At 71.7% G+C, this 57,671-nt stretch carries 42 protein-coding genes (2 of these 42 only partly in view); 28 read left to right on the top strand and 14 right to left on the bottom strand.

Annotation, left to right across the window (positions count from 1 at the left end; genetic code table 11):
- On the bottom strand, window positions 1–1,712 hold the 5' portion of the coding sequence (locus tag GA0070618_RS26170; protein WP_197701644.1) for a hypothetical protein. 139 nt of this gene lie to the left of the window's left edge; only the first 1,712 of its 1,851 coding nucleotides appear in the window; it begins with the start codon at window positions 1,710–1,712; the stop codon falls past the left edge of the window.
- Window positions 1,713–2,382: 670 nt separating this feature from the next.
- Between GA0070618_RS26170 and GA0070618_RS34905 the strand changes: the two genes are divergently transcribed.
- Genes GA0070618_RS34905 through GA0070618_RS26145 form a run of 5 tightly spaced genes read left to right on the top strand, consistent with a single transcriptional unit; the run spans window position 2,383 to window position 16,975 of the window.
- A complete protein-coding gene (locus tag GA0070618_RS34905) occupies window positions 2,383–9,954 on the top strand; it encodes a type I polyketide synthase (RefSeq protein ID WP_231931456.1) in 7,572 nt (2,523 codons plus the stop codon).
- Between the two features lie 5 nt (window positions 9,955–9,959).
- Complete coding sequence (locus tag GA0070618_RS26160) at window positions 9,960–14,720, top strand: type I polyketide synthase (RefSeq protein ID WP_088983993.1); 4,761 nt, start codon at window positions 9,960–9,962, stop codon at window positions 14,718–14,720.
- Between the two features lie 24 nt (window positions 14,721–14,744).
- A complete protein-coding gene (locus GA0070618_RS26155; protein ID WP_088983992.1) occupies window positions 14,745–15,083 on the top strand; it encodes an acyl carrier protein in 339 nt (112 codons plus the stop codon).
- Entirely contained in the window at window positions 15,080–15,955 is an 876-nt protein-coding gene (locus GA0070618_RS26150; protein ID WP_088983991.1) for an alpha/beta fold hydrolase, read from the top strand. The genes GA0070618_RS26155 and GA0070618_RS26150 overlap by 4 nt, the downstream gene beginning before the upstream one ends.
- Window positions 15,956–15,979: 24 nt before the next feature.
- Window positions 15,980–16,975, top strand: coding sequence for a sulfotransferase domain-containing protein (locus GA0070618_RS26145; RefSeq protein WP_088983990.1), 996 nt, complete (start codon window positions 15,980–15,982; stop codon window positions 16,973–16,975).
- Here GA0070618_RS26145 and GA0070618_RS26140 read toward each other — a convergent pair.
- Window positions 16,944–17,552: a hypothetical protein gene (locus GA0070618_RS26140; protein WP_088983989.1), complete on the bottom strand. Its 609-nt coding sequence runs from the start codon at window positions 17,550–17,552 to the stop codon at window positions 16,944–16,946. The two genes, GA0070618_RS26145 and GA0070618_RS26140, sit on opposite strands and share 32 nt — an antisense overlap.
- 321 nt (window positions 17,553–17,873) lie before the next feature.
- A complete protein-coding gene (locus GA0070618_RS26135) occupies window positions 17,874–19,079 on the bottom strand; it encodes an IS256 family transposase (RefSeq protein WP_231931856.1) in 1,206 nt (401 codons plus the stop codon).
- Between the two features lie 137 nt (window positions 19,080–19,216).
- Between GA0070618_RS26135 and GA0070618_RS26130 the strand changes: the two genes are divergently transcribed.
- Complete coding sequence (locus GA0070618_RS26130; protein ID WP_088983988.1) at window positions 19,217–20,908, top strand: LamG domain-containing protein; 1,692 nt, start codon at window positions 19,217–19,219, stop codon at window positions 20,906–20,908.
- A 133-nt stretch (window positions 20,909–21,041) separates the two neighbouring features.
- A complete protein-coding gene (locus GA0070618_RS26125; protein WP_197701643.1) occupies window positions 21,042–22,220 on the top strand; it encodes a pectate lyase family protein in 1,179 nt (392 codons plus the stop codon).
- A 107-nt stretch (window positions 22,221–22,327) separates the two neighbouring features.
- Here GA0070618_RS26125 and GA0070618_RS26120 read toward each other — a convergent pair whose 3' ends face one another.
- Window positions 22,328–24,367, bottom strand: coding sequence for an amylo-alpha-1,6-glucosidase (locus GA0070618_RS26120; RefSeq protein WP_088983987.1), 2,040 nt, complete (start codon window positions 24,365–24,367; stop codon window positions 22,328–22,330).
- Window positions 24,364–24,741 carry an SCP2 sterol-binding domain-containing protein gene (locus GA0070618_RS26115; protein ID WP_088983986.1) on the bottom strand — a complete coding sequence of 126 codons (378 nt, stop codon included), beginning with the start codon at window positions 24,739–24,741 and terminating at the stop codon, window positions 24,364–24,366. Before GA0070618_RS26115 ends, GA0070618_RS26120 begins: the two co-directional genes overlap by 4 nt.
- A 202-nt stretch (window positions 24,742–24,943) precedes the next feature.
- On the opposite strand from GA0070618_RS26115, the gene GA0070618_RS26110 reads away from it, so the two are divergent.
- The 5 genes from GA0070618_RS26110 (at window position 24,944) to GA0070618_RS26090 (ending at window position 30,687) form a co-directional block, all read left to right on the top strand.
- Window positions 24,944–25,321, top strand: a complete 378-nt coding sequence (locus GA0070618_RS26110; RefSeq protein ID WP_157749014.1) for an SCP2 sterol-binding domain-containing protein — start codon at window positions 24,944–24,946, stop codon at window positions 25,319–25,321.
- Complete coding sequence (locus GA0070618_RS26105; RefSeq protein ID WP_088983984.1) at window positions 25,318–27,405, top strand: amylo-alpha-1,6-glucosidase; 2,088 nt, start codon at window positions 25,318–25,320, stop codon at window positions 27,403–27,405. Before GA0070618_RS26110 ends, GA0070618_RS26105 begins: the two co-directional genes overlap by 4 nt.
- Before the next feature lie 90 nt (window positions 27,406–27,495).
- Entirely contained in the window at window positions 27,496–28,818 is a 1,323-nt protein-coding gene (locus tag GA0070618_RS26100) for an MFS transporter (RefSeq protein WP_088983983.1), read from the top strand.
- A 179-nt stretch (window positions 28,819–28,997) separates the two neighbouring features.
- Entirely contained in the window at window positions 28,998–30,140 is a 1,143-nt protein-coding gene (locus GA0070618_RS26095; protein WP_088983982.1) for an acyl-CoA dehydrogenase family protein, read from the top strand.
- 100 nt (window positions 30,141–30,240) lie between these two features.
- Window positions 30,241–30,687 (top strand): Lrp/AsnC family transcriptional regulator, encoded by a 447-nt coding sequence (locus tag GA0070618_RS26090; protein WP_088983981.1) that lies wholly within the window; start codon window positions 30,241–30,243, stop codon window positions 30,685–30,687.
- A gap of 35 nt (window positions 30,688–30,722) precedes the next feature.
- On the opposite strand, the gene GA0070618_RS26085 is transcribed toward GA0070618_RS26090, so the two are convergent.
- Window positions 30,723–31,289, bottom strand: a complete 567-nt coding sequence (locus GA0070618_RS26085) for a histidine phosphatase family protein (RefSeq protein ID WP_088983980.1) — start codon at window positions 31,287–31,289, stop codon at window positions 30,723–30,725.
- Between the two features lie 176 nt (window positions 31,290–31,465).
- Here GA0070618_RS26085 and GA0070618_RS26080 point away from each other — a divergent pair, with 176 nt between their 5' ends.
- Window positions 31,466–31,660, top strand: a complete 195-nt coding sequence (locus GA0070618_RS26080) for a CsbD family protein (RefSeq protein ID WP_088985851.1) — start codon at window positions 31,466–31,468, stop codon at window positions 31,658–31,660.
- 150 nt (window positions 31,661–31,810) lie between these two features.
- On the opposite strand, the gene GA0070618_RS26075 is transcribed toward GA0070618_RS26080, so the two are convergent.
- The gene (locus tag GA0070618_RS26075; protein ID WP_088983979.1) at window positions 31,811–33,214 is read right to left on the bottom strand and encodes a KamA family radical SAM protein; all 1,404 of its coding nucleotides are present in this window, start codon (window positions 33,212–33,214) and stop codon (window positions 31,811–31,813) included.
- Window positions 33,215–33,358: 144 nt separating this feature from the next.
- On the opposite strand from GA0070618_RS26075, the gene kdd reads away from it, so the two are divergent.
- From kdd to GA0070618_RS26045, 6 genes are read left to right on the top strand one after another with little or no spacing between them, the layout of a single operon-like run.
- Window positions 33,359–34,420 carry an L-erythro-3,5-diaminohexanoate dehydrogenase gene (gene kdd / locus GA0070618_RS26070; protein ID WP_088983978.1) on the top strand — a complete coding sequence of 354 codons (1,062 nt, stop codon included), beginning with the start codon at window positions 33,359–33,361 and terminating at the stop codon, window positions 34,418–34,420.
- Window positions 34,421–34,424: 4 nt separating this feature from the next.
- Window positions 34,425–35,996 (top strand): amidohydrolase, encoded by a 1,572-nt coding sequence (locus GA0070618_RS26065; RefSeq protein ID WP_088983977.1) that lies wholly within the window; start codon window positions 34,425–34,427, stop codon window positions 35,994–35,996.
- The gene (kamD, locus tag GA0070618_RS26060; RefSeq protein WP_088983976.1) at window positions 35,993–37,552 is read left to right on the top strand and encodes a lysine 5,6-aminomutase subunit alpha; all 1,560 of its coding nucleotides are present in this window, start codon (window positions 35,993–35,995) and stop codon (window positions 37,550–37,552) included. Before GA0070618_RS26065 ends, kamD begins: the two co-directional genes overlap by 4 nt.
- On the top strand, window positions 37,549–38,301 hold the full coding sequence (kamE, locus tag GA0070618_RS26055; RefSeq protein ID WP_088983975.1) for a lysine 5,6-aminomutase subunit beta: 753 nt from the start codon (window positions 37,549–37,551) through the stop codon (window positions 38,299–38,301). Before kamD ends, kamE begins: the two co-directional genes overlap by 4 nt.
- Entirely contained in the window at window positions 38,298–38,690 is a 393-nt protein-coding gene (kal, locus tag GA0070618_RS26050) for a 3-aminobutyryl-CoA ammonia lyase (RefSeq protein WP_088983974.1), read from the top strand. Before kamE ends, kal begins: the two co-directional genes overlap by 4 nt.
- Complete coding sequence (locus GA0070618_RS26045; protein ID WP_088983973.1) at window positions 38,687–40,018, top strand: glutamate mutase L; 1,332 nt, start codon at window positions 38,687–38,689, stop codon at window positions 40,016–40,018. Before kal ends, GA0070618_RS26045 begins: the two co-directional genes overlap by 4 nt.
- Before the next feature lie 48 nt (window positions 40,019–40,066).
- On the opposite strand, the gene GA0070618_RS26040 is transcribed toward GA0070618_RS26045, so the two are convergent.
- Window positions 40,067–41,440, bottom strand: coding sequence for a PhoX family protein (locus GA0070618_RS26040; RefSeq protein ID WP_197701642.1), 1,374 nt, complete (start codon window positions 41,438–41,440; stop codon window positions 40,067–40,069).
- A gap of 531 nt (window positions 41,441–41,971) precedes the next feature.
- Window positions 41,972–42,562, bottom strand: a complete 591-nt coding sequence (locus GA0070618_RS26035) for a helix-turn-helix domain-containing protein (RefSeq protein WP_088983971.1) — start codon at window positions 42,560–42,562, stop codon at window positions 41,972–41,974.
- Window positions 42,563–42,637: 75 nt separating this feature from the next.
- Between GA0070618_RS26035 and GA0070618_RS26030 the strand changes: the two genes are divergently transcribed.
- Genes GA0070618_RS26030 through GA0070618_RS26015 form a run of 4 tightly spaced genes read left to right on the top strand, consistent with a single transcriptional unit; the run spans window position 42,638 to window position 47,274 of the window.
- Window positions 42,638–44,215, top strand: coding sequence for a bifunctional NAD(P)/FAD-dependent oxidoreductase/class I SAM-dependent methyltransferase (locus GA0070618_RS26030; RefSeq protein WP_088983970.1), 1,578 nt, complete (start codon window positions 42,638–42,640; stop codon window positions 44,213–44,215).
- A 55-nt stretch (window positions 44,216–44,270) separates the two neighbouring features.
- Window positions 44,271–45,854: an apolipoprotein N-acyltransferase gene (gene lnt, locus GA0070618_RS26025; RefSeq protein WP_414467535.1), complete on the top strand. Its 1,584-nt coding sequence runs from the start codon at window positions 44,271–44,273 to the stop codon at window positions 45,852–45,854.
- A gap of 53 nt (window positions 45,855–45,907) precedes the next feature.
- Window positions 45,908–46,690, top strand: coding sequence for a polyprenol monophosphomannose synthase (locus tag GA0070618_RS26020; protein ID WP_088983968.1), 783 nt, complete (start codon window positions 45,908–45,910; stop codon window positions 46,688–46,690).
- 56 nt (window positions 46,691–46,746) lie between these two features.
- On the top strand, window positions 46,747–47,274 hold the full coding sequence (locus GA0070618_RS26015) for an FxsA family protein (RefSeq protein ID WP_088983967.1): 528 nt from the start codon (window positions 46,747–46,749) through the stop codon (window positions 47,272–47,274).
- Window positions 47,275–47,341: 67 nt separating this feature from the next.
- On the opposite strand, the gene GA0070618_RS26010 is transcribed toward GA0070618_RS26015, so the two are convergent.
- Both GA0070618_RS26010 and GA0070618_RS26005 read right to left on the bottom strand, forming a co-directional pair.
- Window positions 47,342–47,683 carry an RNA polymerase-binding protein RbpA gene (locus GA0070618_RS26010; protein WP_088983966.1) on the bottom strand — a complete coding sequence of 114 codons (342 nt, stop codon included), beginning with the start codon at window positions 47,681–47,683 and terminating at the stop codon, window positions 47,342–47,344.
- Window positions 47,684–47,932: 249 nt separating this feature from the next.
- Complete coding sequence (locus GA0070618_RS26005; RefSeq protein ID WP_088983965.1) at window positions 47,933–49,069, bottom strand: hypothetical protein; 1,137 nt, start codon at window positions 49,067–49,069, stop codon at window positions 47,933–47,935.
- Between the two features lie 124 nt (window positions 49,070–49,193).
- On the opposite strand from GA0070618_RS26005, the gene GA0070618_RS26000 reads away from it, so the two are divergent.
- Window positions 49,194–49,667: a DnaJ family domain-containing protein gene (locus tag GA0070618_RS26000; protein WP_088983964.1), complete on the top strand. Its 474-nt coding sequence runs from the start codon at window positions 49,194–49,196 to the stop codon at window positions 49,665–49,667.
- A gap of 46 nt (window positions 49,668–49,713) precedes the next feature.
- On the opposite strand, the gene GA0070618_RS25995 is transcribed toward GA0070618_RS26000, so the two are convergent.
- Window positions 49,714–50,373, bottom strand: a complete 660-nt coding sequence (locus GA0070618_RS25995) for a GbsR/MarR family transcriptional regulator (protein ID WP_170107919.1) — start codon at window positions 50,371–50,373, stop codon at window positions 49,714–49,716.
- A 192-nt stretch (window positions 50,374–50,565) separates the two neighbouring features.
- Here GA0070618_RS25995 and GA0070618_RS25990 point away from each other — a divergent pair, with 192 nt between their 5' ends.
- From GA0070618_RS25990 to rox, 3 genes are all read left to right on the top strand, one after another.
- On the top strand, window positions 50,566–51,771 hold the full coding sequence (locus GA0070618_RS25990) for a cytochrome P450 (protein ID WP_088985850.1): 1,206 nt from the start codon (window positions 50,566–50,568) through the stop codon (window positions 51,769–51,771).
- 4 nt (window positions 51,772–51,775) lie between these two features.
- Window positions 51,776–52,081, top strand: a complete 306-nt coding sequence (locus GA0070618_RS25985) for a ferredoxin (protein ID WP_088983962.1) — start codon at window positions 51,776–51,778, stop codon at window positions 52,079–52,081.
- 147 nt (window positions 52,082–52,228) lie between these two features.
- A complete protein-coding gene (rox, locus tag GA0070618_RS25980) occupies window positions 52,229–53,656 on the top strand; it encodes a rifampin monooxygenase (protein ID WP_088983961.1) in 1,428 nt (475 codons plus the stop codon).
- Between the two features lie 50 nt (window positions 53,657–53,706).
- Here rox and GA0070618_RS25975 read toward each other — a convergent pair whose 3' ends face one another.
- Together GA0070618_RS25975 and GA0070618_RS25970 are read right to left on the bottom strand one after the other, a co-directional pair.
- Window positions 53,707–54,930: a glycosyltransferase gene (locus tag GA0070618_RS25975; RefSeq protein WP_088983960.1), complete on the bottom strand. Its 1,224-nt coding sequence runs from the start codon at window positions 54,928–54,930 to the stop codon at window positions 53,707–53,709.
- A gap of 9 nt (window positions 54,931–54,939) precedes the next feature.
- Window positions 54,940–57,165 (bottom strand): HAD-IIIC family phosphatase, encoded by a 2,226-nt coding sequence (locus GA0070618_RS25970; RefSeq protein WP_088983959.1) that lies wholly within the window; start codon window positions 57,163–57,165, stop codon window positions 54,940–54,942.
- A gap of 370 nt (window positions 57,166–57,535) precedes the next feature.
- Between GA0070618_RS25970 and GA0070618_RS25965 the strand changes: the two genes are divergently transcribed.
- Window positions 57,536–57,671, top strand: the 5' portion of a protein-coding gene (locus GA0070618_RS25965; RefSeq protein WP_088983958.1) for a DUF6875 domain-containing protein. The gene runs 569 nt beyond the window's last position; only the first 136 of its 705 coding nucleotides appear in the window; its start codon is at window positions 57,536–57,538; its stop codon lies off the right edge, out of view.

Below are 57,671 nucleotides of genomic sequence, written 5' to 3'. Positions count from 1 at the left end.
TTGTCGGTCCGCAGGTTCATCGGGTTCGCCATACCAAGGTAGATGTTCGAATCGTCGGCCACCATGGTGCGGATGCCGTAGTTGAGATAGTTGCCGAGTCCGGTCGTGTCGACCGGCTTGGCAGGCTCGTTCGGGTTGTCGAACGCCCACAGGTCGGCGCCGTACGACGTGGCGTCGGCGGCGCCGAGCGCGGCTCGGACCCCGCTGCCGGACGCCCGGCCCAGGTAGCTCCAGTCCATGGTGCCGACGTACAGCGAGCCGCCAGCCACCACCATCTTCCAGATGTAGTTGTTGTAGCCGTTACCGAATCCCGCCGCGCCGAACCTGGGCGTGTACCCGGTCGGGGTCAGCCGCCACTCGCCCGCCCCGTTGTTCGCCTCCGGATCGAATGCCGGCAGCTTCGACTCGCCGTACAGAAGCTCGACCGACGCCTTGCCCTCCTCACATCCGCAGTCGGCATCGAAGTCGGCGGCCCGGAAAACGCTCGCCGTGCGCTGCGTGTTCTGCACCGCGACGGGGTCTGCCTGGCCACGCGTCGTCCCGTAGCGCTTCGTGTGCGCCTGCGTGGCCTTCAGCGGCACATGCATCGTCCCCCAGTAGAGGTAACCGCCGTACGAGGCGAGCCCGCCCAGGCCGTACGTCTCGGCCACGACGGGGTCCGGCTCGTACTGGGCCGCGTTCCATATCCGGCTCCAGCCGTCGGCGTCGGCGGGAGTGAGGCCCGGCTCTCCGTCCGCCAGGCGCGGGCTCAGCCACACGCCGGGAACCCGGCCCTGGACACCAGCGCTGGGCCAGGTGATGAGGGCGATCCGTCCCTGGTGTGAGGTGATGTCCGCGACCTGTCCCGGCAGATCAGCCACCACGCTGAACCCGAACGGGGCGTCCTTGGTGCCGGTCCAGCGCAGCACCTCACCCCCGCCCAGACCGTCGAGCCCGACGCCGACGCCGGCGTAGAGAGCGCCGTCGGCGACCACGAAGTTCCGGATGTTGCCGTACCGGGAGAGGGTTGTCGATCCGAGGTACCGGCCCGACTCGCTGTCGAAGGCGAACAGGTTGAGGCCGCCGAGAGACGGTCCCCCGAGCAGTACGACGCCCTGGTGGGAGCCGGCGGCGCGGATCCCGATCGTCGAGTTCAGCCGCAGTCTGTCCAGCACGGACGCGTTGGCGATGTCGCCGCCCTTGTCGGTCAGTTGCCCCGTCCGCGTGTCGTAGCGGAACACGTCCGGTGGACGCCAGTCCCCTCCTACGGCCGGGAGAAACGGGATTTGCTTCCGCAGTTGACTCTCGCCGTACTCGCACACGTAATCGTCGTTCTGGATCGGCTTCGTCAGCTTGAGGCCCTTCCCCAAGGTGAGGCAGTGGACGTTGGGAGCCGTCCCGAACCAGAGTTGGTCGTCCGATCTGGTCAGGCCCCACACGTAGGACTGGTTCACTTTCGGCACGCCGACTCCGCACGGCGGCCCGGGTGGATATGGCTTACCGATGCCGGCGAAGCACTCGTCCGGCGCGGCTTTGGCCAGCAGTTCCGGTCCGGCGGGCGCCCGTGCCGACGGCCCGTCCGACATGGGTGGCTGATCCGCGAACGCGAGCGTCGGTCCGACCGTACCCACACTGGAGCTGTCGGCGGCCGCCGGCACCGTGGCGAGTAGCGGCATGGTCGCCAGGATGGCGGCGGGAAGCAGGGACCGGGCAAAGATCTGGGTCCTGTCCATAGATGGTCCTTTCGTCGGGTGGCGATGCGTCGGGCGGCTGTTGCCAGGACTCCGGGTGCGGGTGGGTGACGGGGGATGGACCCGCTGGGCGGGCAGGTGTCCGCGTCTCGGACAGATGCCTTTTTTCGACAGTCCTCGATGCCTCCGAGGTCAATGTGAATGTGGACTGAACTCGGTTTTATCAGACAAAACGGGTGAGGGGAGCAACACGCCAAAGACGTACCCTTCTCGGGCGAATGGCCCCTGGTGGTGACGTAGGCGCGACCGCCGTCGCGAACGGGCGTGGAGTGGGCCGAACGTGAGGCACTTTGCACGCGCGTGTGGTGACGCGGCGGTGACACCGTGTGGCTCACCATCGCTGAGGTGACACACGGACGACGGGCGTGCGGCACCGCTACTCGATCGTGAAGAGCCGCAACTGGGGCCATCCGGGGGGCGCGACAGCACAGAGACCTGGCTTTCGCAGGAGAAGCGCTAAAGCGTTCATAGACCCGGCCACGTTGGCGGAGACCACGCTGTCGGCTGCGACGAAACCCGCCGGCGCAGCAGACGGACTGGAAGTGCCGGCGCGCCTGACCCAATCGACGGGAGTTCGATGAATACCGCACCCGCCAGTCGCAATTTGGTGATCGTAATCAATCCATGTGGTGCGGTTGAGCCCAGCCCGCAGATGGTCGTGGCTGCCGATGCGGGTGGTGGGCTCGGCGTGTTCGATCTGGCCCGGGGCGACCGCCCGACGCTGCGGGCGCTGGAGCAGGCGGCGGCGAGGTCGGCAGGACCGATCGGGGTGCGGGTGCCTGCGGGCTGTGCCGCGACGGTGGCCGACGTGGAGCGCGCCGCGAAGGACCGCGTGAGTTTCGTTGTCCTGCCGGCGGATGGTTCGTGGCCGCTGAGGACGTCGGCGGAGCGTTATCGGGTGCTGGTGGAGGTGACAAGTCGCACGGAGGCGCATACGGCGGCGGCGAACGGTGCGTACGGGTTGATCGCACGCGGTTCGGAGGCGGGCGGACGGGTCGGTGAGCTGAGTTCGTTCGTTCTGTTGCAGCAGTTGCTCGCCGATGAGGCGCTGGACCTGCCGGTGTGGGTGGCTGGCGGGATCGGGCCGCGTACGGCCGCCGCGTGTGTGGTGGGTGGGGCGGCTGGTGTGGTGGTGGACAGCCAGTTCGCGCTGATGCCGGAGTCGGATCTGCCGGAGGACGTGCGGGCCGTGATCGGCCGGATGGACGGCTCGGAGACGGTGCTACGTGATGGCGTGCGGGGGGTGCGCCGCGACGGCCGACCGGACGGCGTCGGCGCGTTGCTGCCGGTGGGTGAGGACGGCTGGTTGGCCGCGGTGTTCCGGCAGCGTTGGGGGAGGACGACCGCCGCGGTGCGCGGTATCCGCGCGGCGATCACGGATGCGGTCGGGGACGCCGCAGCGGGTGCGTCGCTGGCGCCGGGCGCACCGCTGGCGCGGGCGTGGGGTGTGCGGATCCCGGTGGCGCAGGGACCGATGACGCGGGTCAGCGACGTGGCGGGGTTCGCGGCGGCGGTGGCCGACGACGGCGCGTTGCCGTTCATCGCCCTCGCGCTCGCCAGCGGCGAACAGTCCCGCCGGATGCTGCGGGAGGCCGTGCAGGCGCTGGGTGAGAGACCGTGGGGGGTGGGCATCCTCGGCTTCGCCCCCGAGGAGGTGCGGGCGGCGCAGCTCGCGGTGGTGCGGGAGGCCCGGCCGCCGGTGGTGATCATCGCGGGTGGCCGGCCCGCACAGGCCAAGGCCCTGGAAGCCGACGGCATCAACGTGCTTCTGCACGTGCCGTCACCGGGGTTGTTGCGCCAGTTCCTGCGCGCCGGGGCGCGGCGGTTCGTGTTCGAGGGCGGCGAGTGTGGTGGGCACGTGGGACCGCGGACGAGCCTTTCGTTGTGGGAGGCGCAGGCGCTGGCGTTGGAGGAGTTCCTCGAGGGCGCGCCGACCGGAACCGCTGCGCAGGTGCAGGTGTTGTTCGCCGGCGGCATCCACGACGCGCGTTCGGCCGCGATGGTGGCGGCGTTGGCGGGACCGCTGGCGCGTCGCGGTGTGCAGGTGGGCGTGCTGATGGGCACCGCGTACCTGTTCACCCGGGAGGCGGTCGAGTGCGGGGCGATCCAGCCGTTGTTCCAGCGTCAGGCGATCGCGGCGACAAGCACGGCGGTGCTGGAGACGGCACCCGGACACGTGACGCGCTGCCTGCACAGCCCGTACGTCGACGACTTCCACCGGGTGCGGCAGGAGTTGCTTGCGGCGGGGGCGGCTGGCCGGCAGGTGTGGGAGTCGCTGGAGGTGCTCAACGTCGGCCGGCTGCGGATCGCCAGCAAGGGCAAACGTCGCGAGGGAGGCGGGCTGGTCGCGGTTGACGAGGCGGGTCAGCACGCCGAGGGACTGTTCATGGCGGGTCAGGTCGCCGTGCTGCGTGACGCGCGAACCACCGTGACCGCCCTGCACGACGGAGTCACCACGGGCGCACAGCGCTTCCACGCGGAGCGGCTCGCCGCGCTGGCGGCGATGTTCGGGCCGGACGGCGAGACGGCCGACCGGGCGTCGGTGCCGCCGCTGGATGTCGCCATTGTGGGCATGGCCTGCCTCTTCCCGGAGTCACCGGACCTGTCCAGCTTCTGGCAGACGATCCTCAGTGGCCGCGACGCGGTCACCGAGGTGCCCGCCCAACGGTGGCCGGTGGACACCTACTACGCGTCCGAGGTGGACCGGAGCCAGACCGGACGGCTCAGCGTCTCGAAGTGGGGTGGGTTCCTCGCGCCGATACCGTTCGACGCCATCCGGTACGGCATCCCGCCCGCGGCGTTGGCCAGCATCGACCCGACCCAACTCCTGGCCCTGGAGGTCGCGAGCCAGGCTCTGCGCGACGCCGGGTACGCGTCGGGCGTCGACCACTCGCGTACCGGGGTGGTGTTCGGCGCCGAGGTGGGTAGCGACATGGCGCATGCGCAGACGCTCCGCATGATGCTGCCCACCTACCTGGGGGAGGTCCCGGCGGAGCTTGAAGACCAGCTACCCGTCATCACCGAGGACTCGTTCCCTGGCGTGTTGGCCAACGTGATCACCGGGCGGGTGGCGAACCGACTGGACCTGGGAGGACCCAACTTCACCGTCGACGCGGCGTGCGCCTCGTCGCTCGCGGCCCTGGACGCGGCGTGCAAGGAGCTGGCCGCGGGCACCAGTGACCTGATGATCTGTGGCGGCGCCGACCTGCACAACGGCATCAACGACTATCTGATGTTCAGCTCGGCGCACGCGCTGTCGCCCACTGGCCGGTCTCGCGCGTTCGACAGCACCGGCGACGGCATCGCCCTCGGCGAGGGTGTCGCATGTGTCGTGCTCAAGCGGCTTGCCGAGGCCGAGCGGGACGGCGACCGGATCTATGCGGTCATCAAAGGGGTCGGCAGCTCCAGCGACGGGCGGGCCCTGGGCCTGACCGCGCCGCGTGCCGAGGGGCAGCGTCGGGCGCTCGACCGGGCGTACGCGCGGGGCCGTGTCTCTCCGCGGCAGGTCGGGCTGATCGAGGCGCACGGCACCGGCACCATGGTCGGGGACCGTACCGAGTTGGAGACCCTGACGCGGCTGTTCGTCGAGGCGGGTGCGCAGCCGGGCAGTTGTGCGCTCGGCTCGGTCAAGTCCCAGATCGGCCACACCAAATGCGCCGCCGGACTCGCGGGTCTGATCAAGACGGCGCTCGCGCTGTACGCCGGGGTCAGACCGCCGACCATCAACCTGACCCGGCCCAACCCGGTGTGGGATCCGCGGCACAGCCCGTTCGCCTTCTACACGCAGGCCCGCCCATGGAACGCCCCGGCCCGTGAGCGGATCGCCGGGCTCAGCGCGTTCGGCTTCGGCGGCACCAACTACCACGTGGTGCTCGCCGCGCACCCACACACGCCCGCACCGCGCCACGCCCGCCAGGAATGGTCGGCGGAGCTGTTCTGCTTCCGCGGTCCCGACCGCTCCGCAGCCCAACGGGCGATGCGGCAGCTGGCCGCCGCCCTGCAGACCACCGACCGGTACGGCCGGCCATGGCGACTGCGCGACCTGGCCGCCACGGCGGCGGCACAGGCCGACCTGCGCTCCGGCCCCGTCCAGGTCGCGATCGTCGCCCGCGACACCACCGAACTCGACCTGCTGCTGCACCGCGCGCTCGCCGGTGAGCACAACCCCGGGCAGGGTCTCGTCCAGCCACCACAGCAGGCCACGCGTTCCGGCACCGCCCCCGACAAGGTGGCGTTCCTGTTCCCCGGGCAGGGCAGCCAGTACCCCGGCGCCTTGGCCGAACTGTTCGTCACCTTCCCCGACCTGCACCAGTACCTCGAACTCGGCGAGGAATGTGCGGACGTGCTGTTCCCACCGGCCGCGTTCGACCCAGCCGCGGAACGCGCCCAGCAGCAGCGGATCACCCGGATGGCCCAGCCCGTGCTCGGCATCGGCGGACTCGCCGTGGACCACCTGCTACGCCGGCTCAACATCCGCCCCGACGTCGCCGCCGGACACAGCTACGGCGAACTCGTCGCGCTGTGCGCCGCCGGCGCCTACGACCCGTCAACCCTGCTGCAGCTCAGCCGGCAACGCACCGATGCCATCCTCGGTGCCACCGACGACGATCCGGGCACCATGGCGGCGGTCAGCGCCACCGCCGAACGCCTCGTCCAGATCCTGGAAGGTGCCGGCCTCGCCGACCAGGTCGTCCTGGCCAACCGGAACGCCCCCACCGAGCAGGTGATCTCCGGCCCCACCCCCGCGGTGCAGGCGGCGATCACCGCGCTGAAGGCCGCCGGCCTGACGGCCCGCCGACTCAACGTCGCCTGCGCCTTCCACAGCCCGCTCGTTGCCACCGCCGTGGATCGCTTCGCGCAGGTGCTCGCCGCCCAACCGGTCACACCACCCGGCATCACGGTCTGGTCCAACCGCACCGCCACCGCCTACCCGGCCCACGCCGACGGGGTACGGCACGAACTCGCCGCCCAGATCGGCGCCCCGGTGCGCTTCGTCCAACAGATCGAAGCCATGTACGCCGCCGGCGTCCGCACCTTCGTCGAGGCCGGCCCCGGGCAGGTGCTCACCCGTCTCGTCCAGGCCATCCTCGCTGACCGGCCACACCTCGCCGTCGCCTGCGACCGGCGCACCGGCGAGGGGCTCCGTGACTTCCTCCTCGCCGTGGCACAGCTGGCGTGCGCCGGGGTGCCCGTACAGACCGGCTGGCTGCTGCATGGCCGCGACACCGTCGAGGCCACTCCGACCGCAGCCGACAGCCGCCCCTTCTGGCGGGTGGACGGGCAACTTGTCCGTGACCGCCACGGCAACCGCCTTCCTGGCGGCATGACGCCCCCACAACGTACGAAGGAGCTGTCCATGACCGCAGCAACCGAACGCACCGCCAGCGGTCGAGACCAGCGTCAGGGACGGGAACATTCCGACGACCTGCTCGCCGACTTCCTCCGGACCAACCGGGAGATGATCGCCTCCCAGCGCGACGTGATGCTCGCCTACCTCGGAAGCGACACCAGCGGTGGACCCACCGCCCATCGGCCAGCCGAGACACACCGCCCCGCCGGCGCGCCGGTCGACCCGGTTGGCGCCGCGGCGAGTCCACCGGGGCAGGGGGCGCCGGTGCCGGCCGGGGCGAACCCTTCCGGCCATGATTCTGCCGCACCGCCAAGCGGCGCTCCGGAAGGAACGGGGAGCGTCGTACCGATCGCACCGGCGCCTGCGCCGACCGGTCTCCGGTCGCCGGTCTCGCCGGCCGCGACCAGTCCACCGGCACGGCTCTCGCCGATGCCGGCCACCGTACCGGTGTTCACGCCACCCGAGCCCCGCGGAGCCACCAGCGGCACCAACGGCGCGGCAGTCGCCGCACCGGTCGCCACAGTCGTGGTGGCCCCGCCCGGTCTCGACCTCCAGAACGTCGTGCTGACGGTGCTCAGCGAGCGGACCGGCTACCCGGTCGACCTGATCGAACTCGATCTCGACCTGGAAGCCGACCTCAGTATCGACTCGATCAAGCGGGCCGAGGTGGCCGGCGAGGTGGTCGCCCGTCTCGGCATGTCAGCCGAGGGCGACGAGTCGGAACTGGAGGAGATGATCAAAGCGCGGACGGTGCGCGCGATGCTCGACCTGCTCGCCACCCGGGTCAGCGGTGCGGGGACGTCCTCGATGGCGGAGGACGCCGTTGCCGCCCACGTGCCAGCCGCCGGCGCCGCCCCCGTCGACCCCGCCACGCCGGCAGACGGTGCCACGTCCGTCTTCCCCGCACCCAACGGCGGGCCCGTTTCCCCCGTCGGCACGCCGGCACCGGCCGTGGCCGCTATACCGAGCGGGGTGGACTTTCAGGCCGTCGTGCTGACGGTGCTCAGCGAGCGGACCGGCTACCCGGTCGACCTGATCGAACTCGATCTCGACCTGGAAGCCGACCTCAGTATCGACTCGATCAAGCGGGCCGAGGTGGCCGGCGAGGTGGTCGCCCGTCTCGGCATGTCAGCCGAGGGCGACGAGTCGGAACTGGAGGAGATGATCAAAGCGCGGACGGTGCGCGCGATGCTCGACCTGCTCACCACCCGGGTGAAGGACGCCGTGACCGCCACGGTCCCCGCATCGTCTCCAGGCACACCCGCCGGGCCGGAACCAGCTGCGGCGGTGCCCACGATACCGGCGCAGCCGCGGCCGGCGCCGCTCGCCACGGTCCCCGCCGGACACCTGGCAACGGTGCCGCAGACGGCGCCGACGGTGGGTGGCGCGGCACCGGTGAACGGTGACGGGCGGCTGGGTGTCGCGCCCACGCGGATGCTCCCCACGTTGGTGTCGGTCGCGGGAGCGCCGATGCAACCGGAGACCGTGCTCGCGGGTGCCACGTTCCTGGTCACCGGCTCTTCAACGGTGGCCGGTCAGGTGGTAGAGATGCTGCGCCGGCACGGGGCGACCGTGCGCGTCGGCACGGCCGCCGATCCCGGCACCGTCGACGGCGTGGACGCACTGGTCCTGCTCGACGGTCTGGTCGGTGGCCAGGTGCCGCTGCTGCCCAGCGCGTTCGGGTTGATCAGACAGGTCCTGGCGGGCGGGCCCCGCTGGGTGCTCGCGGTCGCCGACCCGAGCGCCGGCACGGGCACGGACGGGCTGGGTGGCCTGTTCCGCACCATTGCTCGGGAGTACCCGTCGGTCACGGCGCGGGTGGTCATCGTCGACGGCACGGAACCCGCGCCGAGGCTCGCCCAGCAGATCATCGACGAGTTGCTCCTGAAGGACGACGCGGCGGTGGTGCACCGTAGCGGCGGCGGGCGGTGTGCGTACGACCTGGTGCCGGCGAGCCTCGGGGCGTTGGCGGCTGGCGGTGCCGGCCCGGCCGGCGACGGCGTGGCCGAGGCCCGGGCGATCGGCTTGGACCGTGACTCGGTGGTGGTGCTGGTTGGCGGCGCGCGGGGCATCACCTCCTGGTTCGCGCGTGCTCTCGCGACGGCCGCTGGGTGCCGCATCGAACTGGTCGGGCGCACCCCGCTGCCGGAGGGCCCGCAGGATCCGGCGGTGGCGGCGGCCACCGACGCGGTGGCGTTGCGGGCGGCGCTCGCCGCCCAGGGGGCCGGCTCCCCAGCGACGATCGCCCGCGCGGCCCAGGCGATCCTGGCAGGTCGGGAGGTCGAGGCTACCCTGCGGGAACTGCGGGAGCGGGGTGCCCGGGTGCGCTACCACAACCTCGACGTACGTGACGCGCAGGCGACCAGGCAGCTCATCACCGCGATCCACGGCGAGTACGGCCGCGTCGACGGGCTGGTGTACGCCGCCGGGGTGATCGAGGACAAGCTGATCGCCGACAAGGATCCGGAGTCGTTCACCCGCGTCTTCGACACCAAGGTGACGGGTGCCCAGGCGGTGCTGGGCGCGCTGGAGGGCCTGCGCTACCCGCCGAGGTTCGTGGTGCTGTTCGGCAGCGTCGCGGCGGCGTACGGCAGCCGCGGCCAGAGCGACTATGCGGCAGCAAACGACGCCCTGGAGGCGGTCGGCGCCCGCTGGAGGGCCCGCACCGGCAACCGTTGCCTGACCGTCCACTGGGGACCGTGGGCACCGGTCGAAGGTCACGGCGGCATGGTCACCCCGGAGCTGAGCCGGGCGTACGCCCGGCGCGGCATCCGTCTGATCGACCCCGAGGAAGGCGCGCTGAGCCTGCTGGGCGAGCTGGCCTGGGGTGATCCGGCAGCCACCTCCGTCGTCTACACCGCGTCGGGCTGGTGACCCGAATGCCCAGCGACCAGATCGCGATCGTGGGGATGGCCGCGGTGCTGCCCGGCGCGGGTGACCTCGACAACTACTGGCGCAACCTGGTCGGGGGTTTCGACGCGATCACCCAGGTGCCGCCGCACCGGTGGGATCCGGAGTTCTACGACCCGGCGCAGGCGCACCGGCCGGACCGGGTGTACTGCCGCCGGGGCGGCTTCGTTGACGAGTTTGCCACCTTCGAACCGCTGCGGTTCGGCATCATGCCGGCGTCCGTCCCCGACATCGAGCCGGATCAGCTCATCGCGCTTCAGGTGGCTGCCACGGCCATCGACGATGCCGGCGGCGCCGACCGACTACCGGCCGCCGACCGAGTCGGTGTGTTTCTCGGTCGGGGTGGCAGCATCAGCCCCGCCGCGGCCCGGTACGCCCTGCGGGTGCGGATGACCAGCCAGACGATCAACCTGCTCCGGGAGCTGATCCCGGACCTGCCGGAGAGCAGGCTGGAGGCCGTGCGGGCGAGGTTCGACGAGCGGCTCGGCAAGCACCAGCCGGAGGGGACGATCGGACTCGTGCCGAACCTGGTCGCCTCCCGGGTGGCCAACCGGCTCAACCTGCGTGGTCCGGCGTACACGTTGGATGCCGCCTGTGCCTCGTCGCTGATCGCGGTGGACCAGGCGATCACCGAGCTGACCAACGGGCGGCTCGACGCGGTCCTCGCCGGAGGCGTGCACCACGTGCACGACATCGGTTTCTGGTCGATATTCAGCCAGCTCGGCGCGTTGTCGCGGCGGGGCGAGATCCGGCCGTTCGACAGCGCGGCGGACGGGCTGCTCATCGGCGAGGGAACCGGGATCGTCGTACTGAAGCGGATGACCGACGCGGTGCGCGACGGCGATCGGATCTACGCGGTGATCCGCGGCAGCGGGGGATCCAGCGACGGGCGCGCCGCGAGCATGGTCAACCCGGCCAGCGAAGGGCAGGTGTTGGCCATTCGGCAGGCCTGGGCCGCAGCCGGTCTTGATCCGACCGCCCCGGACGCGCTGGGCCTGCTGGAGGCACACGGCACCGCGACGCCGACGGGCGACGCCGTCGAACTCGCCACCGTCGCCGAGGTGTTCGGTCCGCACCGGGGCGGGCCACGGCCGGTGATCGGGTCGGTGAAGTCGATGATCGGACACACCATGCCGGCGGCCGGCAGCGCAGCCCTGATCAAGGCGGCCCTGGCCGTGTACCACGGCGTGCTCCTGCCGACGCTGCACTGCGACACACCGCGTCCGGAGCTGGCGCACACCCGGTTCGCGCCGATCAGCGGCGCCCAGCCGTGGGAGAGCGACGGACCCCGCCGTGCCGCCGTCAACGCCTTCGGGTTCGGTGGCATCAACGCCCACATCATCCTGGAGGAGGCACCGGACGCCTTCGCCTCCCGTCGGGGGGGCAACGGCACGACCGGGCTGGCGTCCCGCGCCGTGCCGGCGCCCGTGGCCGGCAACACCACGGCGGCGGTCACCGTCGAAGAGCCCGACGAGGTGCTGTGGCTGGCCGCCCCGAACCCGGCCGCACTGGCCCGCCTGCTCGACACCGACGACCACGCCGTCCGCGCCCTCGGCGTCGCCCGGGCCCGACAGGCCGGTCCCGCCGGCGCTGGCGCTGGCCACCGGGTTCCGGCGGACGAGCGCTGCCGGCTCGGTCTCGTCGATCCCGACACCAAACGCCTCGCCACCGCCCGGCGTGCCGTCGCCAAGGGGCTGCCCTGGCACGGCGCCCGGGACATCTGGTTCAGCCCTGACCCGCTGCTGGCCGGCGATTCCCCCGGCCAGTTGGCCTTCGTGTTTCCCGGACTGGAGACGGAGTTCAGCCCGCGCACCGCGGACGTCGCGGCGCACTTCGGCCTGCCCGACCGGCAGTGGTCCACCGACGACCTGGGCCGGCACGGCGCCGGCGTGATCGAGGTCGGCAAGCTGCTCGACGACGCCCTGCACCGTGTCGGGATCACCCCACACGCGGTCGCCGGGTACAGCATCGGTGAGTGGACCGCCGCCGCCACCACCGGACTGATCAGCTCGTCATCCGTGGACGAGTTCCTCGCCCTGTTCAACTCGACGGCGGTGGAGACGCCCGGCCGCGTGTTCGCCGTCGTCGGCGGGGCCGCGCAACAGATCACCGCGCGGCTCGCCTGCTACCCAGGGGTGGTCCTCACCCACGACAACGCGCCCGCCCAGTGCATCGTCAACGGGCCCGAGGACGAGATCGACCGCCTCGTGGAGGCACTGCGCGGCGACGGGATCCTGTGCCAGAAGCTGCCGTTCCGCGCCGCCTTCCACACCCCGGTGTTCGCCTCCGGGCTGGAGTCCATCGGCGCGGCCCTACCCCGCTGGCAGGTGCGGTCCGCCCGGGTGCCCGTCTGGTCCGCCACCCTCCGGGCACCGTTGCCCGCCGAGCCGGCCCGCGTGCTGGAGATCTCCGCACGGCACATGCTCGAACCGGTCTGGTTCCGCCAGACCATCGCGGCCATGCACGACGCCGGCATCCGGGTCTTCCTCCAGGTCGGAGCCGGGCAGCTCGCCTCGGTCATCGCCGACAACCTGCGCGGCCGCGACCACCTCGCGATGCCGGTCAACGTCGCGCATCGGGGCGGGCTGAACCAACTGCGCCGCGTCGCCACGGCGCTGTGGGTGGAGGGCGCCGCACCGGATCTGCGTGCCCTCGACCCGGCGGCCACGGGTCGGGCCCGAGCTGCCGCGCCGACCGCCGCCCAAGCTGTGGCGCCCGCCCAAGCCCCGCCGACCGCCGCCAAGCCTGGGGCGCCCGCCGCCCAGCCCGCCCGCCGTGGCCCGGTCATGCGGCTCGATCTCGGCGGCGCGCTGATCCGGTTCGGCGAGGGAGCCGACAAGCTGCTCGGCGTCTCGGTGTCCGCGGACCAATCGGCGGGTGACGCGAACGGCACCGAGGGCACGAGCGGCGCAGTCGGTGGGTCCAGGTCGGTTGCTCGGGAAGCGACGGCCGCCGTGGCATCGCAGGCCCCGAAGGCCGCGGTGGTGACGTCGGCGGCCGTGACCCCGCACGCCCCGGTCGGCCCGCCGAGGTCGCCGACCCTGGCCAGGCTGCACGCCCTCGCCGGACGCTCCAGCGCCGCCGCGGAACTCGCCTCGTTGCTCAGCGACCCCACGGACGGTCTGGTCGCCGACGGCGGAATCGGGCAGCCGCCGCCGTCACCGCCGCCGCGCGTCCACCGTACGGTTCTGCGGGTCGCCCTGGACACGATGCCGTACCTGCGCGACCACTGCTTCTTCGTGCAGCCCGAGGACTGGCCCGAACCGGAGGACCGCTGGCCCGTGATGCCGGGCACCACCGCCCTGCACCACATGATGGAGGCCGCCCAGCAGGCGGCACCCGGCATGCGGGTCGTCGGCGTGCACGGTGCCCGGTTCAACCTCTGGTGCATCGCCGCGCCGCCCCAGGACGTCGAGATCACCGTCAAGCCCACCGGTCCCGGCCAATTCTCGGTGACCTTCGGCAACTACGCCCGCTCGACAGTCCAGGTGGCACCGGACTACCCGGCCGACCGTCCGACGTTCTGGCAGCACGACCCCGCCACGGAACAGCCGCCACGGATCAGCGCCGAGGAGATGTACGCCGGACGGTTCGTGTTCCACGGCCCCCTGTTCCGCGGCGTGACCAAGGTGCACGCCGTCGGCGACATGCACATCCGGGGCGTGGTGACCGCCCCGTCCCCGCCCGGCGGACTGCTCGACAGCACCTTCCAGCTGGTGGCCAACTGGATCGTCACAACGCAACCGTTCTCGGCGCTGCCGGTGGGAATCGGACAGGCACGGTTCTTCGGTCCGCCGCCAGCGCCCGGTACAGCCTGCGAGTGCATCGCCCGCGCGCGCTCGACCGACGACGCGCAGCACGTCTTCGACATCCAACTCGCCGTCGACGGCCGGGTGTGGGCGCAGCTCGACGGCTGCATCGAGCGACGGTTCAAGAGCCACCCCACCCTGCCGGAGGAACGTTTCCCGGAGCGCCACCCAATGTCGCTGCGGCAGCCGGAGGGCTGGACCATGGCCGTCGACTGCTGGCCAGACCTGGTCACCCGCGGCATGACCGCGCGCGGCATCCTCGGCAACAGGGGCTACACCGACTACGAGCGGCAGCCGCCCAAGGCGCGCAAGCAGTGGCTGCTCGGCCGGCTCGCGGCTATCGACGCCGTCCGGTTCCCGCTGTGGGAAGGCGGCCACGCCGAGGTCTATCCGATCGAGTTGACCATCACGAACGATCCGAACGGCCGGCCCCGGGTGCACCCGCGCCCCGGCCGTGGCTTCGGCGCCTGGGACGTCTCGCTCGCCCACGTCGCCGAGATCGGGGTGGCGATCGCCGGGCCCCGCGCGCCGGACGCGCTGCCCGGCGCGCCGGGCGTCGGCATCGACGCTGTCGAGATCACCGAGCCTCCGGTGGACGCGGTCGCGTCCGCCCTGTCGGAACCAGAACGACGGCTGCTCGACTCGCTGCTGGCCGGCGGCGAGGACGGGCACCTGTGGTTCGCCCGCTTCTCGGTCGCCAAGGAGGCCGCTGCCAAGGCAGAGGGCACCGGCCTGGCCGGCGACCCACGACGGTTCACGGTGGTGGCCGCCGCCTCAGCCGCGCTGACCGTCGAGGTCGGTGACCGCATCTACCAGGTTGCACTTCGTGAGGTGTCCAACCCCGAAGGCCTGCCCCCGAGACGGTACGTCGTCGGCTGGACGTGGGGACCGGAGCCTGCCCACCGAACCGGCCGCGTGTAGCGCGATCACGAGAGGGGACATCACATGTCTGTAGAGCAGGCCGACATCCTCGCCGAGGTGGTCGCGATGTTGCACGCGATCCGCGACGACGCCGGAGTCGACGGCGAGATCACCATGGCAACCAGGTTCCAGGACGACCTGGAGATGGAGAGCATCGACGTCATCTCCCTCGCCGGCCGCCTGCAGGCGCGGTACGGAAACGCGGTCAACCTCGCGCATTTCATTGCCGAACTGGACCTGGACTCCATACGACAACTGCGGGTCGGCCAGCTCGTCGCACACATCGCCACTGCGCTCGACGGGGCGGAAGCGGACGCCGGCCATGCCGACGCCGGCCTCGGCACAGCGGGCCTGTCCGCATGAGTATCGTCCGGGCCAACGGGCTCTCCGTCCACGTGGAGCAACTCCGGCCACCCGAAGTCGTATCCGGCGTACCCGGCGGCGGCCCCACCGCCGTGCTGATCCACGGCCTGGCCACGGACAACCTGGCGAGCTGGTATCTCAGCATGGCCCGCCCGCTCGCCGCCGCCGGCCTTCGCGTGATCATGTACGACCTGCGCGGGCACGGAAAGACCGAGCGCCCGTCGGCGGGTTACACGCTGGACCACTTCGTCGACGACCTGGCGGCGCTGCTGACCGTGCTCGACGTGACCGGCCCGGTCCACCTGCTCGGCAACTCCTTCGGCGGCACGATCGCGATCAGCTACGCGGCACGCCACCCTGAGCAGGTCGCCGCGATCGCCGCCGTCGAGTCCTCCCCGCCCACAGCGGCCTGGTTCGAGCGGGTTGCCAAGCGGCTCGCCGCCGCCGCCGCACAGCTACCGCACGAGCACGTACTCGCCAGGATCAGCGCCGAACGCGGGGAGCGGGCCAGCCGCCGGGCCAGGACGGCTCGCGACGTACTCGTCGCCACGAGCCTCGCGCACGACCTCCCGGCAAGCCGGCTACCGGCCGAGGAGCGGATAGCCGCGATCCGGTGCCCGGTGCTGTGGGTCTACGGCGGGTCCTCCGCCGTGGTCGAACTGGCCCCCGATGTACAGCGCCTGCTACCACATGCGCGGATCGTCACCGTGCCCGGCCAGAGGCATTCCATCCTCATCGACCAGCCGGACACCGTCGGCGACATCGTCCTGTCCTGGCTGCGCCAGGACTGCGGCCTCCAGTCCGGCCCCGTGGACGCCGCAACCGGGCGTGACGGCCGGGACCGGCCGCCTTCGCCTACCACCCTGCACTGACCCGCATCACCTAGGAGGCTGTGGATGGATGCAGCGAGCCCTGATCAGGCGATCATCATCAGCACCGGGCGGTGTGGGTCGACGTTGCTGTCCGACCTGATCGCCGAGCAGCCCGACACGCTGTCGGTACAGGAGTTCTTCGTGCCGGTCGGGTCCTGGATCGACGACAGGGAGAGGCTCAGTGGTGCCGAGTACTGGTCGAGGTTGAGCAGGCCCAACCCGGCACTTTCCGCCCTCTTCCGGATCGGATTCCCGCCGCCCGAGGTGCGCTATCCGGAGAACGGCCGGTGGGCCGGCAATCTCGGGGAGCTGCCGCGGATCTTGGCGACCACCTTGCCGAAGATCTCGTCGGACCCCGACCACCTGTACGACACACTCGCCGAACTGGTGCCCGGGTTTCCGGCTCAACCGGTGGCGCAGCACCATCAGATGTTCCTGGAGTTGCTCACCTCGCTCACCAACCGGCGGCGCTGGGTCGAGCGTTCCGGCGGCTCCAGCCACTTCGCCCCGTCCCTGCTGAAGCACTTTCCCACTGCGAAGGTTGTCCATCTGACCCGTAGCTGGGCGGACACCGCCGAGTCGATGAGGCGCCACTCCTACTACCAGCTCCTGGAGCTTCGCATGGACGCGTTCCGCCGGTACGGGATCGACCCGTTCGAGGTCGCCGCCGATCACCCGGTGCCGGAGGAGATGAAGCGCTACCTGCTCGACCATCTGACAGCCCGGACGCTACGCGAACGCGGCGGGGACATCGGGCACTACCTGGTCCTGTGCGCTTTCCTCGCCAACGAGGCCGAGCAGGCCATCGCTGACGCCGGGCCGCGCGAGCTGCTGACGATGACGTACGAGGACCTCGTCGAGGACCCGCTGACGCAGCTCAGTGGGCTGGGCCGGTTCCTGGGCTTCGACGACTGGGAGCAGTGGGCGCACCGGGTCGTCGGGTCGGTGGAGACACGCCCTCGCGGGCAGGACGGCCATCGCTTTCCGCTCAGCCGCTCAGCCAGATCGAGGCCCGCTTGATGTACACGAGCTGCGCGGCGAAGGCGACCAGGGCGACCGCCACACCGAGCGCGATCGCGAACGTGGCGGATCCGCTGGCCACTCCGGTCAGCAGGGTCGCGCCCAGGCCGATCAGCAGGGCGTTGACGGCGCCCACCATGGCGGCCGTGGTCAGTAGCAGTTGCCAACGAGATGCAGCGCTGCCAACCGCCGCGGCGATCGTCCGCGTGTCGCCCCCGCCGCTCACCGCATCAGCGAAGAAGTCGTTCTCGCCGGCGAGGTGGTGGTGGTAGTAGGCGCGGATGTGCTGGATGCGCTTGAGGTTCAGTGAGTTCTCCACCATGTTCTGTACCAGCCGGGCGAAGGTGAGCAGCCCGGTGATCACCAGGGTCGGCAGTACCGCGCCGAGGTACGGCTTGATCAGATGGCCGCTGCTGGAGACGAAGCCCAGCCCGATCAGCGCGGCGGACAGCAGCGACAGGAACACCGTCGCCCGCCCGACGGACTCGGTGATCGTGGCGCCGCGCGAGGTCTGGAGCACGAAATGCTCGGTGGTCAGGGCGGTGAGCAGTCCCTGCTCGCGCGCGTCCTGGTCCATGCCGACCTCCCTTCCGGTGCTGGCCGCCCCTCACCTCCGGCAGGACAAGGCCTTTCACCGGGTCGACCCACGCTGACCGAGCCTCTGCTGCTCAGGGCCGGCCATGGTACGGACGACAGGACCAGGCCCTGGATGGCAGGCGAGGCGGCCCGGGACTCGTGGATACGGGCCGCCACCTCCACATCCTTGAAGAGGAGGAGTCTGCTCGCGGGGCATTCCGGAAACTGGAACGGCGGAACTTTCCGGCCACAACCGCACTACATGCCGCAAACTCGTTCAGGCGGGGAGTGTCAAGTTAACGGCTGATCTTGGTTGAGGTGGTCAGTGGTTGGCCGGGGTGAGCCGGCCCTCGAAGGCGATCTGGAAGGCGTTCAGGGGTGCCTTCCAGCGCATGGTCCAGCGTCGGCGGCCGGTGCCGGTCGGGTCGAGGCTCATCAACGCCATATACACGCACTTGAGGGCGGCCTGTTCGTTCGGGAAGTGCCCACGAGCCCGGACGGCCTTGCGGATGCGCGCGTTGACGGACTCGATCGCGTTGGTGGAGCAGATGACCTTGCGGATCTCGACGTCGAAGGCGAGGAACGGCACGAACTCGGCCCAGGCGTTCTCCCACAGCTTCACGATCGCCGGATACTTCTTGCCCCAGGTCTCGGCGAACTCCAGGAACCGCTCGGCCGCGGCGTCCTCCGTGGCCGCGGTGTAGACCGGCTTGAGCGCTTTGGCGATCTTGTCCCAGTCCTGCCGGGCCGCGTACCGGAACGAGTTACGTAGCAGGTGCACGACACAGGTCTGCACGATGGTGCGCGGCCAGACCGTCTCCACTGCCTCGGGTAGACCCTTGAGCCCGTCGCAGATGAGCATCAGGACGTCGGCGACGCCGCGGTTCTTCAGTTCGGTGAGCACGTGCAGCCAGTGCTTCGCGCCTTCGCCGCCGTCACCGGCCCAGATCCCGAGGATGTCCCGGTGGCCGTCGACGGTGACTGCCATGACCAGGTAGATCGGCCGGTTCGCGACCTGACCGTCCCTGACCTTGACGTTGATGGCGTCGATGAACACGACCGGATACACCGGGTCGAGGGGCCGGTTCTGCCACTCGACCATGCCGTCCATCACCTTGTCGGTGATGGTGGAGATGGTCTGCTTCGACATCTCAGCCCCGTACACCTCGGCCAGATGGGCGGCGATCTCGCCGTGCGTCAAGCCTTTGGCCGACAACGACAGCACCATGTCGTCGACCCCGGTCAGGCGCCGCTGCCGTTTCCGCACGATCTGCGGCTCGAACGTCCCCGCCGCGTCACGGGGAACCCGCACCTCGACTGGCCCGACATCGGTGAGCACCGTCTTGGTCCGGCTGCCGTTACGGCTGTTCCCGCTGCCCCGACCGGCAGGGTCGTGCTTGTCGTAGCCGACATGGTCGGTGATCTCACCATCCAGGGCCGACTCCAGGACCCGCTTGGTCAGCTGCTGCAGCAGCCCACCCTCACCGGTCAGCTTCAACCCGTCACCACGAGTCCGATCGACCAGCATCGCGATCAACTGCTCATCCGTGACCGCACCCACCGGCACGGCTGCCGGCTCCTGCCCCGAGATGATCTCGGTCGTCATCTGGCGTCTCTCCCTTGATCGGTCGATCAGCCGTTATTTGTACAGTCCCCGTGGCAGCCATGACCCTCCCACTGGCGGCACTCACCGCCATCATCGCGACCACACCTGCCAACGCCGCCACGCTGTTCAGCGCCGCCTTCGAGTCCGGCATCAGTGGCTGGTCGAAGTCCGGTGGCGATTGGACCGTCGTCGCCGACGGGTCCAAGGCCCTCCAGCAGACCAACACCGGCACCGACCGGGCCCGCCAGTTCGCCGGCTCCACCAGCTGGACGGACTACTCCGTACAGGGTCGGGTCAAGCCGCTGGCCTTCGGCTCCGGCGGCGTCGCGGCGCTGGCCTCCCGGGCCGCCGGCTCCACCAAGATGTACCGCCTGGCCCTGACCGGCACCAACCGCGTCGAGCTGCAGTACATGAACGGTAGCGCCATCACCGTTCTGGCCTCGGTGTCGCGGCCCGTCGCCACCAACACCTGGTACACCCTGCGGCTGGACACCACCGGCAGCACCGTCTCCGGCTACCTCGACGGCACCCTGGTCGGTACCGCCACCAGCACCGCCATCCCGGCCGGCCGGGTCGGTCTGTTCACCGGCTACGCCAGCGCCCGCTTCGACGACATCACGGTCACCGACTCCGGCACCCCACCGCCCACCACCCCACCGCCCACCGGCCAGACCTTGTACGTGTCCCCGACCGGTAGCGACAGCGCATCCGGAACGGAGTCGGACCCGACGACGCTCACCTCGGCGATCGCCCGGATCGGTGCCGGCGGCACGATCTACCTGCGGGGTGGGACCTACCGGTTCTCCCAGACGGTCACCATCGCGCAGGGCAACAACGGCACCTCGACCGCCCGCAAGAAGCTGTCCGCCTACCCGGGGGAGACCCCGGTGCTGAATTTCTCGGCGCAGAGCGAGGACCCGGCCAACCGGGGGCTCGCCGTGAACGGGTCGTTCTGGCACGTCCACGGCATCGTCGTCGAGCGTGCCGGCGACAACGGGATCTTCGTCGGCGGCAGCAACAACATCTTCGAGCGCACCGTGACGCGGTTCAACCGCGACTCGGGGCTGCAGATCTCGCGGGCCACCGCTGACACCCCCAAGGACCAGTGGCCGGCGAACAACCTCGTGCTGAGCGCGGAGTCGCACGACAACGCCGACTCCGACGGCGAGGACGCCGACGGTTTCGCCCCCAAGCTCACCGTCGGCCCCGGGAACGTCTTCCGTTACGCCGTGTCGCACCACAACATCGACGACGGCTGGGACCTCTTCACCAAGCCGGACACCGGTCCCATCGGCATCGTCACCATCGAGGACTCCCTCAGCTACGACAACGGCACCCTCAGCGACGGCAGCCAGGCCGGCAACGGTGACCGCAACGGCTACAAGCTCGGTGGCGAGGACATCGGGGTCAACCACGTCATCCGGCGCAATATCGCCTACAACAACGGCAAACACGGCTTCACCTACAACCGCAACCTCGGCACGATGTCCGTGTCGAACAACATCAGCATCGACAACAGTGAGCGCAACTTCCAGTTCGACGGCGGCACGTCGGTGTTCCGCAACAACGTCTCCTGCTTCAGCAGCAGCGGCACGAACGACCGCGTGATCGGTGATGCCGACGGGTCGAACCAGTTCTGGGCCGGCTCGAATGGGTCCCGCTGCTCCGCTCTGACCGGCGCGCTGGGCTGGTCCTTCGCCGCGGACGGCCGCCTCGTCGTGACCTTCGGCGGCAAGCCGGTGACGCCGTAGCCGCTCCTGGCCGAGCCGGGCCGGACGGGCTCTGCGGAACGGTGCCCGTCCGGCCCGGGAGAGCCGGATTCGTTCCCGCACGTACCTTCCCCCGAGTTTCCCGCACGTACCTTCCCCGAAAGGAAGCCCACCCGTGAGATTGCTTGCCATCTCCCGGCAACGCCGGCGCCCGGCCATCCTGGCAGCGGGGCTCACCACCCTGGCTGTCGTGGCCGTCACCATGTCCGCCCCGTCGACGAGTGCTGCCACACCGCTCAGCGGCAACCCGGAGAGCGGTTCGCTGAGCGCGAGCCCGACGTCTCCCGCGCAGACCGAGCAGCCGGTCGGGTACGCCTCGATGAACGGTGGCACCACCGGCGGGTTCGGGGCCGAGGTGGTCCACGAGTACACCCTCAGCGAGTACTGGCCCGGCGCCGGTTACTCGAACCCGGGTGACGCGGTGTACGACCTGATCAAGGAACACGACGACCGGCCGTCCAATGAGGGCCTGGTCATCTATGTCGACCAGACGATCAGGTCGTCCGAGTTCAGTGACGCCAAGATGCACGTCAACGACGTCGAGAACGTCTCCATCCTCGGGGTGGGCACGCAGGGCGAGTTCGACGGGGTCGGGCTCAGCCTCCGCAACTCCCACAACGTCGTGATCCGGAACCTGAGGATCCACCACGTCGACACCGGTGAGCGGGACGGGATCACCGTCCAGAAACTCAGCTCCAACGTCTGGATCGACCACAACGAGATCTACAACGTGTTCCAGGGCGTCGACAAGGACTACTACGACGGCCTGATCGACATCAAGGACGGCGCGCGCTACGTCACCGTCTCGTGGAACCACCTGCACGACTCGTGGAAGACCGGGCTGACCGCCGGCGGCGACAGTGCGAGCTCGGCGGGCGACTACATCACGTACGCGAACAACTGGTTCCAGAACGTGAACTCCCGCGTCCCGCTCATCCGCCGTTCGCACGTGCACATGCTGAACAACTACTTCCAGGACGTGGCCGACACCGCGATCAACGCCCGGATGGGCGCGCAGGTGTTGGTCGAGGGCAACTACTTCGAGAACGTCGGCACCGGGGCGGTCGACGAGGTCACCGGCGACATCCACGGCCCGGTCGGCTGGTTCTACGGCAGCAACGCGACCGGGTACTGGAACCTGGTGGACAACGTCTACGTGAACACGCCGAACGAGCACTTGAAGTCGACCACTGATTTCACGGTGCCGTACGCCTACGACGCGCTCAGCCCGACGAACGCCAGAACGCAGGTCATACAGAACGCCGGCATCGGAGTCGTCAACGTGACGCCGTAGGCATTGTCTCGCGTCCTTGAACTGCGGCGGTGACCCTCGGGAGGGCGGTCACCGCCGCAGTCAGCAACGCCGAGAGCAGTACGCCGGCCCCAGCCCGGCGATCTCCGTCAGGGCCGGTCTGCGTGGCCGCGCCCGAGAGCACCCGCCCTGCCCCACCGTCCGGGGATGTGGAGCAGTTCGATCCGACCCATGCTCGGGGGCACGGCCGGTCTGGTCACCAGGTGCTCGCCGCGTGGCTCCATGCCGAGCATGGTGCGCAACAGCAACAGGGGAGTTCCGGTCGACCACGCCTGCGGGCTGCACGCCGTGGGGTACAGCACGGGGTATCTGGTCAGCGTCCGCTCGTAGCCGCCGAACGCCTCGGGCAGCCGCCCCTCGAAGTGCTCCGCGGCGTCGATGATCCCTTCGGCGATGCGCCCGGCCTCCTGGTGGAATCCGTAGCGGCGTAGCCCCCAGGCGATGAACGAGTTGTCGAACGGCCAGACGGTGCCGACGTGGTAGCCGATCGGGTTGTAGCGTCCCTCGCCGGTGCCGAGCGTTCGCACCCCCCACCCGGAGAACAGCTCGGGGCCGAGCAGGTGTTCGGCGACCTTCGCAGCCCGGGATTCCTCGACGATGCCGCTCCACAGCAGGTGGCCGATGTTCGAGGAGAGCGCGTCGACCTGGTGCCCGTCACCGTCGAGGGCGAGTGCGTAGTACTCGCCGTCGGAGACCCAGAAATCGTTGTTGAAGCGTTCCTTGAGCTCGGCCGCTTCCCGTTCGAGGCGGTCGGCGTACGCGGGGTCGTGCCAGAATTCGCGGGCCAGCCGCGCACCGCGGATCTTGGCGTCGTACGCGTAGCCCTGTAGCTCGCAGGTCGCCCGGGGCAGGCCGGCCAGCCGCCCGTCCCGGAACGAGATCGAGTCCCAGGAGTCCTTCCAACACTGGTTCTCCAGCCCGGTCCGCTCGTTGCGGCGCTGGTACCAGACGTAGCCGTCACCCATGATGTCGCCGTACTCGTCGATCCAGTGCAGGGCGGCTCTCGCGGAACGTTCGAGAGAGTTGACGAGGACGGCGTCGCCGGTCCACCGCTCGTACTCGTCGAGCAAAATGACGTAGAGGGGCGTGGAGTCGGCGCTGCCGAAGTACGGCGAATGCGGCTGTTCCTCGAATGCGGTCGTCTCCCCGTACCGCAGCTCGTGGAGGATCTTCCCGGGCTCCTCCTCGCGGAAGTCGTGCAGGACGGCCCCCTGTCGCACGGTGAGCTGGTGTAGCGTCGTGGCGGCGAGGTCGGGCGCGAACGGCAGTGCCTGGATGCTGGTGAGGATGCTGTCCCGGCCGAAGATCGCCATGAACCACGGTAGGCCGGCGGCGGGGATGGCGTTTCCGCCGGCGGTCAGCGGTGCGTAAAGTAGCGCGGAGAGGTCGGCCAGGCTGCGTCGGTAGGTCATTCCCAACGTGGGGGAGTCGCAGGTGAGGCGGGGTGCCTGCGCGAGCCAGCCGGCCAGGTCCTGCCGGATCTGCGCTCGGGATCGACCGGGTCTGCCCTCCAGGCTCTCCCGAAGGTCGCGCCCGCCCAGGCCCAGCGCCTGCACGTGCAGGTCGGTGGTCCATTGACCGTGTGGTTCGAGTCGAACGTGGTATGTCAGCCCCTGCTCGTCGACTCGGGCCGGCACGGTGGACGAGACCAGGGTCTCCCGGCAGAACGCTTCCCGCTGATAGCCGAGACGTAGGCGCCCGCCGTCGACCTGGGTGTAGTACGTCCCGCTCTTGTTCCGCACGTCCTTGATTTCGAAGAGGTCGGCGAAGTCGCTGTCGACGTCGATCCGGATCCGCAGGTCGACGGGCTTGGGTTCGTGGTTGATCACGGTCAGTTGCTCCGTGAAGCTTCCGCCGATGGAGCGGTCGCGAATGGCCGAAACACCGATGTCGACGAGTGGAGCGGGGAGGGTCGGGACGACGACCATGCGGCTCTCGAAGTACTCGACCTCCTCGACGGTGAGCGCGTTGACCCGCTGATCATTGATGAACAGGATCCATTTCGACAGGAACCGGGTGTCGAACGAGAAGAACCCGGTCGGGATGGTGGGGGACGGGCCGATGTCGCCCGTCTCCTCACTGACGACGAACGTGTTGCCGTCCAGCAGCCGGACGAGGCCGTCGCTCATGCCGCACGTTCCCGTTGCCGGCCGAATTCCCGAGGGTGATGGGCTTCGGGCGGCGCGGGCATGAGCCGAACGAAGAGGCGGGCCAGCCGGACATCACCCTCCGTGGTGATCTCGTTGCGCAACCATGCCGGGTACATCTGTGACTGGCCAGCCAAGATCCGGTCGAAGGTCGCCCGGCTGCCATGGAAGACACAGTCGGCCTTGCCTCCATCCCGAGAGACGCGGATATCGCCCCGTTCGATGGCCACAAACCAGCGGTCGACACCCTGCTCGTGTGTGAGGTCGAACCGTATGCTCCCAGTGGCCTCCTCAAGCATGTCCACGTGGCCGCCTCGGCCGATCGCTTTGAAGAAGCTCGTGATGGGATCCGACATGGGCTTCCCCTCCGTGGTTCCCGATCCCGGATGTGCCACCACAGTGACGGGGGGCGGGGTGATGCCGCCTCACCCGCAGCGGGTGAATTCACCGTGCCGCCTGCGGACGCCCGCCAGGTTCATCCGTTCCGGGTGAGGCCGCCCCACCCCGGTCCACGTGATGCTGCCCGTGGTCCGGCGGATTCTGGGGAAGGTGGTGCCCATGTCGGAGGCGACCAGGACTTTCTTCGAGGCGCTCGAACGACGCGGCCACGAACGCCTGCTGAAGAAGACGAACGGCACCATACGCTTCGACCTCGAGCGTGACCACGGGGTCGACCACTGGTTGGTGGAGATCCGCGGCGGGGTCGTCCGGGTGTCGCAGCAGAACAGCGACGCCGACGCGGTCGTCCGCGCCGACAGCGCGTTCTTCGACCGGATGGCACGCGGCGAGGCCAAACCGGTCGCGGCGTGGCTGCGGAACGACATAACGTCCGAAGGACAGTTCCGGTTCATCCTCCTGTTGGAGCGGCTCTTCGCGCCGCCGCGCGCCGCGCGTCATCCGCGGTTCGCCGCCCGTAGCTGTCGGAGGCAGGGATGAAGAGCGACCTCGTCAGAGTCCTGGACGGCAACATCTTCGTCCTGAGCGACGGCAGTGGCGACATGGACGCCGGCCCCGCCGTCCCGTTGGGGTTCTTCTCGTTCGACACCCGGTTCCTGTCGCGGTGGCGGCTGACCGTCAACGGCGAACGGGTGAGCGCGCTGGCTGTGGACGACCCGTCGTACTTCGAGGTGCGGTTTTTCCTGGTGCCCGGGGCCCCGACGCACTACGTGGACGCCAAGGTGTCGGTGATCCGGGAACGGTCGGTGGTCGGCAGCAGCTTCGAGGAGCGGTTGACGGTGCTCAACCATTCCGGGGAACCGGCTGATTTCACCGTCCGCGTGGACGCTGCCGGTGACTTCGTCTCGGCGCTGACGGTCGGACAGGAGAGCGTAAGACCCGGTCGGCTCTACCGGCACGTCGACGACGGGCGCCTGCACCTCGGCTACGTGCGGGAGAAGTTCCGGCGGGAGACGGTGATCTCCACGACTGAGCCGGCGCAGGTCGACGAAGAGGGGTTGACCTACCGCTTCCGGATCGAACCCCACGGGCAGTGGACCACCATGCTGCATGTCCGGGGCCTGGTGCTGCGCCCCGACGGTCAGGATGTGCGAGAGCACATATCTCCCGGTCGGCCGCGACGCGACGCCGCATGGCTGCAGGACGACCTGCGTCAGTGGCTCGACAAGGCTCCGCAGCTGGGCTGCGACTGGAAGCCGATGGAGCGGGCCTACGAGCGCAGCCTGGTCGACCTCGCCGCGCTCCGGTTCTCGCCGCTGACGCTGCCGACCGTGCCGTTGCCGGCGGCGGGGCTGCCGTGGAACGCGACCCTCACCGGCCGCGACGCCATCCTCACCAGCCTGCAGGTGCTGCCGTTCACGCCGGAGTTGGCCGTCCACACCCTGCGGATGCTCGGTATCGACCAGGGCTCCGTACTCGACGACTTCCTCGACGAGGAGCCGGGCAAGGTCGTGCGCGAGGTCCGCTACAGCGAGCTGGACGCGTTCGAGGAACGCCCCCAGTCGGAGTATTTCGGTGCTGCCGACAGCACCCCCCTCTACGTGATCCTGCTCGACGAGTACGAGCGGTGGACGGGGGACGCCGCGCTCGTGCGCGAATTCGAGGACGAGGCGCGCGCGGCCCTGCACTGGATCGACGAGTACGGCGACATCATGGGCGACGGCTACGTCTGGTACCAGCGCCGAAACGAGCGCAATGGCCTGGAGAACCAGTGCTGGAAGGAGTCCCCGAACGCCATCTCGTTCCGGGACGGCCGGCTGCCGAGCCAGCCCCGGGCGACCTGCGAACTACAGGGCTACGCCTACGACGCCAAAACCCGCGGCGCCCGACTGGCCCGCCATTTCTGGCACGACCCCGCGTACGCCGACCGGCTGGAAAGAGAGGCCGCCGAACTCAAAGACCGTTTCAACCGCGACTTCTGGGTCGACGACGGTGAGTACTACGCGCTCGCCCTCGACGGCGACGGCCGCCAGGTCGACGCCCTCTCCTCCAATGTCGGCCACCTCCTGTGGAGCGGCATCGTCGACGAGTCCCGAGCCGCGAGGATCGCCGAACACCTGCTCGGCCCCCGCCTCTTCTCCGGCTGGGGCGTACGCACCCTCGCGCGGGGAGAGGGGCGGTACAACCCACTCGGCTACCACATCGGCACTGTCTGGCCCTTCGACAACGCCTTCATCGCCTGGGGCCTGCGCCGCTACGGCTTCCACCACGAGGCCGGGCGCATCGCCGAGGGAATCATCGACGCGTCCCGGCATTTTCAGGGACGCCTTCCGGAGGCCTTCGGCGGCTACGACCGCGAACTGACCGGGCACCCCGTCCAGTATCCCGCGGCGAACAGCCCGCAGGCCCTGGCCACCGCGGCGCCCTTGCTGCTGGTGCGTACGCTGCTCGGCCTCGAACCGTACGAAGAGGACCTGGTGGTCGCGCCGGCAGTGCCCGAACGGTTCGGCCGGATCGAATTGCTCGACATACCAGGGCGGTGGGGCCGCATCGATGCCATCGGTACCGTCGCACGGCCAGGAGGCGGCGGTCGGGAGATGAGCCTGGCGCGGTTACCACGCTGACCGGTGCCGGTGAGAGGCGGCGCGTCCATCTGTCTCGGACGGCGGCGAAAAGCCGTGGCCGGCACTGCGGCTCGTTGCTAGCGTTCCGCGGTGACGCGTGGGGCGGGGGCACGACTCGACGGACGGTTCGGTCGACTGTGGGCGGCGGCGACCACCTCGGCACTCGGCAGTGGACTGAGCACGGTCGCCGCGCCGCTGCTGGTCGCCTCGCTTACCGAAGACCCGGTGGTGGTGTCCGGGGCGTTCGCGGTCGCGTGGCTGCCCTGGCTGCTGTTCGCGCTCCCCGGTGGGGTCCTGGTCGACCGGGTCGACCGGCGTCGGCTGATGATCGTCGTCGACTGGCTGCGGGTAGGCGCGCTGGCGTTCCTCGGTCTCAGCGTCGTCACCGACCTGGTGACGGTGACCCTGCTCTACACCGTGTTGTTCCTGCTGAACACCGGCGAGATCGTGGTCCGCTCGGCGAGCCAGGCGATGGTCCCGGCGGTGGTGCCCCGGGACCGGCTCGAACGGGCCAACGGCTGGCTCTCCGGCGGCACGACGGTGGCCCAGGGAATGATCGCCGGTCCGCTCGGCGGGCTGCTGTTCGTGCTGGCCGCGGGCGTGCCGTTCCTGGCCAACGCCGCCACGTACGCGGTCAGCGCGGTGCTGCTGGCCGGGATCGCCGGGACGTACCGCCCGCAGCCCGCCACCACCGGCGCCCGATCGGTCCGGACGGACCTCGTCGAGGGGCTCCGCTGGCTGGCCGGGCACCGGCTGCTGCGCACCATGGCGGTGCTGATCGGGCTGCTCAACGTCACCCTCACCGCCGCGTTCGCGCTACTGGTCCTGCTCGCGCGGGACCGGCTCGGTCTCGGCTCGGTCGGCTACGGCGTCCTGCTCACCTGCATGGCCGTCGGCAGCCTGGCCGGCGCGCTGGTCGGCGACCGGCTCATCGCGGCGGTCGGTGCGACCTGGACCATCCGGGTCGGCCTGCTCACCGAGGTGGCGCTACACCTGACGCTCGCCGTGTCGTCCGACGCGTACGTCGTCGGCGGGGCGCTGGCGTTGTTCGGGGTGCACGGGGCGCTGTGGGGGATCGTCGCCAGTTCGCTGCGCCAGCGGCTGACGCCGCCGGAGCTGCTGGGTCGGGTCGGCAGCGCGAACCTGTTCGTCGCGGCCGGGGGCAACTGCGTCGGCGCGCTGCTCGGCGGGGCGCTGGCCGCGCGGTTCGGGCTGACCGCACCGTACTGGGTCGGGTTCGTGGTGGCGGTGCTGGTCACCGCGTCGACGTGGCGGGTCTTCGACCGGGCCACCGTCGCCCGGGCGTACGCCGGACCCCCGGTCCACGTGGCGGCAAAGGACGGCGGACCGGCCGGCACCGTGCCGGAGTCGGCCGCCCGACCGCACGACCCGGCTGGCCCGAACGACCGTTAAGCTGGCGGGGTGGGTGCGCGCGAGGGAGATCCACCGAACCGGTGGTCCACCGCGCGCCGCGTCCCGGCCCCGCACGGGTCGGGCGCGCTCGGCGCTCACGTTGGTCCGCGACCCGCGCGCCGGCCGCCCAGCGGTCGGCGCGTACCGGTTCACCCCCACCCCACGGAGCGCACCGCACGATGACTGTCGACCGGATCCTGCCCACCGACGAGGCCCACGACCTGCTGGCGCTCGCCACCGAACTCGCCGACCGGGAACTCGCGCCCCGGGCCGCCGACTTCGAGGCGCGCGCCGAGTTCCCCCGGGAGGTGCTGCGCACCCTCGGCCGGGCGGGCCTGCTCGGCCTGCCCTATCCCGAGGAGCACGGCGGGGCCGCCCAGCCGTACGAGGTCTACCTCCAGGTGCTGGAGATCCTGGCCAGCCGCTGGCTGGCGGTGGCCGAGGCGGTCAGCGTGCACACGCTGGCCTGCTTCCCGGTCGCCCAGTACGGCAGCGACGAGCTGCGCAAGCGGCTGCCCGACATGCTCGGCGGGGAACTGCTCGGCGCGTACTGTCTCTCCGAGCCGCAGGGTGGGTCGGACGCGGCGTCGCTGGCCACCCGGGCGACCCGCGACGGCGACGACTACGTCCTCTCCGGCACCAAGGCGTGGATCACCCACGCGCACAGCGCCGACTTCTACAACGTCTTCTGCCGCACCGGGGGAGCGGGCCCGAAGGGCATCTCCTGCCTGCTGGCGGACGCGGGAACCCCGGGGATCACGCCGCAGGCCGTCGAGCGGACCATGGGGCTGCGCTCCTCGCCGGTGGCGCAGATCGCCTTCGACGACGCGCGGGTGCCGGCGGACCGTCTCGTCGGCGGGGAGGGGACCGGCTTCACCATCGCGATGTCGGCCCTGGACTCGGGCCGGCTGGGCATCGCCGCCTGCGCGGTGGGGCTGGCCCAGGGGGCACTGGACTACGCGGTCGGCTACGCCCGCGAGCGTCAGCAGTTCGGCCGGGCGATCGTCGACTTCCAGGGGCTCGGATTCCTGCTGGCGGACCTGGCCACCCAGATCTCGGCGGCCCGGGCGCTGACCCTGGCGGCGGCCCGGCTGCGCGACGCCGGCCGGCCCTACTCGATCGAGGCGGCCAAGGCGAAACTGTTCGCCACGGACGTGGCGATGCGGGTCACCACCGACGCGGTCCAGGTGCTCGGCGGCGCGGGGTACGTCGCCGACCACCCGGTGGAGCGGTTCATGCGGGAGGCCAAGGTGCTCCAGATCGTGGAGGGCACCAACCAGATCCAGCGGCTGGTGATCTCCCGCGCCCTGGCCAAGGGCTGACGCGCCGTCCACTGTGGCGTTCCCGGTCCGAGGTGTGACGCGCGGGACGCCACGGTGGGACGTCGTCGCCGGGAGAGGGTTTTCCCGGTAGGTTGCGAGCGTGGAGGAGACCGATCGCGCCATCGTCGCCGCCCTGACCGTCGACGGCCGGCTGTCGTACACCGAACTGGCCGAACGGGTCGGGCTGTCGGTGTCCGCCGTACACCAGCGGGTGCGACGGCTGGAGCAACGCGGTGTGATCAAGGGGTACGCCGCGCAGGTGTCCTTCGAGGCGCTGGACCTGCCGTTGACCGCGTTCGTGGCGATCCGCCCGTTCGACCCGTCCCAGCCGGACGATGCCCCGGAGCGGCTGGCCCACCTGCCGGAGATCGACTCGTGCTACTCGGTGGCGGGGGAGGACTTCTACCTGCTCCTGGTGCGGGTGGCCGGTCCGGCTGACCTGGAGCGCCTGTTGCAGGAGATCCGGACGGCGGCGAACGTCACCACCCGGACGACGGTGGTGCTGTCCACCCCGTACGAGAAGCGGACGCCGCGCATCGGCCTGTAGGGCACCGGCCGGGGCGCCTGCTGCGTGGACTGGCCTCAGCGTGCGTTCCAGCTCAGGACGACCTGCCGTCCGTGCTCGTGACCGAGGACGCTGACGCTGGCGGTGTCGAGCCGCAGCCGGCCGCCGCCGGCGGGTGGCAGCCCGATCCACCGGGCGCCGAGCACCCGTAGGGCGTGCGCGTGGGCGACCAGGGCGACGTCACCGGAGTCGAGCAGGGGAGTGACCCGGGAGAGCACCCGGTCGAGGCGTGCGCCGACCTGCGCGGGCGATTCGCCGGCGGGGCAGCCGTCCTGCCAGATGACCCAGTCGGGGCGTTCGGCGCGGACCTCGGCGGTGGTGCGGCCCTCGTAGGCGCCGTAGTGCCACTCGGTCAGGTCCTCCTCGACGTCGTCGACGACGAGACCGGCGAGTTCGGCGGTGCGCAGCGCGCGTCGGCGGGGGCTGGCCAGCACGGCGGCGAAGTGGCGGCCGGCGAGCCGGTCGCGCAGCGCGACGGCCTGTCGTTCGCCGTCCGGCGTCAGCTCCAGGTCGGTGTACGAGGTGTGCCGGCGGGCGGCACTCCAGGCGGTCTCGCCGTGGCGGATCAGCAGGAGCTCTCCCATCGGGCCAGTCAACCACCGCTCGTCCATCGTCGCCCTTCCACCCTCAACCTATCTTCCTAGGATGCCTTACGGGGGTGTGCGCCCTCACTCAATCGGATGTTTCCGTCAACAACCACGGGGCAAATCCATGGACAGGCCCGACGAGGGGGCCGGAGCAGCCGGAGGGAGTGGTGGACGTGAGCTTCACCGACAAGGCGAAGAACAAGGCCGACGAGCTGACCGGTGCCGCCAAGGAGCGCATCGGCGACGCGACGAACAACGAGCGCCTACGGGCCGAGGGAAGCACGCAGCAGACCGAGGCGCGGGCCCGTCAGGCGGGCGAGCACGCCAAGGACGCCGGTCGGGACGTGCGGGACGCGTTCACGAAGTGACCGACGCCCGATAACGCGAACACATCGAGGGGGTCCCGGCAGTTGCCGGGACCCCCTCGATCCCGAACTTCGGGCACCGCCCAAACCCCGCAAGCCGTTTGTCGAGCGCCACAACTCCATGATCGACGGAGCCGGGGGCGGGGGCGGCGGTCAGTCGTCGACGCGGTGGGTGGTCCACCAGTCCTGGCCGGACTCGGGCAGGGTGTCGATCGGGTCGTAGTAGGCGTACCGCTTGTCCAGCGCCTCGAGGTCGGTCTGCTCGATGGAGGTGCGGTAGTTCTTCGTCCAGTACGAGATGCCACGTTCGCGGTCGTACTCGGTGAGCATGTGCACCCAGCGCTTGCCGACGAAGGGGACGTCGCAGACGATCCGTGGGGTGGCGTAGCCGGGCAGGTAGCCCATGATGTCGTGCTGGAGTTGCTGGGCGTGCCAGACCGGGACCCGCCAGTGTTCGGCGTTGGGGATCATGTCGCACATGTAGAAGTAGTACGGCAGGATGCCGGCTTCGCCCTGGAGCGCGAAGCAGAGGTCGAGCAGGTCGGGTGCGGTGGCGTTGACGCCGCGCATGAGGACGCCCTGGTTGCGGACGTCGCGGACGCCGACGTCGAGGGCGGTCTGGGCGGCCCGGGCGACCAGTGGGGTCAGCGACTGGGCGTGGTTGACGTGGGTGTGGATGGCGAGGTTGACGCCGCGTCGGGCGGCGGTGCGGGCGACCCGTTCGAGGCCCTCGACGACGTCGGGCTGGAGCCAGTGCTGGGGTAGGCCCATGAGGGCCTTGGTGGCGAGCCGGATGTCGCGGATGGTCTCGATCTCCAGCAGGCGCATGAGGTAGGACTCGAGGTTGCGCCAGGGGACGTTGGCGACGTCGCCGCCGGAGACGACGACGTCCCGGACGCCGGGGTGGGCCTTGAGGTAGGTGATGTGGGCGTCGTACCGGTCGACGGGTTTGAGGGTGAGTTTGAGCTTGTCGACGGCGGGGGTGGAGTTGCCGACGAGGTCCATCCGGGTGCAGTGGCCGCAGTACTGCGGGCAGGTGGAGAGCAGTTCGGCGAGGACCTTGGTGGGGTAGCGGTGGGTGAGGCCCTCGGCGACCCACATGTCGTGTTCGTGGAGTGAGTCGCGGCTGGCGTAGGGGTGGGAGGGCCAGTCGGTGCGCCGGTCCGAGGCGACGGGGATCATGTAGCGCCGGACGGGGTCGGCGAGGAACGCCTCGGTGGTCATTGGGGCGAACGGGACCATGGTGTTGAGCATCTGGGGCGGCACCAGCATCGACATGGTGGCCAGGGCGTGCTGGTCGGCGGTGAGGTCGGCGTAGAAGCTCTCGTCGACGGTGTCGCCGAGGACGGTGCGGAGCTGCTTGATGTTCTTGACGCAGTTGACGCGTTGCCATTGGGCGGATTCCCACTGGTCGCGGGTGACGTGGCGCCAGCCGGGGAAGCGGGTCCAGTCGGGTTCGACGAGTGGGGCGCGGCGGTATTCGTAGGGTTGGCCGGCGGCTGGTGGCGCGACCGGGGTGGGACGGGTGGCCGTCGCCAGTGGTTGTGTCGGTGTCACGAACCCTCCTCGGTGCGGTTGTGCTGCCAGCGGCCTCGTGGGCTACTGGAAAATCTGCGGTCGAGAAATTAGTCTGCCGTAAGTTTTCCCGTTACGCGAGTCCCTGGCCGGGGGTTCGGGCGGTTGGGCAGGGGGAGGGGTGCCGTGACGTCACCGGTTGGTCTGCATCGCGTCGTGGAGCCGGCGGGGGTGCTGCCGCAGGCGGCGTGGCGGTTGGACGCCGCGCGGGAGATCGCGCCGAACGAGGTGCGGATCCGGGTGGAGCGGTTGAACCTGGACGCGGCGAGTTTCCGACAGTTGTCGGAGAAGCACGGTGGTGACGGGGAGAAGGTCCGCGCCGAGGTGCTGGAGATCATTTCCCAGCGCGGGAAGATGCAGAATCCGGTGACCGGGTCGGGTGGGATGTTGATCGGCACGGTCGAGGAGGCGGGGCGGCGGTCGCCGTTGGGGCTGCGGTCGGGGGACCGGGTGGCGACGTTGGTGTCGTTGACGTTGACGCCGTTGGTGGTGACCGACGGCCTGGCCCGGTGGGACGGGCGCAGTGAGCAGGTGCCGTGTGACGGGTGGGCGATCCTGTTCGCGCGGTCGATCGCGGCGGTGTTGCCGGCGGACCTGGATCCGGAGTTGTCCCTCGCGGTGCTGGACGTGTGTGGTGCGCCGGCGTTGACGGCGCGGGTGGTGGCCGAGCAGGTGGCGCGGCGGGGCCGGGACGGGGATCCGCGGCCGGTGACGGTGGCGGTGGTGGGGGGCGCGGGGAAGAGCGGCTCGTTGTCGCTGGCGGCGGCGCGGCGGGCGGGTGCCGGTCGTACGGTCGGGGTGGTGCCGGTGGTGGCGGAGCGGGACGCGTTGGTGGCGTCGGGGTTGGCCTCGGAGGTGGCGTTGGCTGACGCCCGGGATCCGGTGGCGTTGTCGTCGGCGGTGACGACGGCGTTGGGGGTGCCGGCGGACGTGACGGTGGTGTGCGTGGACGTGCCGGGGTGTGAGCACGGGGCGGTCCTGGCGACGGCGGACGGCGGCACGGTGGTGTTCTTCTCGATGGCGACGAGTTTCGCGGCGGCGGCGTTGGGGGCGGAGGGTCTGGCCGCGGATGTGACGATGCTGGTGGGGAACGGGTACGTGCCGGGTCACGCGGAGTTGGCGTTGGATCTGGTGCGGTCGGAGCCGGGGGTGCGGGGGCTGTTCGAGGCGCGGTTGGCGGCAGGATAGGGCCATGACGAACCCCTCGACGTTGTACCGCGGTGGTGTGTTGCACTGTCCGGCGGATCCTGGCGCGTCGGCGCTGTTGGTGCGGGACGGGCGGATCGCCTGGTTGGGGTCGGCGGCGGATGCGCCGTCGGCGGACCGGGTGGTGGACCTGGACGGGGCGTTGGTGACGCCGGCGTTCGTGGACGCGCATGTGCACGCGACGGACACGGGTCTGGTGTTGTCGGGGTTGGATCTGTCCGGGGCGCGGTCGGCGGGTGGGGTGTTGGACGCGGTGGCGTCCTTCGCCGCGGGTCTGCCGGGTGACGCGGTGGTGTTGGGGCATGGCTGGGACGAGTCGGCCTGGTCGGATGCGGTGTTGCCGGACGCGGTGGCGTTGGACCGGGCGGCCGGTGGTCGTCGGGTGTATCTGTCGCAGGCGTCGATCCATTCGGCGTTGGTGTCGCAGGCGATGCTGGCGGCGTGTCCGGAGGTGGTCTCGGCGGCGGGGTTCGACGCGTCGGGTTGGGTGCGTCGGGACGCGCATCATGTGGTGCGGGCGGCGGCGTTCGCGTCGGTGACGCGGGCGCAGCGGGTGGCGGCGCAGCGGGCGGCGTTGGCGCATGCGGCGTCGTTGGGGATCGCGGCGGTGCACGAGTGTGGTGGCCCGGAGATCTCCGACGAGGAGGATTTCACGGGTTTGTTGGCGCTGTCGGGTGCCGGTGTGCCGGAGGTGTACGGGTACTGGGGTGAGTTGGGTGGTGCGGCGCGGGCGCGGGAGTTGGGGGCGGTGGGCGCCGGTGGGGATCTGTTCGCGGACGGGGCGTTGGGGTCGCGGACGGCGTTCGTGTCGGAGCCGTACCGGGATTCGCGGTCGGGGTCGTGTGGGCACGGGTATCTGACGGCGGAGCAGGTGCGTGACCATCTGTTGGATTGTGCGGCGCATGGGTTGCAGGGTGGGTTCCATGCGATCGGTGACGCGGCGATCGGCACGGTGTTGGCGGGGTTCGCGGGGGCTGCGGAGCGGTTGGGTGTGGACCGGTTGCGGGCGGCGCGGCACCGGGTGGAGCACGCGGAGATCATGAGTCGGCGGTTGATCGCCGGGTTCGTGGAGTTCGGGATCGTGGCGTCGATGCAGCCGGCGTTCGACCGGTTGTGGGGTGGCGCGGGGCGGATGTACGAGGCGCGGTTGGGGTTGGACCGGTCGTTGGCGTCGAATCCGATGGGGGCGATGCACTCGGTCGGGGTGGCGTTGGCGTTCGGGTCGGATTCGCCGGTGACGCCGTTGGATCCGTGGGGGTCGGTGCGGGCGGCGGCGGCGCATCACAATCCGGCGCAGCGGATGAGTGTGCGGGCGGCGTTCGCGGCGCACACGCGGGGTGGTTGGCGGGCGGTGCACCTGGACAGTGAGGGTGTGTTGGCGTTGGGTGCGCCGGCGACGTTCGCGGTGTGGTCGACGCCGGCGGGGGTGGAGCGGGGTTTGCCGGTGTTGCAGGCGGCGGATCCGGAGGTGCGGGGGCCGGGGGATCCGACGCCGTTGCCGGTGTGTCGGCGCACGGTGCTGCGCGGCGAGGTGATCTACGAGGAAGGGTCGTCGTGACGGGAAAGCTTGACCTCGATCCGCGGTTGGTGGCGCGGGCGCGGGAGTTGGCGCGTCGGGCCGGGCAGCCGGTGGTGGAGTTGGCGCGTAGCCACACGACGGTGTCGGTGGAGCGGGCGGTGTTGCGGCTGGCGGGTGTGGCGGGCGCGGATCCGGATGGGATTCCGTGGGTGAACCGTCTGGTGGACGCGGTGGTCGCGGACGTGGGGTTGGGGCACGGGGTGGCGGTGCCGGTGTTCGACGCCATGGCGCGGGAGCAGATCGCGGATGTGACGTTGCTGGCGCAGAAGGCGGCGGCGGGGTCGGTGCGGTTCGTGGTGCCGTCGGGGAAGGCGGCGACTGCGGCCCGCCGGGCTGCGCGGAGGGCGGTTGCTGCCGGGATCCGGGTCGTCGACCGGCGGCGCGCCGAGCGGGACCGGCTGGTCAAGCGGTACGGGGATCCGGCGCGGCGGCCGTGGATCTATCTGATCGTGGCGACGGGGGACATCTACGAGGACATTCCGCAGGCGCAGGCGGCGGCGCGGGCGGGTGCGGACGTGATCGCGGTGATCCGGTCGACGGGGCAGTCGTTGTTGGACTATGTGCCGGAGGGGGCGACGCGGGAGGGGTTCGCGGGGACGTACGCGACGCAGGAGAATTTCCGGTTGATGCGGGCGGCGTTGGATTCCTCGTCGAAGGAGTTGGGCCGGTATGTGCGGTTGACGAATTACGCGTCGGGATTGTGCATGCCGGAGATGGCGACGCTGGCTGGCCTGGAGCGGCTGGACATGATGCTCAACGACTCGATGTACGGGATTCTGTTCCGGGACATCAATCCGGTGCGGACGTTCGTGGATCAGCGGTTCTCGCGGCAGGTGCACGCGCGGGCGGGGATCATCATCAACACGGGTGAGGACAACTACCTGACCACGGCGGACGCGGTGGACGAGGCGCACACGGTGACGGTGTCGCAGTTGTTGAACGAGTTCTTCGCGCACGAGGCGGGGTTGGCGGACTGGCAGTTGGGGTTGGGGCACGCGTTCGAGATCAATCCGGATGTGCCGGAGTCGTTCCGTCTGGAGTTGGCGCACGCGTTGTTGGCGCGGGAGTTGTTCCCGGATGCGCCGTTGAAGTGGATGCCGCCGACGAAGCACATGACGGGGGACGTGTTCCGGGGGAATCTGCTGGACGGGTTCTTCAATCTGGTGGGCACGATGACGGGGCAGGGGATTCTGCTGGTGGGGATGATGACCGAGGCGGTGGTGACGCCGTGGTTGTCGGACCGGGACATCGCGTTGCAGAACGTGCGGTACGTGTTGGGCGCGGCGGGTGGGTTGCACGAGGATTTCGTGCCGGCGCCGGGTGGGTTCATCCAGCAGCGGGCCAACCGGGTGCTCGGTGAGGCGGTGGATCTGTTGGAGCGGATCGGGGAGCAGTCGTTGTTGACGGCGATCGCCGAGGGCACGTTCGGGATCATGCGGCGTCCGGCGGACCGGGGTAAGGGTCTGGACGGGGTGGCGGCGCACGAGGCGGACTACTACAACCCGGCGACGGACATCCTGGAGCAGCCGGCATGAGCGAGAAGACGGTCGTGCGGCCGTACGGGGACACCACCGGTGACGGGATGGTGCAGGTGTCGTTCACGTTGCCGGTGCCGCACGACAAGCGTGGCGAGGGTGCGGCGGTGCAGCTGGCGAACAAGATGGGCATCGATCCGGCGATGCTGGTGCACGCGAAGCAGATGGGTGACGGGTTCACGTTCTTCGTGGTGTACGGGCGGGTGAACCATCTGGTGGACGTGTCGGCGGTGCAGGTGGTGGAGCGGGACTTTCCGTTGTTGTCGGCGCGGGAGGTGAACGCGGTGGTGAAGCGGCGGTTGCGGCGGAAGTTGTCGGTGGTGGGGGCGTGTATCGGCACGGACGCGCACACCGTGGGCATCGACGCGATCCTGAATGTGAAGGGCATCGCGGGGGAGAAGGGCCTGGAGTACTACCGGGAGTTGAAGGTCACCAATCTGGGTGCGCAGGTGAGTGTGCCGGAGCTGGTGGAGGCGGCGCGGGCGGAGCGGGCGGACGCGGTGCTGGTGTCGCAGGTGGTGACGCAGCGGGACGCGCATCTGCACAACACGCGGGAGATGACGGCGGCGTTCCGGGAGGCGATGCCGGCGGGGCGGCGTCCGCTGCTGGTGGTGGGTGGGCCGCGGTTCGACGAGACGATGGCCGCCGAGTTGGGTGTGGATCGGATCTTCGGGCGGGGCACCACGCCGGGTGAGGTGGCGAGTTTCCTGGTGCACGCGTTGGTGACGAACAAGAGGGCGGGAGCATGAGTGATTCGCGGGTCGGGTTGACGGTCACGCACCGCCGGTATGTGCCGTACGCGCATGCCCACTACGCGGGGAACCTGGTCGACGGGGCGTACGCGTTGGGGTTGTTCGGGGATGTGGCGACGGAGGTGTGTATCCGTACGGACGGCGACGAGGGGTTGTTCGCGTCGTATGCGGATGTGCAGTTCCGTGCCCCGATGCGGGCGGGGGACGTGTTGGAGGTGTCGGCGACGGTGACCCGGGTGGGGACGCGGAGCCGCACGATCGACTTCGAGGCGCGGGTGGTGTGCCGGGGGCGTCCGGACCGGGGTGAGTCGGCGGCGGAGGTCCTCGCGGAGCCGATCGTGGCGGTGACGGCGACGGGCACGGTGGTCGTGCCGGCGGCGGCGTGAGTCTGGCGGTCTGCGCCGACGTCGGGTCCACGTGGACGAAGGTCGGGGTGGTGGACCTCGACGCCGGGCTGCTGGTGGGGTCGGCGGCGGCGCCGACGACGGTGGGCACGGATGTGCTGCACGGCCTGGACGCGGCGGTGGCTACGGCCACCGCCGGGCTGGGGGCCGGCGGGGACGTGCCGTGGTACGTGTGTTCGTCGGCTGGCGGCGGGTTGCGGCTGGCGGTGGTCGGCTACGAGCCCCTCGTCACGGCGCAGGCGGGCCGGCGGGTGGGGTTGTCGGCGGGCGCGCACGTGGTGCACGTGGCGGCGGGGCGGCTCGGCGGGGCGGACGTGACGGCGTTGCGGGCGGCCCGACCGGACGTGGTGCTGCTGGTGGGCGGCACTGACGGCGGGGACGCCGACACGGTGATCCACAACGCGACGCGGCTGGCGCGGGCGCGGTGGCGGGTGCCGGTGGTGGTGGCCGGGAACGTCGACGTGCGCGACGAGGTGTGTGCGCTGCTGGCCGGGGCGGGGGTGCCGGTGACGGCGGCGGAGAACGTGCTGCCGCGCATCGGGGTGCTGGCGCCGTCGTCGGCGCGGGCGGCGATCCGGGAGGTGTTCCTGCGGCACGTGATCGGCGGGAAGCGCCTGTCGCGGGGGCCGCGGTTCGCGCGGCTGGTGCGGGCGGCCACCCCGGACGCGGTGTTGACGGGGGTGGAGGTGCTGGCCGACACGGTCGGCGGTGACCTGGTGGTGGTGGACGTCGGTGGGGCCACCACGGATGTGTACTCGGTGTTGACGCCGGACGAGCGGGCCGACGGGCCGGGTCGGGAGGTGGCGGGGTCGCTGTGGCGGGCGCGGACCGTCGAGGGGGACCTGGGGATGCGGTGGAGCGCCCCGGGGGTGGTGCGGGCGGCGGTGGAGGAGCGGCTGCTTGACGCGGCCGGGCAGGAGGAGCTGGCGGCGGTGGCCGCGTTGCGGGCCGCCGATCCGGGGTTCCTGCCGTCGTCGCCCGGGGAGCGGGCGGTGGAGGGGCGGATCGCGGCTCTGGCGGCGACGGTGGCGGTGCGTCGGCACGCGCGCGGGGCGACGGGGGAACGGTCGGGGCGGGATCTGCGGGACGTGCGGCTGCTGGTCGGTTCGGGTGGGGTGCTGCGGCATGCGCCGGCGGAGGAGGCGGCCGGGGTGTTGGCGGCGGTGTTGGGTGACCACGCGGGCGGGTGGGCGGTGCCGAGGGCGGCGCGGGCGGTGGTGGACGCCTCGTACGTGCTGGCCGCCGCGGGGTTGCTGGCGGCTGATCATCCTGGGGTGGCGCGGGCGGTGTTGCGGGCGCATCTGGGGTGACCGGGTCGCCCCCGGTGACAGCTCCACACCGGGGGCGACCGTCGGGGGTCAGAGCGAACCGCGCCGCCAGGGGCCGGTGATGGCGAAGGTGATGCCGGGGCTCTGCGCGTTGACGAACAGCCAGTTGCCGTTCTTCGGTTCGAAGGTGGATCCGCACCATTCGGAGCCGGAGTAGTCGCCGGGGGCGACGGTCTTGCCGGGGACGCCGCCGGCGGGGACGACGACCTGGTTGAGGGCGAACGGGAAGATCTCCCCGTCGGTGGTGAGGCCGTGCAGGTATTCGCCGGAGCTGCCGTCCTCGCAGAGGACGATGCCGCCGCGCGGGCTGACGCAGATGTTGTCGGGGTTGTTGAGGACGGCCGCGTCGGGGGAGGCGAACAGCACCCGCATCCGCTCGGTGGTCGGGTCGTACTCGAAGACCTGGCCCTGGCCGGCGGGGCCGCCGCTGGTGGAGACGATGTAGACGCGGTCGTTGCCGTACCAGGCGCCTTCGAGGCGGCGGAACGCGGCGCCGCCGAGGGCGATGCCCTGTCGTACGCAGCTGGTCTCGTCGGGGCCGGGGTCGGGGTTGCCGATGGTGACCCAGGTGAGGTTGTCGTACCGGGTGTCGGTGCCGTCTCCGTAGGTGGAGTACGACGACCCGTCGGGGGTGGGGATGACGAGCATCTGCAGGGTGCCGCCGGCGGCCAGGTTCCCGGGGGTGGTGGGCAGGTACCGGTAGAGACCGGAGGGGGTGGCGTCCTCGGTGAGGTAGACGATGCCGGTGCGGGGGTCGACGGCGACGGCCTCGTGGCTGAACCGGCCCATGCCCTTCAGGGGCCGGGGGTCGCCCTTGCCGGTGTGGGGGACTTCGAACACGTAGCCGTGGCGGGTGCCGTCGGGGCCGATCTCGGTGGTTTCCTCGCAGGTCAGCCAGGTGCCCCAGGGGGTGGGTCCGCCGGCGCAGTTGCGGATGGTGCCGCCGAGGCTGGCCCAGGAGCCGGTGAACTGTCCGGCGTCGGGGTCGAAGACGAGGGTGGTGGTGCCGCCGGTGGCGGCCGGGTTGTAGGCGGGGGTGGTGAACGCGCCGCCGTAGCCGCCGCGTTCGTGGTTGCGGACGATGGCGACGGTGCCGTCGGCGCGGCGGAACGCGGCCATGCCGTCGTGGGAGCCGGGGGTGCGCAGCCCGTCGGTCATCAGGTCGCCGGTCCAGCCGTAGGAGAGGTATGCGAAGCCGCGGGGCAGGCGCAGCAGTTCCAGGCCGGTGCTTTGGTCCCGGGTGGGGTGCAGCGGTCCGTAGTCGGGGCTGGCGGGAAGTTTGGCCAGTGGGGCGGCGCCGGCGGTGCGGGCGCCGAGGGCGTCGAGTGGGCCGAGCGCGGCCAACGCGGCGGCGGTCACGGAGCCACGCAGGATTCCACGGCGGGTCGGTTGGGTTGCCGTCACGGCTGTCTCCTGGGTCGAGGGGGTTGTGCGCCGCTGACGGTAGGCCGCTGTGAGCTGGGCTTTCATCGGACGGGACGTGAATCTTGTGGGAACGTCGGGCGTGGCGTGGCGGTGCCGGCCACCGACGGATCAGGCGACGCGCCGGGGGCGACACGCCGGGGTGGGGCACGCGACTGGCCGGGGCGGGTTGACAGTGCCCGGGGGGTGACACGTACCGTCTTTGAGTCCTACTACGGGGAAGCGGCTGTTGTTCGCTTCGTCCCTTCGTCCGCTGGCCGAGCGACCAGATGGGTTGCGGCGGCCAGGTCCAGCGGGCGGGGGTCGGCGGGGCGGCGCGAACCGGCCGCGGTTACCGGTGTACGGGCAGGGTGAGGTGCACGGCCAGTAGACAACGGCCCGGCGGGGGCAGCCAGTCCACCGCCCGGTCGGTCCGAAGGTCGGCGTGCCTGATTCTCGCCCCACCGGCCGGGGAGGGCCTGGGAGCATCGGGGCGCGGCAGTAGCCGCGCCCCGATTTTCGTGTGTCCCGGGGTCAGTGGGACGCGGTGGTGGGGCGGGCGCGGACGTGGAGCCGTTCGCCCTGGGGTCCGAACAGGTTCAGGATCTCCGCCGGGCGCGGGTCGGGGTTGGCGACGGCGTGCGGCAGTCGGGTGTCGAATTCGGCGACCTCTCCGGGGGTGAGGATCAGGTCGTGGTCGCCGAGGATCAGCCGGACGCGTCCGGAGAGCACGTACAGCCACTCGTAGCCCTCGTGGGTCTTGGGTTGCGGGTCGGTGGGGGTGTGCGGCGGGATGATCTGTTTGAACGCCTGGAGGCCGCCGGGGCGGCGGGTCAGGGGCAGGAACGTCATGCCGTTGCGCACGACCGGGCGGGGGTGCACGCGCGGGTCGGCGGTGGGGGCGGCGCCGACGAGGTCATCGAGGGGCACCTGGTGGGCGCGGGCCAGGGGGAGCAGCAGTTCCAGGGTGGGGCGGCGCTGTCCGGATTCCAGGCGGGACAGGGTGCTGACGGAGATGCCGGTGGTCTGCGCCAGTTGGGTGAGGGTGGTGCCGCGTCGGGTGCGCAGGGCCCGGAGTCGGGCGCCGACGCCGGCCAGGACCGCCGCCTCGTCGTCGTTTGCCATAACGGCAAGGATAGTTGCCACCCGTGGTGGGGTGGCGCACTGTGGCGGTCGACGGACGACGAACAGGGGTGCGTGATGGACGACAGGTACGACGTGGTGGTCATCGGTGGCGGCGCGGCCGGACTCGCCGGCGCGGTGGCCCTGGCCCGGGCCCGCCGGTCGGTGCTGGTGGTCGACGCGGGCGAGCCCCGCAACGCCCCCGCCGGCGGGGTGCACAACCACCTGGGCCGGGAGGGCAGTCCCCCGGCGGAGCTGCTCGCGTCGGCCCGCGCCGACGTCACCGGCTACGGCGGGCACATCGTCGACGCGACCGTCACCACCGTCGGCCACGACGACGACGGGTTCCGGGTCGCCCTCGCCGACGGGCGGGACGTACGGGCGCGGCGGCTGCTGGTGGCCACCGGCGGCGTGGACGCGCTGCCCGACGTGCCCGGCCTGGCCGACCGGTGGGGACGTGACGTGTTGCACTGCCCGTACTGCCACGGCTGGGAGGTCCGCGACCGGCGCATCGGGGTCCTCGCCGACGGGCCGTTGGGGGTGCGGCAGGCCCTGCTGTGGCGGCAGTGGAGCCAGCACGTGCTGCTGCTGCGGCACCACGGTGACGCGCCCGACCCGACGCAGGCCGAGCAGCTCGCCGCGCGGGCCGTCACCGTCGTCGACGGGCCGGTCACCGGCCTGGACGTCGACGACGACCGGCTCACCGGGGTCCGTCTCGCCGACGGGAGCCTGGTGCGGGTCGACGCGCTCGTGGTGGCGTCCCGGGTGGCCGCCCGCGCCGACATGCTCGCCCCGCTCGGTCTGAAGCCGGTCGACGTCGACCACGAGGGGCAGCTCGTCGGCACCCGGATCCCCGCCGACGCGTTCGGCGCCACCGACGTGCCCGGGGTGTGGGTGGCCGGGAACGCCACCGCCGTGGCCGCGACGGTCGTGGTGTCCGCCGCGCAGGGCGTCACCGCCGCCGGGGCGATCAACGCCGACCTGGTCGCCGAGGACACCGCCCGCGCCGTCGCCGCGTACCGGCACGACCTGGCCACCATGTTCGAGCAGGACGCCTGGGAGGACCGCTACCGGTCCCGGCCGGCGGTGTGGAGCGGCAACCCCAACCCGCAGCTGGTCGCCGAGGTCGGTGACCTGCCGGCCGGGCGGGCCCTGGACGTCGGCTGCGGGGAGGGCGCCGACGCGGTGTGGCTGGCCCGGCGCGGCTGGCGGGTCACCGCCGTGGACATCGCGCCCACCGCGGTGGATCGCACCGCCGCGCACGCCGCCGACGCCGGGGTCGCCGACCGGGTCACCGCCCGCCAGGCCGATCTGCGGGTCGAGGCGCCCGAGGCGGGCGCCTACGACCTGGTGTCGGCGCAGTTCATGCACCTGCCCGCCGGGCAGTGGCGGGACCTCGTGGCCCGGCTGGCCGACGCGGTGGCCCCCGGCGGCACCCTGCTGCTGGTCGGCCACCACCCCCTCGACCTGCGCACCACGGCCCGGCGGATGCACTTCCCCGACCTGATGTTCACCGCCGAGCAGGCCGCCGACCTGCTCGACGCGGACCGCTGGCGGGTCCGCGTCGCGCAGACCCGGCCCCGCGCCGCCGTCGACCCCGACGGCCGGGACGTCACCGTCCACGACGCCGTCCTGGTCGCCCACCGGCTGCCCTGAGGCGTCCCGCCGGCCGACGGGTAGCCTTCGACGCTGTGATCGAGGTGAGGTGCCGGTGAAGACGCTTGACGAGGTACGCCCCGCCGACGCCGGCACGCCGCCGCCACGTCCGCTGCCCCTGCCGGTGGCGGTCGGACTGGCGGTGGTGGCCGGACTGGCGCTGCTGCTGGCGTTCCCCCCGTACGGGTGGTGGCCGCTCGCGGTGGTCGGGGTGGCGGCGCTCGCCGCGGCGACGCACCGCCGTCGGGTCCGCGTCGGCGCGGCCCTGGGATTCGTCACCGGGGTGACGCTGTTCGCGCCCCTGCTGGCCTGGACGAACCTGCACACCGGTTACCTGCCGTGGGTGCTGCTGAGCCTGTCCCAGGCCGCCTACCTGGCGTTGCTCGGCGCGGCCGGCGCGTACGTGTCACCGCTGGTCGACCGGCACCGGGCGGCGTGGCCGGCGGTGACGGGGCTGCTGTGGGTAGGGCAGGAGGCGCTACGCGACCGGACCCCGTTCGGTGGGTTCCCGTGGGGGCGGTTGGCGTTCAGCCAGGGCGACTCGCCGCTGCTGCGGCTCGCCGTGCTCGGCGGCGCCCCGCTGGTCACCTTCGCCGTCGCGCTCGCCGGCGGGCTGCTGATGGCGCTGCTGTGGCGGCCGTGGCGACGTCCGCAGCCGTCGGCCGTGGCGCCGGTGGTCGGGCTGGTCGCCGTGTTCGTCGCAGCCCTGGCCGCGCCGGTGGGGCCGCGCGGCGGCGACGAACGGGTCACCGTGGCGATCGTGCAGGGCAACGTGCCGCGCCTCGGGTTGGACTTCAACGCCCAACGGCAGGCGGTGCTCGACAACCACGTCGAGGCGACCCTCGACCTGGCCCGTCAGGTCACCGCCGGGCAGGCCCGCCGACCCGACCTGGTGGTGTGGCCGGAGAACTCCAGCGACATCGACCCGCTGCGGGACACCACGGCCGGCGCGCGGATCACCCGGGCCGCCGACGCGATCGGCGCGCCGATCCTCGTCGGCGCGGTGCTACGCGGCCCCGGCGAGGGGCAGGTCCGCAACGCGGGACTGCTGTGGCGGCCCGGCAGCGGCCCCGACACCGGACAGCTGTACACCAAACGGCATCCGGTGCCGTTCGCCGAGTACGTGCCCATGCGGAACCTGGCGCGGATGGTCAGCAAGCAGGTCGACCGGGTCCGGGCGGACTTCGTGCCCGGCGACACGCCGGGGGTGCTGCGCACCGGCAACGCGGTCCTCGGCGACGTGATCTGCTTCGAGGTCGCCTACGACGGGCTGGTCCGCGACACCGTCACCGGCGGCGCCGAACTGCTGGTGGTGCAGACCAACAACGCCACCTTCGACGAGTCGGAGGCGTTGCAGCAGATGGCCATGGTCCGGTTGCGGGCCGTCGAGCACGGTCGGGACGCGTTGATGGCCTCCACGGTCGGGGTGTCCGGGTTCGTCTCCCCCGACGGGCGGGTAGACGGGGCGACCGGGTTCAACACCGGCGCGGTGGTGGTCCGGCAGATGCGGCTCGGTGACGGGCTGACCCCGGCCACCCGGTTGGGAGTGTGGCCGGAGGTGGCGCTGCTGGTCGCCGCCGGCCTCGTCCTGGCCGGCGCGGCGGTGCGGCGTCGCCGGCCGGTGACGGCACCCGGGTAGCACCGCACGACGGTCGGCCCCGCCCGGGGCCGCCGCGACCGGGGGAGGTCCAGGTGGGCGAGCAGACCGGCCGGACGGCCGGAGGTCCGGATGTGGGGCGGGTGCTGGTGGTGGTGCCCACCTACAACGAAGCCGACAATCTCGCCGGGATCGTCGACCGGGTCCACCGGCACGCGCCCGCCGTGGACGTGCTGGTCGCCGACGACAACAGCCCCGACGGCACCGGGGCGGTCGCCGACGGTCTGGCCCGCGTCGACGACCGGGTGCACGTGCTGCACCGCGGCGGCAAGGACGGGCTCGGCGCGGCGTACCTGGCGGGGTTCGCGTGGGCGCGGCGGCGCGGCTACGACGCGGTGGTGGAGATGGACGCCGACGGGTCGCACGCCCCGGAGGACCTGCCGGCGCTGCTGCACGCCGCCCGGGACGCCGACGTGGTCATCGGGTCCCGGTGGCAGCGCGGAGCGCGGGTGCTGAACTGGCCGTGGCGGCGGCTGCTGCTGTCCCGGGGTGGGAACTGGTACGCCCGGTGGGCCCTCGGCGTTCCGGTGTCCGACGCCACCGGCGGGTACCGGGTGTACCGGCTGCGGGCCCTGGACGCCGTCGACCTGGACGGGGTGTCCTCGCGGGGCTACTCGTTCCAGGTGGAGCTGTCCCGGCTGCTGCACCGGGCCGGGGCGCGGATGGTGGAGGTGCCGATCACGTTCGCCGAGCGGGAACGCGGATCCAGCAAGATGAGCCCGTGGATCGTGCTGGAGGCGCTGTGGCGGATCACCCTGTGGGGGTTGCAGGACCGGCGGTGGGGACGACGACGGCCGGTCGCGGGCCGGTGGCCGTGACCGTGGCCCGTGGCATCCTTGACCAGGACAGCGTCGCCGAGGCCGGATGAGGTGTGATGCGCCGGACGTGGAGGTTCGTACCGCTGGGGTTGCTGGCCGGGTTGGTCGCCGAGGTGGCGGTGTTCGTGCTGGTCGGCCAGGCGATCGGGTTCGCCTGGGCGGTGCTGGTGGTGTTCGCCGCGTCCCTGGCGGGTCTGCTGCTGCTGCGCCGGGAGGGCATGCGCGCGTGGCGGGGTTTCCGGAGCAGTGTCGAGTCGCAGCAGCCGCCGGGCCGGCAGCTGACCGACGGGCTCGTCGGTCTGGTCGGTGCGTTGCTGCTGGCCGTGCCGGGTCTGGTCAGTGGTGTGGTGGGGCTGGCGTTGCTGGTGCCGCCGCTGCGTCGGCTGGCCGGCGCGGGCGTGCAGCGGGCCACGGAGCGGCGGGTGTCGTCGATGGTCGCCGGTGACCTGTTCGGTCCCCGCCGGGTGCGGGTGTACCGGGGGGCGGCGCAGCCGACCACCGAACCGGGCCCGCCGCCTCAGCAGCCCCGGCAGGCCGATCCGGCCGCCGCGATCGAGGGGGAGATCGTCGAACCGGGCCGGTGAGACCCCGTGACACACGACGAGCCCCCGGGACGGATGTCGTCCCGGGGGCTCGTCGGTGGTCGGTGGGTCAGGCGCGACCGCGGCGGGTGCGGACCTCCTGGAGCCGCTCGGCGAGGATGTCCTCCAGCTCGGTGATGGACCGCCGCTCCAGCAGCATGTCCCAGTGGGTGCGCGGCGGCTTGGCCTTCTTCTGCTCCGGCTCGCTGCCGTCGACCAGCCGGGCGACGCTGCCGTCGAACTTGCACTCCCAGGTCGTCGGGACCTCGGCGTCGACGGCGAACGGCACCTCGAACTGGTGACCCTTGGCGCAGAGGTACTCGCGGGTCTGACGCGGCGCGAGCTCCGTGTTGCGGTCGGACTCGTAGCTGACCGCGCCCAGACGGCTGCCGCGCAGCATACGCTCGCCCATGTTCGACTTCCCCTCGTTGGTGGTGCTGGTCTTCTCGGTGTAACGGTCCGCCGTCGCCGGAGCATTCCCCGGTGACGGCGGGTGACGCGGCCATGCCCGTCGGGTGGGCCTGGCCGGACCACGCCGGTCACCCGGCGGGACGCCCCGGCCGGGTGGGAGACGGTGGAGTGTGCTAGCTGTCACCTGTATGGTACCCGGCCCCCTCCGGTGTGCCCTGACGGCGACCGATGCGCGTGCCGGCCGGGCGCCTCAGCGCGGCGTCGCCGACCCGAGTCGGGCCAGCGCCGTGGCCAGGTTGCTGACCTGGTCGGCCAGTTGGGCGGCGCGGGTCACCGCCGCGTCCCGGTCGGTTTCGGCCGCGCGGAGCCGTACGGTCAGCTCCGCCAGGCGGGCCTCGGCGGTGGCCGCCGCCGCCCGGGCGTCCGCCGCTTCGCCGGTGAGCCGGTCCCGGTGGGCGGACAGGGCGGCGGTCTCCTCCCGGGCCCGCCCGGCCGTGGCGGCGCTCTCCGCGCGGGCGGCGTCGGCGTCGGCGCGGGCCGCCTCGGCCGCCCGGGTCGCGTCGACGGCGTCCCGGCGGGCCTGCTCCGCCTCGGCGCGGGCCCGGTCGGCGGCGGTGCGGTGCGTGTCGGCGTCGTGGCGGGCGGCTTCCGCGTCGGCCTGGGCCCGGTCGGCGCGGGCGGCCGCGTCGGCGGCGTCCCCGGCGGCCCGGTCGGCGTCGGCGCGGGCGGTGTCCCGTTCGGCGGTCAGCTCGGCGACCCGGCGTCGTTCGGTGTCCCGTTCCGCGCGGACGGTCCGCAGGTCGTGGCGGGCCGCGTCCCGGTCCCGTTCGGCCTGTACCCGCAGCGCCTCGGCGGCGCTGGCCGTCCGCTGCGCGGCGTCGCGGGCCGTCTCCGCGTCCGCCGCCCGGGCGACGGCCCGCGCGGTGTCCTCGGCGTGCCGGGTGGCCTCGGCGCGGGCGGCGTCCCGCTCGGCGGCGGCGTCCTGGGCGGCCCGGCGGGCGGCCACCGCGGCGGCCCGCGCGTCCTCGGCGGCCCGCCGGGCCTCGTCCCGTTCGGTGTGGGCCTGCGCCACCTGACCGGCGGCCTCCGCGCGGACCTGGGCGAGCTGCCGTTCCACCCCGACCGGGGACAGTTCGGCGTGCAGCGACTCGCTCAGGGACTCCACGAGCTGGTCGAGCCGGTCCACCGCCTCCCACGTCCGGGCCACCTGCCCGGCCAGGCCGGGGGCGTTGCGGTGGCGCATCCGGCTGTTGCGGGACGCCCGCTGGCAGGCGCCGTCGTTGTCGCGGCAGTACCGGAACGGGCGGCCCGCGCCGGCGCGTTGCGGCACGTCACGTCCGCAGTGCGCGCAGGGACGGGTGTCGACGGGGGTGGCCTGCTCGTCCATCGAGGGCGAAGTCTAGGCCACCGCCGGGCGCGGCCCGGCTGCTGTCCGGGCCGGCAGGTGGGAACACGGCCCGCCGGTGGGGCATCCTGATGGAAGGGCACCGACGACACGGGGAGGTTCCGGCATGGCCTACGCGTGGGAGGCGGCGGTCGAGGCGCAGATCCGCGCCGCCGTGGAACGCGGTGAGTTCGACAACCTGCCCGGCGCGGGTCGACCCATCCCCGGCCGGGACCTGCCGTACGACGAGCAGTGGTGGATCAAGGGGCTCCTGGAGCGGGAGAAGATCCCCGCCGAGGCGCTGCTGCCCACCCCGCTGCTGCTGCGTAAACGCGCCGAGCGGCTGCCCGAGGAGGTTCGGGACCTGCCCACCGAGGCGGCGGTGCGGGCGTACGCGCAGGAGCTGAATACGCAGATCGTGGCGTGGCTGCGCACCCCGACCGGGCCCCGGGTGGTGGTCCGGCCGGTCGACGTCGACGCGGTCGTCGGGCAGTGGCGCGCGGCCCGTGCCCGGCCGGCGCCCGACACTCCTGGCGTCGGGGAGGTGTCCGAGCGGCGCGCGCGGCGACGCCGTTGGTGGCGTCGCACGTCCCGCCCGTAGCGTCGGGTCTCGGTCGGCCAGCCGCTCCTTGACCTGTGGGACCCCGTCACGCCAGGAGGGCGCGCCAGCGGTCGGCGGACTCCATTCCGTCCAGGCTGACCCGTTCCAGGTACGCTCCCGCCCTGGCCAGCCGCTGCCCCACGGGAGAGTCGGGCCCGGACGTCGCCGCCGCAGCCAGCGCCGCCCGCGCCGCCTCGAGCGTCTGCCGTGCGCTGAGCAGCACGGAGTGGTACCACGCCTCGTCGTCGATCACGTAGACGTCGCGACGCCGCTGCGGATCGCGCTCACGCCGGACGTATCCGTGCTGGACCAGATAGTTCACGGCCACCGACACGGAGGCCGGGCTGACCTGCAACCTGCGGGCCAGTTGGGCGGCGGTGCGCGTGCCGTCCTCGGACAGCAGCAGGTCGACGTGCACGCGCGCCGTCATCCTGGGCAGCCCGCTGCGGACCGCCAGCTCGATGATCTCCTCTCCCGCCGTGTCACAGGGCGGCCCGGCCGCGCGCGGGGGTGCCGGTGTGCCACGTCGCGCCCGCCGGGCCGTCACCCGGTGGGCCCGCTGGGGCTGGTAGCCGCCGGGGCCGCCGTTGCGTCCGACCTCCCGGCTGATCGTCGAGGTCGGACGGTCGAGCCGCCTCGCGATCTCGGCGTAGGAGAGCCCACCGGCGAGTCCGGCGGCGATGCGCTGGCGGTCCTGCTGGGTCAATCGTCCTCCTGGCATTCCACCAGCATTGCCTTCGTTGTCATTCATTGCAACGCCGCGTTGCATTAGATCCCAGCGTCATTGCACCAATTAATCGTCGCCTACCTGGGTGAATGGCTTTCGGTTGATTGACATTCAGTGTCAATGCACCGTAGCTTTCGGGCATCGTCAAATGCCATGGAATGAGGAATGGCGATGGGTGAATCCCTGCACACTGTCCCGGCCATGCCGACGGCGCGTCGACCCGGCTGCCCCTTCGACCCGCCGGCCGAACTGGTCGACGCCCGCCGGCACGGCCCCATCAGCCGCTACACCTTCCCCGGCGGGCGACCTGGCTGGCTGATCACCGGATACGACCTGGTCAGGTCGGTCCTGGCCGACTCGCGCTTCAGTTCCCGCAAGGAGCTCATGCGCCACCCGACCATCGACTACGGGAACATCGAGATCCCCCCGGCGCCGCCCGGCGAGTTCCTCCTCATGGACGAACCCCAGCACAGCCGCTACCGGAAACCGCTCATGGGCAGGTTCACCGTACGGCGGATGCGGCTGCTCACCGAACGCGTCGAGCAGATCACCGCCGACCACCTGGACGCCATGGAGGCAGCCGGCCCGCCGACGGACCTGGTGACCGCGTTCGCCAGGCCCATCCCCGCCATCGTGATCTGTGAGCTGCTGGGCGTGCCGTACCAGGACCGGGGGGCCTTCCAGGAGCAGATCGACTCGTTCATGAACGGGGAGACCAGCGACGAGGACCTGTTCGCCGCCTACACCGCGACGCAGGACTACCTGGCGGAACTGGTGGCCGCCAAACGCGCGAACCCCACCGACGACGTGCTCAGCGACCTCACCGACAGCGACCTCACCGACGAGGAACTGAAGGGGATGGCCCTGATCCTGCTGGCGGCCGGACTCGACACCACCGCGAACATGCTGGCCCTCGGCACGTTCGCGCTGCTGCGCAACCCGGAGCAGGTGGCCGCGCTGCGCGCCGACCCCACGCTCGCCGACCGGGCCGTGGAGGAACTGCTGCGCTACCTCAGCGTCGCCAAGACGTTCATGCGGACGGCGCTGGAGGACGTCGAGGTGGGCGGCCAGACCATCAGGGCCGGCTCGCCGGTGATCCTGTCGTACCACACCGCCAACCGTGACCCCGAGCGTTTCGCCGACCCCCACGTGCTCGACCTGCGCAGGCAGGACGGCGGGCACCTCGCCTTCGGCCACGGCATCCACCAGTGCCTGGGGCAGCAGTTGGCGCGCGTCGAGCTGCGGGTGGCGTTCCCCGCGCTGGTCAACCGGTTCCCCACGCTGCGCCTGGCCGTACCGCCCGAAGGGGTCGACCTGCGTCCGGAGACCGCGGACATCTACGGGGTGAAGAGCCTCCCCGTCACCTGGGACGCGTGAGGCGGTGCGGATCACCGTGGACGTCGAGCGCTGCGTCGGCTCCGGAATGTGCGTGTTGACGGCCGGCGAGGTGTTCGACCAGCGTCCGGGCGACGGAAAAGTGGTCGTCCTGACACCTGAACCGCCCGCTGACGTGTGGGACTGCGTCCGTGAGGCCGTCGACCGGTGCCCTGTCGCGGCGATCGCCGTGTCGACCGACCGTCGGCCCCCGCACCGGGGCCGGGAGAACCCGGGTCGTCGGGGAGAGGAGTCGTTCACGTCCGACGAGGTGTGCGGGAAGCCCACACTCCCGGCCACTCCCAACATATAGCGCACCGGGGGTCTTGCGGCAAGACCCGGGTCGTGGCCCAGAATCGTCGGCCGAGGCCAGCCCTGACGAGAAATCACCGATTCTCGACGGACGTGCGCTCTGCCGACGTACCGCACCAGGCAGCTGGCCGGAAAATGGGGGGCTTTCGTGATTGACGTGATCGTGGCCGGCGGCGGACCGACCGGACTGATGCTGGCGAGCGAGTTGCGGCTGCACGGCGTGCACGTGCTTGTGCTGGAGAAGGAGACGGAGCCGACCCCGGTCGTCCGCGCGCTCGGTCTGCACGTACGCAGCATCGAGATCCTGGACCAACGCGGCCTGCTGGAGCGGTTCCTCGCGCACGGCCGGAAGCACCCGGTCGGTGGCTTCTTCGCCGGCATCGCCAAACCCGCGCCCGACCGGCTGGACACCGCGCACCCGTACGTCCTCGGCATCCCGCAGCCCACCACCGACCGCCTGCTGACCGAGCACGCCGTCGACGTCGGCGTCGAGATCCGACGCGGCCGGGCACTGGTGGGGCTGACCCAGGACGACGACGGGGTGACCGCCGAACTGTCTGACGGCACCCGGTTGCGCTCGCGCTGGCTCGTCGGCTGCGACGGCGGTCGCAGCACCGTGCGCAAGCTGCTCGGCGTCGACTTCCCCGGCGAGCCCAGCACGGCCGACACGCTGCTCGGCGAGATGGCGGTGGCCGAGGACCCGGCGACGGTCGCCGCCGTCGTCGCGGAGGTCCGCAAGACCCAGCTGCGGTTCGGCGTCGGGCCCCTCGGCAACGGGATGAACCGCGTCGTCGTGCCCGCCGAGGAGGTGGCCGAGGACCGCTCGGTCCCGCCGACCCTCGACGAGTTCAAACGGCAGCTGCGGGCGTTCGCCGGCACCGATTTCGGTGTGCACTCACCGCGCTGGCTGTCCCGCTTCGGCGACGCCACCCGACTGGCCGAGCGCTACCGCGTCGGCCGGGTGCTGCTGGCCGGCGACGCGGCGCACGTCCACCCGCCGACCGGCGGGCAGGGCCTCAACCTCGGTATCCAGGACGCGTTCAACCTCGGCTGGAAACTGGCCGCCGAGGTCAACGGCTGGGCGCCGGAGGGACTGCTGGACAGCTACCACACCGAACGGCACCCGGTCGCCGCCGACGTGCTGGTGAACACCCGCGCGCAGATGGAGCTGATGTCCACCGCGCCGGGCGCCCAGGCGGTGCGCCGGCTGCTGTCGGAACTGATGGACTTCGAGGACGTGAACCGGCACCTGGTCGAGAAGATCACCGCGATCGGGATCCGCTACGACTTCGGCGCGGGCCACGAGCTGCTCGGCCGGCGGATGCGGGACGTCCGGCTGGGGCGGGGGCGCCTCTACGAGCTGATGCACGGCGGCCGTGGGCTGCTGCTCGACCGCACCGGCCGGCTCTCGCCGGCGGGTTGGGCGGATCGGGTCGACCACGTCGTCGACGGTGGCGACGAACCGGACGTGCCCGCCGTGCTGCTGCGGCCGGACGGCCACGTGGCGTGGGTCGGCGACGACCAGCAGGATCTGCTCGGTCAGCTGTCCAGGTGGTTCGGCGCTGCCCGTGGTTGAGCAGGGTCGCGTCGGGCATGAGGTGCCGCCCGACCAGTGGGCCTGAGCCACTACCGGCCGGCGGGTTCCGGCGGTGGTGCCAGCAACGCCTCGATCCGTTCGGCGGCCCGGGTGGCGGTGGTCGTCGGGTCCACGGTGGCGCCGAAACGTCGGCTGCGTTCGGCGTAGCGGGCGTCGGTGAGCACCTCGGTGAGCAGCTCGGCGGCCGTCTCGGGAGCCCACCGGGTGGACGGGAGGAAGCGGGCCACCCCGCAGCGCTGCAACCGGGCCCCGGTGTCCGGCTGGTCGAAGCTGTGCGCCAGCACCACCTGCGGCACCCCGGCGGCGAGACAGCGGCCGAGCGTGCCGATGCCGCCGTGGTGGATCACCGCCGCGACCCGGGGCACCAGGTCACGGTAGGGCAGCCGGGGAAACCACGTCACCCCGGCGGGCAGCGGGTCGGGCAGCGCGTCGAGGTGCGGGCTGACCAGGATGACCGGCCGGCCGACGCGCCGGCAGGCGTACAGCGCGGCGGCGTAGAACGGTTCCCAGAGCATCTGCCCGGAGCTGGCGGCGACCAGCACCGGCGGTCCGCTCGGATCAGCCAGGATCCGCTCCACCTCCGGCGGCAGGTCGCCCGACTCGGCGGCGTCGTTGAGCAGGAAGCCGACCGGCTCGACGGCCTCGACCGTCGGGCCGGCCTTGTCGAACCAGCGCGGCCAGAGCCCGAGCTGCCGGTCCGCGCCGCTCATCCAGGCCGCCCAGTCGTCGACCGGAGCCAACCCGAAGTCCGCGCGTACCGCGTCGATGCCGGCGGCCAGCGTGGACCGGTGCAGGTGCACCTGCACCGGCAGCAGCAACTGCTGCGCTGGCGTCATCGCCACCCACACGCTCGGTGCGCCGAGCAGCTCGGCGGCGATCAGCGTGGCCAGCCCCGAGGTGTGCCGTCCGACCAGCACCGTCGCGCCTGCCCGGTGGCGGGCCACCGCGGCCTCGACCTCGCGACGGAGCTGCCCGAAGAGATCGTTGCGCTGGTAGTGACCGAGCAGGTCCGGCAGGCGCGCCGAGCCGACCCGGGCGTCGAGCATGTCCCGGGCGTCGGCCAGGTAGCGGACGTACTCGTCCTCGGTGTCGATCGGTACCAGCTCGATGTCGGCCGCCCGGACGGTCGGCGCGTACCTGGCGTGGGTGGCGATCGTGACGTCGTGGCCGCGCTCGGCCAGCGCCGCGCCGAGGCGCACGAACGACAGCACGTCGCCGTTCGTGCCATGGGTGCTGAGCAACATGGTCGCCATGGCGCCGGGCTATGCCTCCTCGGCGGCGAGCAGCGCCGCGACCTCGTCGTCGGAGAGCGCTTCCACCTGCGCGATCAGCAGGTCGATGTCGGCGCCGGACACGGGACGAACGTCGTCGATCGCGTGCGCGGCCTGGGCGACGGTGAAGCCCGTGGTGAACAGCAGGTCCACCGGCAGCTCGACGCCGTAGCCGGCGCGTACCCGGGCCATGAACTGGACCACCTGCAACGACTGGCCGCCGAGGGCGAAGAAGCTGTCCCAGACCGAGGCCGGTGCCACGCCCAACACCTCGGCCCAGAGCCGGGCAACGGCCAGTTCGGTGGGCGTCCGCGCGTCGGCCGGCCCGGCGGTCGGTCCGGCATCGGGGGGCGGGGGGAGGATCGCCCGGTGCAGTGCCGTGCCGGTGGCCAGCTCACGGGCGATCCGGTCCAGCCGGTCGGCGTGCCCCGCCGCATCTGTCGCCCGGTCCGGTGCGGCCGGCTCGTTCGGCTCGGCCGGCCCGTTCGTCGCGGGTGGGCCGGCCGGCACCGGCTGCTCCGGGGTGTACCGGACCGCTGCGGCGTCGGCCGCACCCATCCGGTGTACGCCCGTGGCCGGATCGGGCGGACCGGCCACCCGGGTCACGAAGTCCCGGGCCGGCTGGTTGCGCGCGGTCCGGCGGACCGGGACGTCGACCGTGTCGAGCCCCCGTTCCAGGGCCGCCGCGCCGATCGCGGCGAACACCCGGTGCTCCACGCCACGGCCCAGCACCCGGCAGCTCAGCAGCAGGTCGTCGACCCGCAGGGCGGTGCCGTCGACGGTCAGCGACACCAGGCCGACCAGGCCGTACGCGCCGAACCGGTCGGAGACGTCGACCGCCCAGCGCAGTTCGTCGGCGGTGGCGAAGTCGGCGGCGATGCGCCGTACCGTGCTGGTGTTGAACTGGTTGGTGCGCTGCGTGAGCTGGGCGAGCCGGTCGGCCTGCCCGGGCGTCGCCGGGGTCAGGCGCACCTCCAACCGCAGCCCGGCGACGAACTCGGCCAGCCCGGCGGAGCTGGCCCGCAGCTCGCGACGGCGGCTCTCCCGCTGGTACAGCTCGGTACGCAGCCGGTCCTCACCGGTGACCACCGGTCGGTCCAGCGCCCAGACGTGGCGCAGGTAGGACAGTGCCGGGGCGGCCCCCGCCGGCAGGTTGAGCACCAGCACCTCGGGACAGGCTGCGCGCAGCTCGGCGCACTCGGCCGGGCTGTCGTCGAGGAAGAGGAAGCTGTCCAGCCCGAGGTCGAGTTCGGCGGCCAGCTCGCGCAGCGTCTCGTGCTTGGGCCGCCAGTCCACCCGCAGGGCGGTGAGCTGGCTCAGCTCCAGCCCCAGCTCGGGGCGGCGCCGGAAGACCTCGCGTACCTCGGCCTCGCTGTTCTTGCTGCTCAGGCAGAGCAGGGCGCCGGCCTCCTGCTGCCGCACCAGCAGCCGGTGCAGCTCCTGGCGGTGCGGGCCGATCCGGATGCCGTCCACCCCGTCCTCGCCGACCACGCCGTCCCAGAGGGTGTTGTCGGCGTCGACCACTATCACCTTCGGGCGAGCCGTGCGCAGCGCGTGCAACCGGCGGACGACGGCGGTGCCGAGCACCGCGTAGCCGGCCGGGGTGTAAGGCACCCGGGCCAGCTCGTCGGCGTAGTCGTCGGCGTGGTGCGGCAGGTCGTACGCCTCGACGGTGTCGGCCGTGGTCAGCACGCCCACACCGGGGATCCGGCGCAGCTCCGCCGCGATCCGCTCCTCGATGGCGGTGAGGAACCCGCCGTCGGCCGGGTCGGCCAGCAGTGCGGGGCTGGCCGGGCAGAGCACCACCAGCAACGGCGCGCTCCGCTGGCGCGCGCTGCCGGCGACCGCCTTGACCAGCTCGTCGGCGACGCGTCGGACCGCCGCCCGCCCGTCGGCGCCGAGCGTCGCCCGGAGGTGCCCGGAGGGCGTCGGGTCGGGGCTCGGCGGGGCGTCGGCGGCCGAGGGCGGTGCCGGTGCGGCCGGCCGGTCGCGGGCCCAGTCCTGCGGTCGGACCAGTACGACATTGGCCCCGGGGCCGGTCCGCACCAGCGGGCCGTGCGGATCGAGCAGGTGTTGCAGCACCTGCCCGTACGGTGCGACGACCAGGTCGTGCGGCAGGCCCAGCTCGGCGGTCCAGTAGCTGAAGGTGGGGGCGAGTGGATCCGCGACGAAGGTGGCGGTGACCACCACCGGATAGTCGGCGCTGTGGTTTGCCATCGCTGCCCCGTACCCCACGTCGCGGTAAGTCGATCTTCATGTTGGTGCGGAACCACCGTAGGAACGCGCCGAGCGTACTGTCAATACTCTTAACAGTTGCCCCGTCGGGTTGGTCCGGTGATGGTCGACGGCCTTTCGTCGCGCGTCGTCACCACACAGTGGACATTGCCCGGCCCGGCCCGGCCGAACGAAGTCGATCTCGGGGGATCGCCCGACCCCGACCCTGACTGTTAGGACAGTCCACTTAACTGTAAGGACTACTTACTTATTGTCGTGCCGCTCACTACCGTGACTGCCAGCGCGCACGGACAGGGTCGCCCGTCGGCGGCTACCGGACCACCCAGGGCGCGTACGCAGACGAGGGGCCCAGATGCTGACCCACCCGGCGCACGCCCGCCACACCCTGATCGAGGTCGCGGACCTGCACCAGGACCCGCTGCCCCCGCCGGTACGCGCACACGTCCGGCCGCTGCGCGCGGTCCTCGACTGGGCCCGCGACTACCTGT

Source organism: Micromonospora echinospora, from assembly GCF_900091495.1.
Lineage (GTDB): Bacteria > Actinomycetota > Actinomycetes > Mycobacteriales > Micromonosporaceae > Micromonospora > Micromonospora echinospora.
The sequence above is the reverse complement of the archived record's forward strand: the minus strand, read 5'-3'. Positions and strand labels throughout refer to the sequence as shown.

Bases quoted from the DNA above. Each gene is read 5' to 3' on its own strand.
- GA0070618_RS26120 (WP_088983987.1), bottom strand. From the start codon at position 24,367: ATGAGCGACGGCCTCGTCCGGCTGCTGGACGGCAACACGTTCGTCGTC.
- GA0070618_RS26115 (WP_088983986.1), bottom strand. From the start codon at position 24,741: ATGTCGGATCCCATCACGAGCTTCTTCAAAGCGATCGGCCGAGGCGGC.
- GA0070618_RS26010 (WP_088983966.1), bottom strand. From the start codon at position 47,683: ATGGGCGAGCGTATGCTGCGCGGCAGCCGTCTGGGCGCGGTCAGCTAC.
- GA0070618_RS26160 (WP_088983993.1), top strand. From the start codon at position 9,960: ATGCCCAGCGACCAGATCGCGATCGTGGGGATGGCCGCGGTGCTGCCC.
- GA0070618_RS26110 (WP_157749014.1), top strand. From the start codon at position 24,944: ATGTCGGAGGCGACCAGGACTTTCTTCGAGGCGCTCGAACGACGCGGC.
- GA0070618_RS26000 (WP_088983964.1), top strand. From the start codon at position 49,194: ATGGCCTACGCGTGGGAGGCGGCGGTCGAGGCGCAGATCCGCGCCGCC.
- GA0070618_RS26140 (WP_088983989.1), bottom strand. From the start codon at position 17,552: ATGGACCAGGACGCGCGCGAGCAGGGACTGCTCACCGCCCTGACCACC.
- GA0070618_RS26145 (WP_088983990.1), top strand. From the start codon at position 15,980: ATGGATGCAGCGAGCCCTGATCAGGCGATCATCATCAGCACCGGGCGG.
- GA0070618_RS26155 (WP_088983992.1), top strand. From the start codon at position 14,745: ATGTCTGTAGAGCAGGCCGACATCCTCGCCGAGGTGGTCGCGATGTTG.
- kal (WP_088983974.1), top strand. From the start codon at position 38,298: ATGAGTGATTCGCGGGTCGGGTTGACGGTCACGCACCGCCGGTATGTG.
- GA0070618_RS26135 (WP_231931856.1), bottom strand. From the start codon at position 19,079: ATGCTGGTCGATCGGACTCGTGGTGACGGGTTGAAGCTGACCGGTGAG.
- GA0070618_RS25990 (WP_088985850.1), top strand. From the start codon at position 50,566: ATGGGTGAATCCCTGCACACTGTCCCGGCCATGCCGACGGCGCGTCGA.
- kamE (WP_088983975.1), top strand. From the start codon at position 37,549: ATGAGCGAGAAGACGGTCGTGCGGCCGTACGGGGACACCACCGGTGAC.
- GA0070618_RS26065 (WP_088983977.1), top strand. From the start codon at position 34,425: ATGACGAACCCCTCGACGTTGTACCGCGGTGGTGTGTTGCACTGTCCG.
- GA0070618_RS26130 (WP_088983988.1), top strand. From the start codon at position 19,217: ATGACCCTCCCACTGGCGGCACTCACCGCCATCATCGCGACCACACCT.
- GA0070618_RS26015 (WP_088983967.1), top strand. From the start codon at position 46,747: ATGCGCCGGACGTGGAGGTTCGTACCGCTGGGGTTGCTGGCCGGGTTG.
- GA0070618_RS26035 (WP_088983971.1), bottom strand. From the start codon at position 42,562: ATGGCAAACGACGACGAGGCGGCGGTCCTGGCCGGCGTCGGCGCCCGA.
- GA0070618_RS25975 (WP_088983960.1), bottom strand. From the start codon at position 54,930: ATGGCGACCATGTTGCTCAGCACCCATGGCACGAACGGCGACGTGCTG.
- GA0070618_RS26030 (WP_088983970.1), top strand. From the start codon at position 42,638: ATGGACGACAGGTACGACGTGGTGGTCATCGGTGGCGGCGCGGCCGGA.
- GA0070618_RS26105 (WP_088983984.1), top strand. From the start codon at position 25,318: ATGAAGAGCGACCTCGTCAGAGTCCTGGACGGCAACATCTTCGTCCTG.
- GA0070618_RS26005 (WP_088983965.1), bottom strand. From the start codon at position 49,069: ATGGACGAGCAGGCCACCCCCGTCGACACCCGTCCCTGCGCGCACTGC.
- GA0070618_RS26095 (WP_088983982.1), top strand. From the start codon at position 28,998: ATGACTGTCGACCGGATCCTGCCCACCGACGAGGCCCACGACCTGCTG.
- GA0070618_RS25970 (WP_088983959.1), bottom strand. From the start codon at position 57,165: ATGGCAAACCACAGCGCCGACTATCCGGTGGTGGTCACCGCCACCTTC.
- GA0070618_RS26150 (WP_088983991.1), top strand. From the start codon at position 15,080: ATGAGTATCGTCCGGGCCAACGGGCTCTCCGTCCACGTGGAGCAACTC.
- GA0070618_RS34905 (WP_231931456.1), top strand. From the start codon at position 2,383: ATGGTCGTGGCTGCCGATGCGGGTGGTGGGCTCGGCGTGTTCGATCTG.
- GA0070618_RS26085 (WP_088983980.1), bottom strand. From the start codon at position 31,289: ATGGGAGAGCTCCTGCTGATCCGCCACGGCGAGACCGCCTGGAGTGCC.